50 protein-coding genes and 1 tRNA gene (1 of these 51 running past the window's edge) are annotated in these 57,671 nt (G+C 39.5%); 34 read left to right on the top strand and 17 right to left on the bottom strand.

What is annotated here, in order from left to right; genetic code table 11:
- The 9 genes from H5183_RS14975 to tldD form a co-directional block, all read left to right on the top strand.
- A protein-coding gene (locus tag H5183_RS14975) for a formylglycine-generating enzyme family protein (RefSeq protein WP_145238584.1) crosses the window boundary here: on the top strand, positions 1 to 1,852 show its 3' portion. The gene continues 167 nt to the left of window position 1, outside the view; only the last 1,852 of its 2,019 coding nucleotides appear in the window; the start codon falls outside the window, past its left edge; its stop codon occupies positions 1,850 to 1,852.
- A 138-nt stretch (positions 1,853 to 1,990) separates the two neighbouring features.
- Positions 1,991 to 3,034, top strand: a complete 1,044-nt coding sequence (locus H5183_RS14970) for a rod shape-determining protein (RefSeq protein WP_145238587.1) — start codon at positions 1,991 to 1,993, stop codon at positions 3,032 to 3,034.
- A complete protein-coding gene (gene mreC, locus H5183_RS14965; protein ID WP_182717725.1) occupies positions 3,034 to 3,876 on the top strand; it encodes a rod shape-determining protein MreC in 843 nt (280 codons plus the stop codon). The genes H5183_RS14970 and mreC overlap by 1 nt, the downstream gene beginning before the upstream one ends.
- Positions 3,869 to 4,348: a rod shape-determining protein MreD gene (gene mreD / locus H5183_RS14960; RefSeq protein WP_145238590.1), complete on the top strand. Its 480-nt coding sequence runs from the start codon at positions 3,869 to 3,871 to the stop codon at positions 4,346 to 4,348. Before mreC ends, mreD begins: the two co-directional genes overlap by 8 nt.
- Entirely contained in the window at positions 4,348 to 4,917 is a 570-nt protein-coding gene (locus tag H5183_RS14955) for a nucleoside triphosphate pyrophosphatase (protein ID WP_145238593.1), read from the top strand. Before mreD ends, H5183_RS14955 begins: the two co-directional genes overlap by 1 nt.
- A gap of 1 nt (position 4,918) precedes the next feature.
- Positions 4,919 to 6,391 (top strand): ribonuclease G, encoded by a 1,473-nt coding sequence (rng, locus tag H5183_RS14950; RefSeq protein WP_145238597.1) that lies wholly within the window; start codon positions 4,919 to 4,921, stop codon positions 6,389 to 6,391.
- Positions 6,391 to 10,236, top strand: a complete 3,846-nt coding sequence (locus tag H5183_RS14945; RefSeq protein ID WP_182732057.1) for a YhdP family protein — start codon at positions 6,391 to 6,393, stop codon at positions 10,234 to 10,236. Before rng ends, H5183_RS14945 begins: the two co-directional genes overlap by 1 nt.
- A 20-nt stretch (positions 10,237 to 10,256) precedes the next feature.
- Entirely contained in the window at positions 10,257 to 11,066 is an 810-nt protein-coding gene (locus tag H5183_RS14940; RefSeq protein ID WP_149982687.1) for a carbon-nitrogen hydrolase family protein, read from the top strand.
- Entirely contained in the window at positions 11,063 to 12,502 is a 1,440-nt protein-coding gene (gene tldD, locus H5183_RS14935) for a metalloprotease TldD (RefSeq protein ID WP_182732056.1), read from the top strand. The genes H5183_RS14940 and tldD overlap by 4 nt, the downstream gene beginning before the upstream one ends.
- 93 nt (positions 12,503 to 12,595) lie before the next feature.
- Here the strand turns inward: tldD and H5183_RS14930 are convergent, their stop codons facing one another.
- Both H5183_RS14930 and gorA read right to left on the bottom strand, forming a co-directional pair.
- Positions 12,596 to 13,423: a mechanosensitive ion channel family protein gene (locus H5183_RS14930; RefSeq protein WP_149982654.1), complete on the bottom strand. Its 828-nt coding sequence runs from the start codon at positions 13,421 to 13,423 to the stop codon at positions 12,596 to 12,598.
- 186 nt (positions 13,424 to 13,609) lie between these two features.
- Entirely contained in the window at positions 13,610 to 14,971 is a 1,362-nt protein-coding gene (gene gorA / locus H5183_RS14925) for a glutathione-disulfide reductase (RefSeq protein WP_182732055.1), read from the bottom strand.
- Between the two features lie 131 nt (positions 14,972 to 15,102).
- On the opposite strand from gorA, the gene prlC reads away from it, so the two are divergent.
- The 5 genes from prlC to H5183_RS14900 all read left to right on the top strand — a co-directional run bounded on the left by prlC (position 15,103) and on the right by H5183_RS14900 (position 21,901).
- Positions 15,103 to 17,154 carry an oligopeptidase A gene (gene prlC / locus H5183_RS14920; protein WP_145238693.1) on the top strand — a complete coding sequence of 684 codons (2,052 nt, stop codon included), beginning with the start codon at positions 15,103 to 15,105 and terminating at the stop codon, positions 17,152 to 17,154.
- A gap of 126 nt (positions 17,155 to 17,280) precedes the next feature.
- Positions 17,281 to 18,462, top strand: a complete 1,182-nt coding sequence (locus H5183_RS14915; RefSeq protein WP_182732054.1) for a two-component system response regulator — start codon at positions 17,281 to 17,283, stop codon at positions 18,460 to 18,462.
- A gap of 57 nt (positions 18,463 to 18,519) precedes the next feature.
- Positions 18,520 to 19,275, top strand: a complete 756-nt coding sequence (locus H5183_RS14910; protein ID WP_145238699.1) for a class I SAM-dependent methyltransferase — start codon at positions 18,520 to 18,522, stop codon at positions 19,273 to 19,275.
- 121 nt (positions 19,276 to 19,396) lie between these two features.
- Positions 19,397 to 21,322, top strand: a complete 1,926-nt coding sequence (locus H5183_RS14905) for a methyl-accepting chemotaxis protein (protein ID WP_145238702.1) — start codon at positions 19,397 to 19,399, stop codon at positions 21,320 to 21,322.
- A gap of 105 nt (positions 21,323 to 21,427) precedes the next feature.
- On the top strand, positions 21,428 to 21,901 hold the full coding sequence (locus H5183_RS14900; RefSeq protein ID WP_145238704.1) for a peroxiredoxin: 474 nt from the start codon (positions 21,428 to 21,430) through the stop codon (positions 21,899 to 21,901).
- 108 nt (positions 21,902 to 22,009) lie between these two features.
- Here H5183_RS14900 and H5183_RS14895 read toward each other — a convergent pair whose 3' ends face one another.
- Positions 22,010 to 24,136: a S8 family peptidase gene (locus tag H5183_RS14895; RefSeq protein WP_182732053.1), complete on the bottom strand. Its 2,127-nt coding sequence runs from the start codon at positions 24,134 to 24,136 to the stop codon at positions 22,010 to 22,012.
- A 324-nt stretch (positions 24,137 to 24,460) separates the two neighbouring features.
- On the opposite strand from H5183_RS14895, the gene H5183_RS14890 reads away from it, so the two are divergent.
- The 8 genes from H5183_RS14890 to H5183_RS14855 all read left to right on the top strand — a co-directional run bounded on the left by H5183_RS14890 (position 24,461) and on the right by H5183_RS14855 (position 32,118).
- Positions 24,461 to 25,645 (top strand): NAD(P)/FAD-dependent oxidoreductase, encoded by a 1,185-nt coding sequence (locus tag H5183_RS14890; protein WP_182732052.1) that lies wholly within the window; start codon positions 24,461 to 24,463, stop codon positions 25,643 to 25,645.
- A 255-nt stretch (positions 25,646 to 25,900) separates the two neighbouring features.
- Complete coding sequence (locus H5183_RS14885) at positions 25,901 to 26,551, top strand: hypothetical protein (protein ID WP_182732051.1); 651 nt, start codon at positions 25,901 to 25,903, stop codon at positions 26,549 to 26,551.
- A 121-nt stretch (positions 26,552 to 26,672) separates the two neighbouring features.
- On the top strand, positions 26,673 to 27,473 hold the full coding sequence (locus H5183_RS14880) for an NUDIX hydrolase (protein ID WP_182732050.1): 801 nt from the start codon (positions 26,673 to 26,675) through the stop codon (positions 27,471 to 27,473).
- A gap of 413 nt (positions 27,474 to 27,886) precedes the next feature.
- Positions 27,887 to 29,077: an RNA ligase RtcB family protein gene (locus H5183_RS14875; RefSeq protein WP_182732049.1), complete on the top strand. Its 1,191-nt coding sequence runs from the start codon at positions 27,887 to 27,889 to the stop codon at positions 29,075 to 29,077.
- Complete coding sequence (prfH, locus tag H5183_RS14870) at positions 29,074 to 29,724, top strand: peptide chain release factor H (protein ID WP_182732048.1); 651 nt, start codon at positions 29,074 to 29,076, stop codon at positions 29,722 to 29,724. The genes H5183_RS14875 and prfH overlap by 4 nt, the downstream gene beginning before the upstream one ends.
- A 1-nt stretch (position 29,725) precedes the next feature.
- Positions 29,726 to 30,055: a low molecular weight protein tyrosine phosphatase family protein gene (locus H5183_RS14865; RefSeq protein ID WP_259397330.1), complete on the top strand. Its 330-nt coding sequence runs from the start codon at positions 29,726 to 29,728 to the stop codon at positions 30,053 to 30,055.
- A 151-nt stretch (positions 30,056 to 30,206) separates the two neighbouring features.
- Complete coding sequence (locus tag H5183_RS14860; protein WP_259397329.1) at positions 30,207 to 30,851, top strand: RNA ligase family protein; 645 nt, start codon at positions 30,207 to 30,209, stop codon at positions 30,849 to 30,851.
- Between the two features lies 1 nt (position 30,852).
- Positions 30,853 to 32,118: an AAA family ATPase gene (locus tag H5183_RS14855; protein ID WP_182732047.1), complete on the top strand. Its 1,266-nt coding sequence runs from the start codon at positions 30,853 to 30,855 to the stop codon at positions 32,116 to 32,118.
- A 37-nt stretch (positions 32,119 to 32,155) separates the two neighbouring features.
- Here the strand turns inward: H5183_RS14855 and H5183_RS14850 are convergent, their stop codons facing one another.
- From H5183_RS14850 to H5183_RS14820, 7 genes are all read right to left on the bottom strand, one after another.
- The gene (locus tag H5183_RS14850) at positions 32,156 to 32,995 is read right to left on the bottom strand and encodes a hypothetical protein (protein ID WP_182732046.1); all 840 of its coding nucleotides are present in this window, start codon (positions 32,993 to 32,995) and stop codon (positions 32,156 to 32,158) included.
- Between the two features lie 94 nt (positions 32,996 to 33,089).
- On the bottom strand, positions 33,090 to 33,680 hold the full coding sequence (locus H5183_RS14845) for an RNA methyltransferase (RefSeq protein ID WP_149982672.1): 591 nt from the start codon (positions 33,678 to 33,680) through the stop codon (positions 33,090 to 33,092).
- A gap of 49 nt (positions 33,681 to 33,729) precedes the next feature.
- Entirely contained in the window at positions 33,730 to 34,548 is an 819-nt protein-coding gene (locus H5183_RS14840; RefSeq protein WP_182732045.1) for a nucleotidyltransferase domain-containing protein, read from the bottom strand.
- Positions 34,535 to 35,803, bottom strand: a complete 1,269-nt coding sequence (locus tag H5183_RS14835) for a multifunctional CCA addition/repair protein (protein ID WP_182732044.1) — start codon at positions 35,801 to 35,803, stop codon at positions 34,535 to 34,537. The genes H5183_RS14840 and H5183_RS14835 overlap by 14 nt, the downstream gene beginning before the upstream one ends.
- A 37-nt stretch (positions 35,804 to 35,840) precedes the next feature.
- A complete protein-coding gene (rtcA, locus tag H5183_RS14830; protein ID WP_182732043.1) occupies positions 35,841 to 36,881 on the bottom strand; it encodes an RNA 3'-terminal phosphate cyclase in 1,041 nt (346 codons plus the stop codon).
- A gap of 10 nt (positions 36,882 to 36,891) precedes the next feature.
- Positions 36,892 to 38,115 (bottom strand): RtcB family protein, encoded by a 1,224-nt coding sequence (locus H5183_RS14825; RefSeq protein ID WP_182732042.1) that lies wholly within the window; start codon positions 38,113 to 38,115, stop codon positions 36,892 to 36,894.
- A gap of 52 nt (positions 38,116 to 38,167) precedes the next feature.
- Entirely contained in the window at positions 38,168 to 39,337 is a 1,170-nt protein-coding gene (locus H5183_RS14820) for a slipin family protein (protein ID WP_182732041.1), read from the bottom strand.
- 499 nt (positions 39,338 to 39,836) lie between these two features.
- On the opposite strand from H5183_RS14820, the gene rtcR reads away from it, so the two are divergent.
- The 4 genes from rtcR (at position 39,837) to H5183_RS14800 (ending at position 43,582) form a co-directional block, all read left to right on the top strand.
- Positions 39,837 to 41,447, top strand: a complete 1,611-nt coding sequence (rtcR, locus tag H5183_RS14815; RefSeq protein WP_310736587.1) for an RNA repair transcriptional activator RtcR — start codon at positions 39,837 to 39,839, stop codon at positions 41,445 to 41,447.
- Between the two features lie 254 nt (positions 41,448 to 41,701).
- A tRNA-Ile gene (locus tag H5183_RS14810) sits at positions 41,702 to 41,778 on the top strand.
- A gap of 225 nt (positions 41,779 to 42,003) precedes the next feature.
- Positions 42,004 to 42,753 (top strand): hypothetical protein, encoded by a 750-nt coding sequence (locus H5183_RS14805; RefSeq protein ID WP_182719235.1) that lies wholly within the window; start codon positions 42,004 to 42,006, stop codon positions 42,751 to 42,753.
- Between the two features lie 142 nt (positions 42,754 to 42,895).
- The gene (locus H5183_RS14800; RefSeq protein WP_182732039.1) at positions 42,896 to 43,582 is read left to right on the top strand and encodes a hypothetical protein; all 687 of its coding nucleotides are present in this window, start codon (positions 42,896 to 42,898) and stop codon (positions 43,580 to 43,582) included.
- A 41-nt stretch (positions 43,583 to 43,623) separates the two neighbouring features.
- Here the strand turns inward: H5183_RS14800 and H5183_RS14795 are convergent, their stop codons facing one another.
- Entirely contained in the window at positions 43,624 to 44,505 is an 882-nt protein-coding gene (locus H5183_RS14795) for a site-specific integrase (protein WP_182732038.1), read from the bottom strand.
- Entirely contained in the window at positions 44,498 to 44,719 is a 222-nt protein-coding gene (locus H5183_RS14790) for a hypothetical protein (RefSeq protein ID WP_182732037.1), read from the bottom strand. The genes H5183_RS14795 and H5183_RS14790 overlap by 8 nt, the downstream gene beginning before the upstream one ends.
- Before the next feature lie 493 nt (positions 44,720 to 45,212).
- Here H5183_RS14790 and H5183_RS14785 point away from each other — a divergent pair, with 493 nt between their 5' ends.
- Positions 45,213 to 46,133: a hypothetical protein gene (locus tag H5183_RS14785; protein WP_182732036.1), complete on the top strand. Its 921-nt coding sequence runs from the start codon at positions 45,213 to 45,215 to the stop codon at positions 46,131 to 46,133.
- Between the two features lie 23 nt (positions 46,134 to 46,156).
- On the opposite strand, the gene H5183_RS14780 is transcribed toward H5183_RS14785, so the two are convergent.
- Entirely contained in the window at positions 46,157 to 46,438 is a 282-nt protein-coding gene (locus H5183_RS14780; RefSeq protein ID WP_182732035.1) for a helix-turn-helix domain-containing protein, read from the bottom strand.
- Between the two features lie 114 nt (positions 46,439 to 46,552).
- Here H5183_RS14780 and H5183_RS14775 point away from each other — a divergent pair, with 114 nt between their 5' ends.
- The 6 genes from H5183_RS14775 (at position 46,553) to H5183_RS14750 (ending at position 50,876) form a co-directional block, all read left to right on the top strand.
- Positions 46,553 to 46,762: a hypothetical protein gene (locus tag H5183_RS14775; protein ID WP_182732034.1), complete on the top strand. Its 210-nt coding sequence runs from the start codon at positions 46,553 to 46,555 to the stop codon at positions 46,760 to 46,762.
- Positions 46,763 to 46,839: 77 nt separating this feature from the next.
- Positions 46,840 to 47,217: a hypothetical protein gene (locus tag H5183_RS14770; RefSeq protein WP_182732033.1), complete on the top strand. Its 378-nt coding sequence runs from the start codon at positions 46,840 to 46,842 to the stop codon at positions 47,215 to 47,217.
- 517 nt (positions 47,218 to 47,734) lie between these two features.
- Positions 47,735 to 47,935: an AlpA family transcriptional regulator gene (locus H5183_RS14765; protein WP_033032042.1), complete on the top strand. Its 201-nt coding sequence runs from the start codon at positions 47,735 to 47,737 to the stop codon at positions 47,933 to 47,935.
- A gap of 8 nt (positions 47,936 to 47,943) precedes the next feature.
- Positions 47,944 to 48,741, top strand: a complete 798-nt coding sequence (locus H5183_RS14760; RefSeq protein ID WP_182732032.1) for a replication initiator protein A — start codon at positions 47,944 to 47,946, stop codon at positions 48,739 to 48,741.
- A 458-nt stretch (positions 48,742 to 49,199) separates the two neighbouring features.
- The gene (locus tag H5183_RS14755; protein WP_182732031.1) at positions 49,200 to 49,442 is read left to right on the top strand and encodes a hypothetical protein; all 243 of its coding nucleotides are present in this window, start codon (positions 49,200 to 49,202) and stop codon (positions 49,440 to 49,442) included.
- A 72-nt stretch (positions 49,443 to 49,514) separates the two neighbouring features.
- The gene (locus tag H5183_RS14750; RefSeq protein ID WP_182732030.1) at positions 49,515 to 50,876 is read left to right on the top strand and encodes a hypothetical protein; all 1,362 of its coding nucleotides are present in this window, start codon (positions 49,515 to 49,517) and stop codon (positions 50,874 to 50,876) included.
- 52 nt (positions 50,877 to 50,928) lie between these two features.
- Here H5183_RS14750 and H5183_RS14745 read toward each other — a convergent pair whose 3' ends face one another.
- On the bottom strand, positions 50,929 to 52,245 hold the full coding sequence (locus H5183_RS14745) for a tyrosine-type recombinase/integrase (RefSeq protein ID WP_182732029.1): 1,317 nt from the start codon (positions 52,243 to 52,245) through the stop codon (positions 50,929 to 50,931).
- Between the two features lie 1,068 nt (positions 52,246 to 53,313).
- Here H5183_RS14745 and H5183_RS14740 point away from each other — a divergent pair.
- Positions 53,314 to 54,081, top strand: coding sequence for an EAL domain-containing protein (locus H5183_RS14740; protein WP_182732028.1), 768 nt, complete (start codon positions 53,314 to 53,316; stop codon positions 54,079 to 54,081).
- Here H5183_RS14740 and arsJ read toward each other — a convergent pair.
- The 3 genes from arsJ to H5183_RS14725 form a co-directional block, all read right to left on the bottom strand.
- Positions 54,075 to 55,304 carry an organoarsenical effux MFS transporter ArsJ gene (arsJ, locus tag H5183_RS14735; RefSeq protein WP_182732027.1) on the bottom strand — a complete coding sequence of 410 codons (1,230 nt, stop codon included), beginning with the start codon at positions 55,302 to 55,304 and terminating at the stop codon, positions 54,075 to 54,077. The genes H5183_RS14740 and arsJ overlap by 7 nt on opposite strands.
- A gap of 6 nt (positions 55,305 to 55,310) precedes the next feature.
- Positions 55,311 to 56,321: an ArsJ-associated glyceraldehyde-3-phosphate dehydrogenase gene (locus H5183_RS14730; RefSeq protein ID WP_182732026.1), complete on the bottom strand. Its 1,011-nt coding sequence runs from the start codon at positions 56,319 to 56,321 to the stop codon at positions 55,311 to 55,313.
- A 99-nt stretch (positions 56,322 to 56,420) separates the two neighbouring features.
- Positions 56,421 to 57,263 carry a metalloregulator ArsR/SmtB family transcription factor gene (locus H5183_RS14725; RefSeq protein WP_182732025.1) on the bottom strand — a complete coding sequence of 281 codons (843 nt, stop codon included), beginning with the start codon at positions 57,261 to 57,263 and terminating at the stop codon, positions 56,421 to 56,423.
- Positions 57,264 to 57,671: the final 408 nt, after the last annotated feature.

Raw genomic sequence — 57,671 nt, 5'->3', positions numbered from 1 at the left:
TCAGTTACAAAGTCAACTTGATTTATTACGCACTCGTTCGACTGAGCTGGACAAAGAAAAAAATCAAGCACTTGATGCCATGAATGAAATGTATCGTCGTTTAATTGATGATCCCACTATTGATATAAGTGCTGCACAGGCGCGATATCAGCAAGCTGTGGTTGATCATAAGCAAAATAAAGACGATATCGCGATGCAGTTGGCGGCAATTGCATCCCACCGCAAAGACATTGAACAAATTCGCGTAGCAAAACATACTCAGTTAAATACACTCGAAAGCTTAAAAGAACAATTAACAACAGCCCGAGTTGAGCGCTTACGCAATGAGTTTACCCGCGAAGGGACGCTAGAAGTTAATCACACTATCAACTGTAAACGAACAGAAACATTGGCAGCCTGTGAGCAACGAGGCCAGCAAATGGGCTTACAAAAAGCAACCAAGCGTTTTGTAGACCAAATTTTTGCTAACTTAACTGAAGAGCGCCTAGTTGAACCCAAACGTAATATGGCTGGTGCACAAGTACAGGTTTTAAGTAGCCATGTAGTTAATAGTGCTTTTAGCGGTCAAGGCAATTATAACGTTAACTTAAGCGTCACTATGCGCGGTGATGTGAATAGCAGCCGCTTATGTAATTTATTGAGTGTTGATAATCGCTATTGTTCAGAGTACGGCACGCCGCTAACGGCAACCTATCAAACTCGGTATGACACTACTTTTACTGATAGTCAGTTAACATTCAGTGATGGTCAGGATAATGCCAACGTTTCGGTGTCACGCTTGAGTGAACAACCAATACGTGATTATTCAGTCAAACCAATGCCAACGGTTAATACACAAGTCGTTGATAGTAATAAAATGATTGAATTTACACTGCGTTCAAACGTATACGACGACGAAGTGTTTATTGATGGCGTAAGTTTTGGTTCAACACGTTTAGCAACGACTTTACCAAGTGGTATTCATGATGTTGAAGTTCGCAAGCAGGGTTATAAACCTTATCGCGTGCGTGTTGATTTACGAAAGCCGCAGACGATTCATGCTAAGTTGGTAAAAAAGCCTGAGTCGATTGCTGCACCGACATACACCAGCGAGCAACGTAATACGACATCAGTAACTAGTGCAGCTATAGGCAATGCTGCCGCTGACGTGGTAGTTATTCCCGCAGGTAAGTTTGAAATGGGTGATATCAATGGCAATGGACTTGCAAATGAGCGTCCAGTTGTTGAAAAAACCATTGCAAACTCATTTGCGATGCAAAATAAAGAAGTGACAGTCGGTGCTTATCAAAAGTTCGTCAGCAACACTAATTATAAAACTGAAGCTGAGCGTAATCGTGGCTGTGCTTATTATTTAAATGGCGAACCGGTCTGGGAAGCAAATTTAAATTGGCGTAATCCAGGTTTTGAGCAAGGCAGTGATTTTCCAGCCGTGTGTTTAACCTACAACGATGCGAAAGCATACGCTGATTGGTTGTCTGGTCAAACAGGTCAACAATATCGTTTACCTAATGAGGTTGAGTGGGAGTATGCAGCACGCGCTGGTACTAAAACTGAATACCCGTGGGGGAATGAGATAGGTAAAAATTTAGCCAATTGTGGTTGGTGTGGTAGTGAGTGGTCAAATAAAAGTGCATCGCCAACAGGCTCGTTTGCACCTAATGCGTTTGGTCTCTACGACACAGTAGGAAATGTATGGGAATGGACTCATAAGTCAGCTGAACAAGCGGATGTTACTGTCCGTGGTGGTGCGTGGAATTTCGCGCCTAGCTTAGCTCGTGCTTCAACTCGTTTGATTTTAGCGCCAGATTTTCGTGCAAACTATATTGGTTTTCGTCTAGTACGCGAACGATAAAATTAATTTAAAAAGGAAGCATAGCTTCCTTTTTTACCCAATTAACAAAGGTAGCTGCACTTTTATTGCCGAACTGATTCAGCATGGTAAAGTTGCATAAGCTAATATAAGAATATTTTTCAAAGGTCATCCAGCCTCATGTTTAAAAAGCTCCGTGGTATTTTTTCAAACGATCTATCGATCGACTTGGGTACAGCCAACACCCTTATTTATGTTAAAGACGAAGGCATTGTCCTTAATGAACCATCAGTAGTTGCGATCCGTCAAGAACGCGCTGGTGGACCTAAAAGTGTAGCCTCAGTAGGGACTGAAGCAAAGCAAATGCTTGGTCGAACGCCTGGTAATATCAAAGCCATTCGGCCAATGAAAGACGGTGTAATTGCTGATTTTTATGTAACTGAAAAAATGTTACAACACTTTATTAAACAAGTGCATAACAATAACTTTTTACGTCCAAGTCCGCGTGTGCTTATTTGCGTACCGTGCGGTGCTACGCAAGTAGAAAAACGCGCAATTCGTGAATCGGCTATGGGTGCAGGTGCGCGTGAAGTTTATTTAATTGAAGAGCCAATGGCTGCGGCAATCGGTGCCGGTTTACCGGTATCAGAAGCAACAGGTTCAATGGTTGTAGATATCGGTGGTGGTACCACTGAAGTTGCAATTATTTCACTAAACGGCGTGGTGTACTCATCATCTGTACGTATTGGTGGGGATAAGTTTGATGAAGCAATTATCAACTATGTACGTCGTAATTTTGGTAGTTTAATTGGTGAAGCAACGGCTGAAAACATTAAACATCAAATTGGTTCTGCGTTTAAAACAGATGAGCCAATTGAGATTGAAGTACGTGGCCGTAACCTTGCCGAAGGTGTTCCGCGTTCATTTACGCTTAATTCACATGAAATATTAGAAGCCTTGCAAGAGCCATTAATGGGGATTGTCAGTGCGGTAATGGTTGCCCTTGAGCAATCGCCACCAGAGCTGGCGTCAGATATATCAGCCAAAGGCATGGTATTAACAGGTGGTGGTGCATTACTTAAAGATTTAGACCGTTTATTAATGGAAGAGACCGGCATTCCTGTTGTGGTTGCTGATGATCCATTAACGTGCGTTGCGCGTGGCGGCGGTAAGGCACTTGAGATGATTGATATGCATGGTGGTGATGTATTTAGTTACGACTAATGAAGTTAATGTTCGGGCGTGCCATTTCTTTGCAGCTGCGACTTTTTGTCGCAGTGCTTTTGAGTATCGTGTTGATCGTAGGCGATCGTTATACGCAAGGTGGCACCACAGTACGCACTAGTTTAAACACCTTAGTTAGTCCGTTATTGTATTTAGCCAATTTACCTTATGAAGTATTTAGCCTCGGGGCTAAAAGCTTACACACGCGCGATCAATTATTAACTGAAAACGAAGCCCTCAAGAAAAAACAATTACTGCAAAGCGAACAGCTTCAGCAATATCAATTCTTAAACAAAGAAAATCAAAAGCTACGCGCGTTACTTGGTTCTTCTGCTAAGCAGTCAAATCGTAAAATTATTGCTCAAGTTCTCTCTGTTCATTCAAATCCTTATAGCCATCAAGTGGTGATCAATCGTGGCACGATAGATGGCATCAGTGAAGGCCAAGCGGTGATTGATGAAATGGGGGTCGTCGGACAACTTACCAAAGTAGGCTCAACGACGTCTCGGGTGTTACTGATGACCGACACAACCCATGCCACACCAGTACGTATTTTACGTAATGATGTGCGTACCGTGGTTGAAGGGATTGGTAAAATTAATTTAGTTAAACTCTCCCATGTACCCCATAGTTTAGATGTACGAATTGGCGATGTGCTAGTGACATCAGGACTTGGAGGCACTTTTCCTGAGGGCTACCCGGTTGCTGTGGTAACTGAAATTAATCGCGATGAGGGCCGCCCGTTTGCTCAAGTATACGCCGAGCCGATAGCTCAGTTAGATCGTATTCGCTTATTAGTGATCTTATGGCGTAATCAGCAGGAAACTATCAGCAATGAATAGTCGTTACTTCTTATTGATCACCGTGAGTATTTTCTTTGCGTTGATCATGGCTTTGATGCCATTGCCTTTTTCGTTTGAACCCTTTCGCCCTGACTGGGTGTTATTAGTATTAATGTACTGGTCTTTAGCTGTTCCACATCGATTAAATATTGGTACGGCTTGGGTAGTTGGCTTGCTGATTGATTTAGCCACAGGGTCACCGCTGGGAATTAATTCACTCACTTACTCAATTTGTATTTTTGTAACCGCAAGTAACTTTCAAAAAATTCGTAATTTTTCAATTTGGCAGCAAGCGATACTTGTGGGCTTATTTTTAACCCTATATCACTTAATGCAATTTTGGCTTAATCACTTTTTAATGGACGTTTATTTCAACCCGCAGTATTTATGGCCGGTCGTGACTGGCATGTTAAGTTGGCCTTGGATTTTCTTATTGCTACGTAAATATCGCCGTCATTTCAGGATCAGGTAATGCAAACTGCCATTTATTTAGCGTCAGCTTCTCCTCGGCGCAAAGAATTACTAACTCAACTTGGTATCGAATTTTCACAATTTAGTGTTGATGCTGATGAAAGCCAGCTAGCAGACGAAACTCCCCTTGAACTTGTTGAGCGTTTAGCGCGTCTAAAAGCTCAAACCGGTGTTGCTATGGGGTATACAGATCGCCCCGTACTCGGCAGTGATACCGTAGTGGTCATAGATAATCAGTCACTAGGTAAACCCCGTGATAAAACTGACTTTATGGCAACCCTAAAACGTTTATCTGGGCGCAGTCATCAAGTGTTAACGGCAATTGCATTTGCTACTGAACACAAGGTCATGAGTTGTGTAGTAACCACGCAAGTGAGTTTTAAAACACTCTCAGAACAAGAATTAGCAGCATATTGGCAAACTGGTGAACCACAAGACAAAGCCGGTGGCTATGGTATACAAGGACTCGGTGGGCGCTTTGTTACTAATATTTCCGGTAGCTATTTTGCGGTAGTAGGCTTACCTTTATATGAATGCGAAAAATTATTAAGCGAATTCCTAAGTAGGTAACATGAGTATAGAATTACTGATCAACGTCACCCCGAGTGAAAGCCGTGTTGCCCTGATTGAAAACGGTGTATTACAAGAAATTCAACTAGAGCGTATTGGCAATTTAGGTATCGTCGGTAATATTTATTTAGGTAAAATAAGCCGAGTGTTACCGGGTATGCAAGCTGCGTTTGTTGATATTGGTTTAGATAAAGCGGCTTTTTTACACGCGTCTGATATTGTAAATAGCGCCTCTATTGTTGAAGGTGTTGACGAGCAACCAATCAAAAAAGTACAAGATATTCGCGAGTTAGTGCGGCAAGGTCAATACATTATGGTGCAAGTGGTAAAAGATCCACTGGGTACTAAAGGCGCACGTTTAACAACTGACATCACCATCCCTTCTCGTTATTTAGTGTTTATGCCAGATGCCACCCATGTTGGTGTGAGTCAGCGTATAGAAACCGAAGAAGAACGCGCGCGATTGAAAAGCATTGTAGGTGAGTATGGCGATGAAGACGGCAGCTTTATAGTTCGTACTGCAGCTGAAGGTGCCAGCGAAGCTGAGTTGCGTCACGATGCCGAGTTTTTAAAAAAGCTATGGAAAAAAATCGTCACTAAACGTAAGAAAACCAGCAAAGAAAGTATTTTGCATGAAGATTTAACCTTAGCATTTCGAACTCTACGAGATTACGTAGGGGAAGACATGGAGCGTATTCGGGTTGACTCAAAGCTAACCTATGAAGAGCTAAAAACCTTTACCGCAGAGTTTGTACCAATCCTTTCCGATGCTTTAGAGTATTACCCAGGCGAGCGACCAATTTTTGATTTGTTTGATGTTGAAAGTGAAATACAAAAAGCCTTACATCGTAAAGTGACGTTAAAGTCAGGTGGCTATTTAATTATTGACCAAACCGAAGCGATGACCACGGTCGATGTTAATACCGGTGCCTTTGTTGGCCATCGAAATCTCGAAGAAACTATTTTTAACACCAACGTAGAAGCTACTTCTGCGATTGCCCGTCAGCTTAGGTTGCGTAACTTGGGCGGTATTATCATTATCGACTTTATTGACATGGTTAGCGAAGAGCATAAGCGCAGGGTATTGCATTCACTTGAGTCTGCACTGGGTAAAGATCGCGTTAAATCAAATATTAATGGTTTATCGGCATTAGGCTTAGTGGAAATGACCCGCAAACGTACTCGAGAAAGTCTTGAACATATTTTATGTGATGTATGTCCGGCCTGCTCTGGGCGCGGTTCACAAAAAACCGTTGAAACAGTATGCTATGAAATACTGCGTGAAATTGTCCGAGTAAACCGTGCTTACGCGGCTGATAAATTTATGGTTTATGCAGCTCCCGCGGTAAGTGAGGCATTACTTAACGACGAGTATCATAATCTTGCAGAACTAGAGTTATTTATTGGTAAGCAAGTGAGCATTCAAACCGAAAGCCTCTACAGTCAAGAGCAGTTTGATGTGGTTATGATGTAATGAAAGCAAAGACGGTCTGTTTTTTTTGTATCCGTAAGTTATGGCAAGTGTTCGCCATAACGCTGGTACTGCTTGCCGTTGTTGTTTCGGTTTTAAAATATACCCTGCCGTATGCCAATGACTATAAAGGTGACCTTGAAAGTTACCTATATGATAAGTTTGCGGTTAATTTATCAATTGGGGCTATTTCTGCCAGCTGGCATGGCCAAGGTCCTTCTATTGTCTTGGAAGATATCACCTTTGAAGATAATAAAAGCTCACCCATCGCACTGACTATCGCTAAAGCTAGCCTTGAATTAAACGTCTGGGAAACCATCAAAACACGACAGTTAAAATCTAACTACTTTGTGATCAACGGTTTCCATGCTGATGTTGATATGCCGACTATGTTGCAGTCAAACAGCAGTGAGGTATCGTTTGAACAAAAAGAGCTGATTGAAGGCTTATTCTTAGGTAAAACCGGTCATTTTGCGGTTGAAAATAGTAGTCTTAATTTTATCTTGGCAGATGGTAAAGAGCGTCGGGTGATGCTTGAAGACATCGTTTGGCAAAATCAATACGAACAACACTTAGCTAGTGGTACTTTAGCATTGCCCGGGATTTCAGTGGGTACATTTGATGCTCGCTTGGCATTAACCGGATCGACGCTAGAAACCATGCTGGGTGATATTTATGTGCAAGCAAATAATGTTGATGTGTCGAAATGGCTGGCTCAGTATATTAATGCTAGTAAAGAGCAGCTCAATTCTGACATTAACTTAGAATCATGGTTGAGTATTGAAAAAGGCCTGATCAAAGATGTCACAGTTAAATGGTTGCCAAGCTTTATTAATTGGCAGCAAGATACAAAAAGTCATCAATTTAGTTTAAGTGAAGGGGGTTTTAGCCTTTACCCTTGGCAGCAAGGTTGGCGGTTAAAAAGTTCAGGGGTGCGGCTCTCAAACGATCAACAGCATTGGCCTGACTTTCAATTTGAAGCACAGCTGGATAACAAGCAACAACAAATTTGGTTGCAAGAACTCGATTTTGATTTGGTTACAAGGTTAGCCCAGTTAAGTGATTTTGCTGAATTAGAGCCGCTGTTAAGTCGTCAACCCAGTGGTCAAGTTAAGCGCGCTTATGTGCAATTTACATCAACACAGCAATGGCAATTATGGTTTGAAGCCCAGCAATTGGGCTGGCTTGCAGAGCAAGGTGTGCCCGGTGTGCAGGGCTTACTTGTCGATGGTTTGTTAAATCAAGATCGTGGTCGTATTAATCTGTTTGGCGAAAATAGCGAGTTACTTACCGCTGATACTTTTAGCCAGCCAATCAAATATAACCAACTGAATATGCAAATTGATTTAGCCAATAGTGAGCAAGGTTGGCAGATCAGCAGTGATAATATGTGGCTTGATAATGATGAGGTCACTGTTGCAGCCGAAATGAAGCTTAGCTTAGACGAACAGCCTCGGCTTGATTTATATGCAGAAGCATTTGCACCAGATGCCAGTGTTGCCAGTCATTATTTCCCACGCCCTGTGATGACTAAAAATTTAGTTGATTACTTAACTGGGGCTATTAAAGGTGGTGAACTTACGCAAACACAAGTGCTGTTTTCTGGGCCGTTAACGGGCTTTCCGTTTGCCGATAATTCAGGACAGTTTGAAGTATTAGCGCAGGTAGATAACGCCAATTATCAATTTTCCCCTGATTGGCCTGCAGTAACTCAAGCGAGTGCAAAATTACATTTTGAAAATCAGCGTATGGATATTTACTCTGAGCATGGGCGGCTTGTTAACTTAGCGATCGATGATGCCGTGCATGTCAGTATTGCAGATCTAATGAACGCAGATTTACTGAGCGTAAAAATTAATAAACGTGCTGAGATGGAAACATTACTGCCGTTTTTTAAAGCAACGCCAATTGCTGAGCCACTAGCAAATGTATTTGAGGTGATCCAAGGTAACGGCGCTGCCAGCGCTGATATTGAGCTACTTGTTGATTTAAATGAGTTAGATGTAACAGCTAAAGGCATGGTTAATTTAAAAGATCTGCCAGTGTATTTAGCACAACCTGGGCTTCAGCTTGAAGGTGTTACAGGTCAGCTCTATTTTAATGATGATCAGATCACTTTAGAAAATGCTAACGCAAGTTGGTTAGGAATGCCGCTGAAAGTTAACTTTAATGGTAAAAATATTGGCCCAAACTATCGTGCTGACGTTGATATAAAAGTACAGTTAAATGCTGATACGTTAATTTCTCATGGTCAAGACTTACTAAAAGGTTACTTGCATGGTGAAAGTGAAGTGGCTATTAATCTTGCTCTAAACTTTTTAACGGACGGCTTTGATTATCGCGCTAATGTCAGCTCACAACTCGAAGGGCTCAGTAGTGAGCTGCCCGCACCATACACTAAAAGTGCCGATCAAGTATGGCCGCTAACGGCTGTTATTCAAGGTGATAATATTTCTAATTTGATCACCGCTAATATTAATAACAACTTATATTTTAATGGCATCTTAGCGAATAACGTTGGCAAACTAACCAATGCACAGTTTATTTTAGGCGAGCATGATCTGGGTTTAAACCAGCAAGACTTAAGTGTTGCAATTGATTTAGAGCAAACAGATCTATTACCTTGGCTTGGCTTGATCCAGCAGATCATCACCATCAGTCAAATAGAATCAGCTGAGCAGAGCGTACTACCGCCATTAAAAGAAGTGGTGGGTAACATTCAGCAATTAACCATTGGTGATATTGCATTTAATGATTTTGAAATGCGTTTAGCGCCGACCCCAAGTGACATGAGCTTACGGCTAAACGCCAAAGAATTACGCTCGCAAGTACTTATTCCGTTAGATAAATCAAGTCGGCCGATTCATATTGCCAGTGATTATTTACGTGTTAACTTTACCCCAACAACAGACGAATTACCGCCATCTGAAACACCTCAAGATTACACTTGGTTGAGTGACATACCGGCCATTGAATTTGAGTGTGCTGATTGTAAAGTGGCAAGCTATCAATTAGATAAAGTCAGCGCATCGCTTTATGGCGATGGTCATAAGCTCACCATATCTGAGCTGGTGGTTGATAAAGGCGAGCATGTGTTACGTGCTAAAGGGCATTGGCAAGATGGCATAAGTCAATTTAGCGGTAATATGCAAAGTGATGACATCGGTGAACTATTTGATGAATTTGATATAACCACCACAGTTAAAGATTCACCCGCAGATATTAAATTTACGCTTGCGTGGCAAGATGCGCCTTATTTATTTGATATTGCCAGCCTCAACGGTAATTTAGATTGGCGTTTAGGCGAAGGGCATTTAGCTGAGGTAAGCGATGGCGGCGCACGGGTATTTTCGTTGCTGAGCCTGGATTCATTAGTGCGTAAGTTAAAACTCGATTTTAGAGATGTATTTTCGAAAGGTTTTTTTTATAACAGTCTGCAAGGTACCATGCAGGTAGATAAAGGCATCGCTTACACGCAAGATACGAAAATGGATGGAGTACCTGCCGATCTGACGGTTAAAGGCCATACTAACCTCAATACCATGGAAATTGATTACGATTTAGCGGTTGCACCACAAGTGACCTCAAGTATTCCGGTGATTGTCGCGTGGATGGTCAATCCTGTAACTGGGCTTGCAGCATTGGCGATAGATAAAGTACTCCACTCTGCGCGCGTTATTTCTGAGATTAATTTTAAAGTGACTGGCAGCATGACTGATCCTGTAGTGAAAGAAGTAGATCGTAAAAGTCGTGAAGTGACTCTTCCGCAAGCTGCACAAAACCAACCTCAAGCCGCCGCCTCCAGTGAGTTAATACTCAAAGATGCCGCTGTTACAGTCACCCAATAAGGCCTTAAACGATGCAAGCTATGATAGTCGCTCTACAAATGTGCTCCGGGCTGTGTGCTGATGGCAACATGAATCAACTTAGACAACAGTTAACTACGCTTCCTGCAATACGCCCGTTACTGGTGTGTTTACCTGAAAGCTTCTTGGTGTTTGCTAATAGCGGCCATGAAACACTTGTTGTAGCAAAGCAAAGTGATGTTTATCAACAACAATTAAGTGAGTTATGTCGCCAACATGATATTTGGCTAGCAGCAGGTACTGTGCCTATTGCCACAGAGCATGACAAATACTTTGCAGCGTCTTTGCTGTTTAATGAGCAAGGTGAAGTGCTGGCCCAGTACAATAAAATGCATTTATTTGACGTTGATGTTGCTGATGGGACTGGTGCGTATCGCGAGTCTAACTTCACCGAAGCGGGCAGTGACATTGTGGTGGTCGATTCACCGTTTGGTAAAATAGGTCTTACAGTATGTTATGATCTACGCTTTAGTGGCTTATTTAGTGCTTTGCAACGAGCCGGGGCAGAGGTTATTTTAGTGCCTAGCGCATTTACTACCATAACAGGTGCAGCTCATTGGCAACCGTTATTAACGGCCAGAGCGATAGAGACGCAAAGTTATGTGATTGCTGCTGCGCAAGTAGGGCAACACGAAAATGGTCGCGCGACATACGGCCACAGTATTATTATTTCTCCTTGGGGCGACGTCCTCAGCGAGCTTGCAAATGGCATTGGGTTTATTGGTTGTCAGCCAGATCTAAACCGCTTACACGCCATTCGTCGAGATATGCCAGTGCAATCTCACCAACGATTTAGAGAGCATTTATTATGAACACGGTTGAACAGCATTTATTACACGACAGCCAGCTAAATCGAGAAGAACTCGAAAAAACGCTTGGTTTTATTCATCAGCATAAAGTTGATTACGCGGATCTTTACTTTCAATCTAGCCACCATGAATCATGGGTGCTTGAAGATGGCTTAGTAAAAGAAGGATCGTACAACGTTGAACGCGGCGTCGGCGTACGCGCAGTTAGTGGCGAAAAAACCGGTTTTTCGTACTCTGATGCAATTAATTTAGAAGCACTTAACAAAGCCGCAACCGCTGCGCGCAGTATTGCCGAAGCAGGTGAAAGTAAAGCCATTCAGGTATTTAGTGATGTAGCAGCAAAACAGCAGTTTGCACCACTGCAGCCGATTCAAAGCATGAGTGATACCCACAAAGTAAATTTATTACGTGAGCTTGAAAATTATATTCGTGAGCTTGCTCCTGACGCAGAGCAAGTTATTAGTTCTATGTCTGCGGTGTATGAAGAAGTATTGATTGCGGCCAGCGATGGTACATTTGCCACCGATATCCGCCCATTGATCCGTTTAAATTGCTCGGTATTACTTGAAAAAGACGGCCGCCGTGAACGCGGTGGCGCAGGTGGTGGCGCACGTTTAGATTATGGTTACTTTAAAGAACTGGTGGATGGTAAACCCCGTTGGATGGAATACGCAGAAGAAGCCGTACGCCAAGCAAAAGTAAACCTTGAAGCTATTGACGCTCCAGCGGGCACGATGGAAGTGGTACTTGGCGCAGGTTGGCCAGGAGTCTTACTGCATGAAGCCGTAGGTCATGGCCTAGAAGGCGACTTTAACCGTAAAGGAGCCTCGGCATTTAGCGGTAAAGTGGGCCAAAAAGTCGCATCAGAGCTGTGTACTGTAGTTGATGACGGCACCATTGCCGATCGCCGTGGTTCACTTAATGTGGATGACGAAGGTACGCCTGCAGCGTACAACGTACTTATCGAAAACGGTATTTTAAAAGGCTACATGCAAGATAAAATGAATGCGCGTTTGATGGGTGTTAACCCAACTGGTAATGCGCGCCGTGAGTCATACGCGCATTTACCTATGCCACGTATGACCAATACTTATATGTTAGGCGGCGAGCACAGCCAAGCCGATATTATTAGTACAGTTAAAAAAGGTATCTTCGCCCCAAACTTTGGTGGCGGCCAAGTAGATATCACTTCAGGCAAGTTTGTATTTAGTGCCTCAGAAGCCTACTTAATTGAAAACGGCAAAATTACTCGGCCAATCAAAGGCGCCACATTAATTGGTAACGGCCCTGAAGTTATGCAGCAAATATCTATGGTTGGTAACGATCTTGCGCTGGATAAAGGTGTGGGTGTGTGCGGTAAAGACGGTCAAAGCGTCCCTGTTGGCGTTGGCCAGCCAAGCTTGAAAATAGATAACTTAACAGTGGGTGGCACCGCTTAATTTTTGTAACTGCTATTGAGCTGTAAAGAAAAAAGCTTAGCCCCTGATGGAGCTAAGCTTTTTCTTTATTGATTGATAACTAAGTGCTTAAACTTAGTTTTTTAACTCACTTTTTGCAGCTTCGTTATACCAAAGCTCCATAAAAAAAGCGGTTAGCTTATGCTCTATTTCTAGCGCCTTGTCAGTTGGGCAAAATAGCGTAAAGCTGGCTTTAAACTCGCCCAACTCTGTGGTACTAAAGTGTATTTCAGGCTCAGGGCCAGAAATTTTTGCATCTAATTTTCTTTCGATAATCGAATTATAACGACCAGCCACATCTTGAAACTCTTCACAATATTGCTTCGCTTTCGTGGTTAGAGTTTCGTAAATTGGATACGGATTAAAACTTTCTTTACGCACAATACTAAAGTGATGAGTGGTAAAACGTTTTACAAAGTTTAAGTTTTTAATCGGGTTAGTGATCAGTTTATTATTCGGAATATAAATAGTTTTGCGAGAAAACTGATAGGTGTGCATGTCAATTTCATGCATGGTGGTTTTGATCCAATCAGTTTCTGCTATTTCACCATAATATTCACCAACCTGAACCCAGTCGCCAACCCGAAACGGACGGGTAGTGACTAAATAGAAAAAGCCAATTATACATTGAATAAACTCTCTGGTCGCAAATACAATAGCCACTGCAAATGCCGCGATCGACAGCGCAAAGTTCTGGATTTCAGTAGACCATACAAATAGCAGTAATAGCACCGTTGCTAGGTTAATAGAGTGCTTAATATTGTGCGAAATATAGCGAATATCTTTTTCTTTTTTTTCTGCTTTATGGCGCGCAAATCTGTCAACCAGCGCCTTAAGAGTAAACGCAATAGTGATCATTGCTAGTGAAATAAGTACCGGATGGAGCAGTAAATCTTTGTTCATAAATTCCTAATTGATGGAGCGTTAATAAGAAATAACACGCGACCATACTAACTAAATTTTGCAGATTTAACCACGGTAGAACAGTAATAAAGGGGCTAGGGCGATCAATTGAGAAGGGATACAGCGATAAAAAAAACCTTGCAGCGTTAACTGCAAGGTTTTATCTTTTTAGCCTTTAGCCTTTAGCTAGCGCATAGTAACAAACTCTTCTGAGCCAGTTGGGTGCAGCGCAACAACGGCATCAAAATCTGCTTTGGTTGCGCCCATTTTCATAGCTACTGCAAAGCCTTGGATCATTTCATCAACCGCAAAACCTAAGCCGTGTAAGCCTACAACTTTCTCGTCAGGGCCTGCGCAAACTAGCATCATGTTACATGCTTGGCGGTGCTGAGTAACCGCAGTGTACATAGCAGCAAAGCTTGATTTATACACTTTTACGTTCTCGTTGCCGTACTGCGAAATTGCTTCTTGCTCAGTTAAACCAATGGTACCAATTGGCGGGTGGCTAAATACCACGGTAGGAACTAAGCTGTAATCCATTTTTAAATCATCTGGCAGGTCTTTATTGAACAAACGCTCTGATAAAGTACGGCCTGCTTTTACTGCAACAGGGGTAAGCTCTATACCGCCTTCGATGATATCACCCACAGCATAAACATTTTTAGCCGTGGTATTTTGGTACTCGTCTACCTTAACGTAACCGCCTTCGTTTACTTCAACACCCGCTGCGACTAGGTTAATCTTATCAGTCGTCGGTGTACGGCCAATGGCCCAAATGACTTGATCAACATTTTGACTGTAGCCATTTTCAAAGTGGATAGTTAAGCTGCCATCGCTTTCTTTAACTACTTCTTTTGGTGAGCATTCGGTATGCAGCGTCGGGCCTTCTTTGGCCATAATATCAACAAGGGTGTCGATGATGTATGGGTCAAAGGTGCGCAGTGGTTTATTTTTACGAACAAATAAATGGGTTTCTGTACCTAGGCTATGTAGTACACCGGCAATCTCTACCGCGATATAACCGGCACCAACAACGGCAACGCGTTTTGGTTGTTCATTCAGCTCAAAAAAGCCATTTGAATCGATGCCGTGTTCAGCACCTGGTATATTTGGAATGCTAGGGCGACCGCCTACGGCCACTAAAATATGATCGGCGGTGTAGTGCTCGCCGTCTACTTCGACTGTTTTACTGTCAATAAATTTAGCGAAGCCTTTAATAACTGTTACGCCGTTTTTAGCAAGGCCATTATCGTAACCTTTATGAATGCGGCCAATATAGGCTTCACGGCTTTCTACTAGTTTACTCCAGTTGAATTCTTTTACTTCAACATTAAAGCCGTAATCAGGGGCGTATAAGTTAATTGCTTCAGCAACTTGAGCGCCATGCCACATTACTTTTTTTGGTACACAACCTACATTTACACAGGTTCCACCCATATGTTTTGCTTCAATTAGTGCCACTTTCGCGCCACGCATTGCTGCACGGTTAGCTGACGCTATCCCGCCGCTGCCGCCGCCAATCGCAATGTAATCAAAATGCTGAGCCATCTTTAGTCCTCAAGTTTATATAAAACGTATTTCTCTGATAATAACACATGGCAGACCCGTTAAAAGCCCCTTGTATTTCGAGACGTACGCCCCAACTTAAAAATCATATTCGAAACGATTTGAGAGCTAACATGAGCGATTTACAAAATAACCCACTAATAGGCCTTGAAGGCTTACCACCGTTTTCAAAAATTAAGCCAGAGCATGTTGTGCCGGCGCTAAAAGCGGGTATTAGCGAATGCCGCGCTAAAATAGACGAAGTGCTGGCTAATAAATCATTCACTTGGCAGGACTTAGTGTTACCTCTTGAAGAAGTTGACGATAAATTATCGCGAATGTTTTCTCCGGTATCGCATATGAACTCCGTAGTTAATAGCGATGAATTACGTGAAGCGTACGAACAATGTTTACCACTTATCTCAGAGTATTCAACCTTTGTTGGTCAACACCAAGGGTTGTATGAAGCCTACAACGCACTACACAACAGTGATGAGTTTAAAACGTTAAGTACGGCAGAACAAAAAACTATTACTAATGCATTGCGTAGCTTTGAATTATCGGGCATCGCCTTGGCGCCTGAGCAGCAAAAGCGCTACGGCGAGATCAGCGCACGTTTATCAGAACTTGCGGCTAAATTTGGCAATAACGTGATGGATGCCACATTGGCTTGGCAAAAGCACATTACTGATGAAAGCGAACTCGCAGGTTTACCTGAGTCGGCGTTAGCGTTAGCGGCAGATACAGCAGCAAGCAAAGAATTGGACGGCTGGGTATTTACCCTTGATTTCCCGTCTTACTTACCGATCATGACTTATGCTGATAACCGTGAATTACGCGAAGAGACGTATACGGCATTTGCAACACGCGCATCTGATCAAGGCCCACACGCTGGTCAGTTTGATAACTCTGAGATCATGAGTGAAGAACTCGCGCTGCGTCATGAAATTGCGCAACTATTAGGTTTTGCCAGTTATGCTGAAAAATCATTAGCCACTAAAATGGCTGAAACGCCAGAGCAAGTATTCTCATTTTTAGAAGACTTAGCCGCTAAATCTAAACCACAAGCTGAGCAAGAGCTCGCTGAGCTGCAAGCTTACGCCAAAGAAAAACATGGCATTGAGCAACTCGCTGCGTGGGATTATGGTTATTACGGTGAAAAGCTTAAGCAAGAGAAATACGCAATATCAGACGAAGTACTGCGCCCGTATTTCCCCGCAGATAAAGTACTAAGCGGCTTGTTTGAAACAGTAAATCGTTTATTTGGTATTAGTGTTAAAGAGTTAAAAGACATTGATAGTTACCATAAAGATGTACGCTTTTTTGAAATTTACGACAGTAGCAATACTCTGCGTGGCCGTTTTTATCTTGATTTATACGCGCGTGATCACAAACGCGGTGGTGCGTGGATGGATGACTGCATGGGTCGCAAAGTACGCGCCAATGGCGAGTTACAAACGCCTGTAGCGTATTTAGTGTGTAACTTTAATAAAGCGGTAGGCGATAAGCCTGCACTGTTTACTCATAATGAAGTCACCACTTTATTCCATGAGTTTGGCCATGGTATTCACCATATGCTAACCCAAGTTGATGCCGCGCCAGTTGCGGGTATTAATGGTGTTGCATGGGATGCCGTTGAGCTGCCAAGTCAGTTTTTAGAAAACTGGTGTTATGAAGAAGAAGCACTTAACTTTATTTCAGGTCACTATGAAACGGGCGAGTCATTGCCTAAAGAGTTATTGGATAAACTACTAGCAGCTAAAAACTATAACTCAGGCATGCAAATGCTGCGTCAAATCGAGTTCTCGTTATTTGATTTTAGAATTCACAACGATTATCAAGCGGGTGAAGAATGCCAAATTCAAGCGCGTTTAGATGAAGTACGTAGCCATACATCAGTTGTTAAAGCACCAGAGTTTAACCGTTTTCAACATGGTTTTAGCCATATCTTTGCTGGTGGTTATAGCGCAGGTTATTATTCGTATAAATGGGCCGAAGTGCTCTCAGCTGATGCGTTTTCCAAATTTGAAGAAGAAGGTATTTTTAACCCAGAAACTGGGCAAGCCTTTATGCAGCATATTTTAGAAAAAGGCGGCAGTGAAGAGCCAATGGAGTTGTTTAAAAACTTCCGTGGTCGTGAGCCAAGTGTCGATGCACTATTGCGCCACAGTGGTATTGCAGCTTAAGCACTACGTATATTTAATCTTGAAAAGCGCCGTTTGGCGCTTTTTTACTATTTAGAGTAATAAATTGTCGCAAAATCAGGGCTCCGTACTATGCTTTTTTAAGTAATTAATAAAAAGGAATTGGGCATGACAAAACTGGTACTGGCGATTGATGATGATAAATATGTTCATCGTGTAATAGAGGAATCATTAGCGGGGTTTTGTCAGTTAATTCATGCTAAAAATGGCGAAGAAGGTTTAAGGCAAGCTTATAAATATAGCCCTGACATTATTTTATTGGATGTTGAAATGCCGGGTAAAACAGGCTACGAAGTGTGTCGTGAGCTGAAAAGTAATGAGCAAACCAAAGATACTCCAGTGATGTTTTTGTCGGGTAAAAGCGAATTACCAGAACGTGTTAAAGGTTATAATGCCGGTGCTGCCGATTACATTGTAAAGCCCTTTAATGCAGAAGAATTAATGGCGCGTATTCGGGTGTTGTATCAATATCGTCAGCATTCTATTAAGTTAAAAAATGATGTTGCGCGCGCGCAGAGCACTGCTGAAATCGCCATGACTGACTCCGGCGATATGGGGCGCATAATGCGTTATGTTGGGCAAACCTATCACGCCCATGATGTGCAATCATTATCGGCCTATTTTTTTGAATTCTTCCGACCGCTGAATCTCGATGTGGTTGTGGCATTTTGGTATCAAGATGTAGGAGTTGTGTGTACTGATGACGGTGGTGTTTGTCCGTTAGAGCAAGAGTTATTAGAAAAGCACCGTTACTCTAATCGCTTTGTTGATTTTAGTAGTCGTACTATTGTTAATTATCCTAAAGTGTCTATTTTAATTAAAAATATGCCTTTAGATGATGTTGTGCTGTATGGTCGCTATAAAGATTTATTCCCGCATATTTTGGAGGTGACCAATGCCAAAATTCAAGATATGGAAGTAAAGGAAATGGCGCTAGCCCAAGCGCATGCGGTTGGTAATGCTTTCAATGAGCTTTCTTCGCAATTATTTGTCAGTAGCGAGGCGCGTGAAGAAACCGTAGCTAAATTGACAACTCAGTTATCTGAATTACGTGCACTTATGCAGCAAGATCCCACTTTTGCTGCGAACCAAGCGTTGGCATTGCAGGTTGAGCAATTAGAGCAAACACAATTACAGTTAACTATCTTGAATGATGACTTGGCTTTTATTAAGCATCAGCTCAATCACATTATTGAATCGCGCAGCGAATTGATAGAAAGCTTGAGCAACACAGCCGCGTCAGAGCACTCTCAAGACGTTACTTCGCAAACTGATATTGAGCTATTTTAGTGCTATAGCGTTAAGCAATTGATATACTTCGCAAGCTATTTACGGTCGGAGTTTATTTTGGTTATACAGTGTCCTTTTAAAGAAGTACGTCCTTATCTTAATGAAATTGAGCTGCGTTTTGGGCTCGCTGAGTGGGCGGCACAAAGCGAAGGCTTTTCACTTCATTATGATGATCAAGGCTTAAGCTTACGAAAAACCGATGAACCAAAACTTGGCGCTATTAGCGTTGACTTTGTAACTGGGGCTGTTGCTCATCGGCGTAAATTCGGTGGCGGTAAAGGGCAATCAATTGCTAAAGCGGTGGGTTTAAATAAAGGAGCGACCCCCGTTGTTCTAGATGCGACCGCAGGGCTTGGCCGTGATGGTTTTGTGTTAGCATCACTGGGTTGTAAAGTGATTTTACATGAGCGCCATCCGGTTGTTGCAGCATTACTTTATGATGGTTTGCAACGTGCTTATAGCGATAATGAAATTGGTCCGTGGATGAAGCAAAACATGAGCCTAGTGTTTGGCTCAAGTCATACCTTACTCGCGCAATGCGAAAGTATGCCAGATGTAGTTTATTTGGATCCAATGTTTCCACACCGTGAAAAGTCAGCACTGGTTAAAAAAGAAATGCGGGTGTTTCAAGACTTGGTTGGCGCAGATAATGATGCTGATGACTTACTCGCATTTGCCTACCCACTGGCTAGTAAGCGAGTGGTTGTTAAGCGGCCTGATTATGCACCATTTTTAAATAATCAGACGCCTAGCATGCAGATTAAAACCAAAAAGAATCGCTTTGATGTGTATGTCAAAGCCGCCATGGTGTGAGGCTTTATTCGTATTTTTTATTTTTGTTCCCATAAAGTTATAAGAGTTTCATATCGATTTTCATTAAACTGTCATAAATAGTTAATAGTGTACGCGCAGTTACCCAAAGGAATTTAATTTCATGCGCGTGTCATCATTCACTCGGTTGCTGGCTATTTTGCTGGCATTGGCTAGCCTGCTGTTAGGCGGAACCTTGTACTGGGCAAGTCAAACCTTAGTTAAACTCGAACAACAAGACCAATCTTATAATCAATTAAAAAATAAAATACTCGTTGATTTAAAAGGCTTACTAGAAGATTACTTAGCACAGGGCGATAGTCAGTATTTAGGGAAAGCGTCGGATTTAATTAGCCAAGTAAAAGACACCCAACTTGCTATTTTACCAATTGATTTAAAACAACAGTTAGATCTGCAATTAAGCCAACTCGATACTGATATAAAAGGTAAGTATCGTGCTTTAGGTAAACTGTCAGGTAATGAAACAGCATTACTTGATAATGCACTTAGGCAAATGGCGGGCTCAGCTTCTTCTTTAATTGGTTATGCTAACAAAGCAGGGCAACAAAATACTAACGCTCAGGCTTATTATCAGCTTGGCAGTGATTACTACCGCGAAGTGACAAATTTGTCGTTGTTTACTTATCAGCTAATGCTTAGTTTTGATCAAGACACACAAACCAACTTACAACAAAGTATTGCTAACTTAAACCGTTTAGCAAAGCAGATTGACGAGCTTGAAAACTTGGGCGTTATGAGTGAAGTTGATGAAGATAGTTTGTTTATAGATGAAGAAGCCGAAGATTTAGCAGGTGAAATTAAGGCTGAGCTAAGAAGCTGGCCGAACCGCTACCCACGTGATTTAGAGAACACCATTGCACAAGCTCAGCAGCGTCAAACAGGCATACAGGCTCTGCGCAAACAGATCAGTACACTTTCTGACACGGTGATAAATGCTGAGCAGCAACTTAAAATTCAGCAAGGTACGTTAAAGCAGCGAGTATTTGTAGTGTTTTGTATTGCCATTGGCATGTTGGTTGTATTGGCTGTTGGTGTTTACTTTGTACAGCGAAATCAAGTATTAACCCCGCTTCGTCAATTACGTGATGGCTTTGCATTTTTAATCGAAAGTAACGAATTAAAAAATATTGAAAGTAGTAACTCAAAAACAGAAGTTGGTGAAATAGCTAGTTACTTTAACCAGTTAATTGAGCGTCAACGGTTAGAGGCTGAAGAGCGTGCACAAATGCTCAAGGTGATTAACGATTTTATGCAAGAAATGAGCGAGCATCTACATACGATAAGTCAGCAAACAGATGCCAGTCATCATCAAGTTGAACAAAATCAAGAATTATTGGCTGATATTCAACATATTGGTGAGCAAGTAAACGATATAAACGGCAAAGTAGCAGATAACGCCAAGCATACGTTTTCAGCAATGGAGCAAAGTTTAGGGTTTGCCCAAAACATGCTCAGTGCTAGCTCAAATACACAACAGCGGGTGGAGCAAGGTTTACATAGCTTGCAAGAGTTGCTCAGTGGTGTACAAGATGTAGGGAAAGTTATTGAAGTGATCCGCAATATTGCAGATCAAACTAATTTGCTGGCACTCAATGCTGCGATCGAATCAGCGCGCGCAGGTGAACATGGCCGTGGTTTTGCTGTGGTTGCAGATGAAGTGCGCAAGTTAGCTCGGCAAACACAAGGTTCGCTGAGTGATATTAATAACCAGCTCAATCTATTGAGTGAAAACTCAACTATGGTGTCAACGCAAATATCAGCATTAGCTGATGATGCTCAATTGCAAACCGATAATGCCCAAGAGCTGAAACGAAACTCCGAAGGGGTAGCTCATAATGCACAGGATGCTAATAAAGTCGCTTTTGATGCCATGGAGTTGGCAAAGCAGCAAAACTCATTGTTAGAGAACTTCAGCCAGTCAATGCAAAGTATGAAAGGGCAGGTGAGTGAATCCAGTTTATTAGTGGCTGATATTCATCAGCGTTTACAGCAGCAAATGCATACTATTCGCAGTAGTTTAGGATTGTAACTTTGCTTGCAAAGGCACAATTACTCGCAACTCGATGTTAGGGTTGGTTGCGCTTTTGTGCTATTTTGGTGTTGTTCAAAACCCATCACTTTAAAAGGAAATATCATGATTTCTCAAGGTCAAACATTACCAGCCGTTAGTCTTACACAGCTTACTGACGACGGTATGCAAACACTTACCAATGAAACACTTTTTGCAGGTAAAAAAGTGGTGTTATTTGCAGTGCCAGGCGCGTTTACACCTACGTGTTCAAATGCACATTTACCTGAATTTATTACTCTAGCAGATAAAATAAAAGCCAAAGGCGTTGACGCTATTTACTGTGTATCAGTAAACGATGCGTTTGTAATGAAAGCATGGGGTGAGCAACATAATGCTCAAGCAATCGAGATGCTTGCCGATGGCGATGCTAGCTTTACCAAAGCACTTGGTTTAGATAAAGACACTGCTGCATTTGGTGGTGTACGCTCAACGCGTTATGCAATGATTGTTGAAGATCAGCAAGTCACAGGTTTATTTGTTGAACAAGATAAAGAGTTTGCAGTAAGTCGCGCAGAAGCGGTACTTGAAAAGCTTTAAAAAAGAGCTAAAAAAGCCGAACTTTCATTCGGCCAAAGTTACCAAGGGAACTGGCAAATAGCACTTATAGGCATAGAGTTTAATACAAACCCTATGCCTTATTGCTAATTAAGGCTGGTATTGTGCGTCAAGCGTTAAACCGGCAAAGGTTTTATAAGCATTCACACTCATGTGCCAAGTTCCTGCTTGAGGATTGCTAAACGTACATGTCTCTGCGTTACCGTTTTTATATGGGCGGCAATCATAGCTAGAGCCTGTTGGTTGGCTGCCAAACTTAACAAATAAATCTGCATCACCTGAGCCACCAGACGTTGTTACGGTAAAGCTTGCCATTCCTGCTGGAACATCAAGGGTATAATGTTTCCATTGCCCTGCATTAGCTGAAATATCAGACACAGTTCCACCACCTGCTTGTGGATTACCTGTGTTACCAGAGGTTGTTAAATTACCAACTAAACTCACGCCTGAGTAAGCCGAGTAACCACGTACCATCACATGATATGTACCAGCAGTTGGGCTGTCTATAGAGCACTCTTCGCTGTTACCCCCTTTATACGGACGACAATCATAAGTTGATGTAGTGGGTTTACTACCTGAGCGTACATATAAATCTGCATCACCCGTTCCGCCACTCATAGTGAAAGTCACATTAGTTGCGCCACTTGGTACAGTCATTGTATAAAAAGTATCACTACTCGCAGCGCCACTTAGGCCCGTTTGAGCTTGGCCATCAAGTAACTCATTGCCGCCAACGGGTGGTGTAGTACCACCGCTTGCAGCAGCAACTGCGGCTGCAGCGTCAACAATACCAGTACCACAGTTATTGCATGTGGCAGGGAATGAGCGAGTGCTTGATTTTAATATGCTTTCAATTTCATCAGGCGTTGCAGTTGGCTTTGCTTGTTTAATAAGAGCAGCAACACCAGCAACATGAGGTGCTGCCATCGATGTACCTTGTGAGTAATGATAGCTGTCACTAGAAGGGCTTGATGAACCTGAGTTATGTGTAGATAAAACACCTTCTGAATCATTAGCAAAGCTTTGCGCACCACCAGGTGCTGCAACATCGATAGATGTACCATAGTTTGAGTAGTAAGCTCGCCCACCATTACGACCAACCGATGCAACATTTACTACGCCATTACAGTTACCAGGGTTATAGTTGTTAGCATTGTCGTTATCATTACCTGCGGCAATGACAATTACAGTGCCGTTATTACGTGCTTGGTTAATCGCGTTTTGTGTTGTTGAGCTACAAGAGCCGCTGCCACCTAAACTCATATTGATGACATCAGCAGGGTTAGCATTAGCAGGTACGCCAGAAACTGACCCGCCTGAAGCCCAAATAATACCGTCGGCAATATCAGATGTTAAACCACCACATTTACCAAGTACGCGTACCGGAACAACTTTAGCATCATAAGCAACACCAGCAACACCTTCGCCATTATTCGTAACGGCTGCAACAGTACCTGCAACATGGGTTCCGTGCCAGCTTGAACCTTGTGCACTGTTATTATTACCACACTCACCGGCAGATACTGCATCACCTGGATCGCGTGCATCACTATCGCGTGCGCCGCCGTCATTTGCGACAAATGTATCCGAAATCATATCGTAGCCAGGTAAAATATTGGCATTAAGATCAATGTGTGGACGATAACCAGTATCTAATACTGCCACTGTTACACCGCTACCTGTTGCGGTATCCCATGCAGTTGGAAGGTTTAACCCGCCAGCTTGCTCATAGTAATGCCATTGGTCGTCATAACGAGGGTCGTTAGGAGTTGCAAATGGTTTTAACATCTGGTCGATTTCAATGTATTCAACATTGCCTGAAGCCATTACTTCTTGCATATATTGTTGGGCTTCGTCAGCGCTTAGTTTTTTATTTGCACGCATAACATGATGATTGTCCAATGCCATTGCACGGATATATTGCGCCTTAACTTTTCCTTTTTTACTGGTAAAGTTTTTAACAAAGCCTTGGGCCTTTTTATTCATCATTTGTGGGCTAGTATCAGCAATCGAAAATGTTGCCATATCATTACTATTATTTTTATACTTGATGATAAAGCGTGTACCGAGAGGAGCTTGGCTTTGTAGTTTTGTTGTTATGTCAGCAATAGATGGTGTTATTGCTTCGCTAGGATTTGCCATGCTTGATGTCGCTGCAAATATCGCGCTCACAGTAAGCGCTACAGCGCATTTTTTAAATATTTTTCTTGTTGTCATAATTATCCCTAGATTGTTATTAAGCTTCACGATGAATTGTCGTGAAGGGGAACAAAAGTAAATGATCTGTTAAAATAGTTAAAATAACGTTTTATTATTAATGTCTCTATTTTAGTTATATCGGGATGTTTATATGGCTAAATACGATTTTATGACTTTTATTATGCCGTTACAGTGGTTATAAAGTATTAATTAATTTGTAGACTGGCGAGGTGAACATTTATTTTTTCACACTTTGTTGTTAATAATAAAATAGTGAAATACCGCTCAGTTTGTACTTTTAAATTTGCTACAATTGCAAAAATTTCCTCATGAGATGAACAAATGACCCAAGTAGATGTAATAGTGATCGGTGCCGGAGCCGCAGGTTTAATGTGTGCAGCACAAGCAGGATACCGTGGCCGCAGTGTTACAGTGCTTGATATGGGCAAAAAGCCTGGTCGTAAAATTCTCATCAGCGGCGGCGGACGTTGTAACTTCACCAATGAAAACGCCAGCCCTGAAAACTATTTATGTGGTAATCCACACTTTGTAAAATCGTGTTTAAGCCGTTATACCCAGCATGATTTTATTGAGCTGGTGGACAGACACGGTTTGGCGTATCACCATAAAACCCTTGGGCAGTTATTTTGCGACAATAGCGCACAAGATATCGTTGATATTTTGCTAACTGAGTGCGAGTGGGCGGGTGTTAATGTTGCGCTGCGTAACGAAGTGCTTAGCGTTGAAAAAACCGCTACTGGCTATCTAGTGATCACAGAACAACAGTCATACAGCTGTGAGTCACTCGTTGTTGCCGCTGGTGGCTTAACCATGCCAAAACTAGGCGCAACACCAATAGGGTATAAAATTGCTGAGCAATTTGGCTTAAAAGTATTACCGACCATGGCAGCACTTGTACCATTTACCTTGCACCAACATGATAAGGACCGCTTTGAAGGGTTATCGGGTATTAGCGTGCCATGTATCGTCAGCAGTGAAGACGGCACAAGTTTTAAAGAAAACATCCTATTTACTCACCGTGGTTTATCAGGCCCCGCTATATTACAAATCAGCTCATTTTGGCGAGCAGGGCAAGCAGTGACTATAAACCTGTTACCAGAGCTTGATTTAACAGAGCAATTAGCAACATGGCGAGAAACCCAAGCACAAAAATCATTAAAAAATAGCCTAGCGACTATTTTGCCAAAACGCTTTATTGAAATACTGCATGAGAGTAAAGCTATTCCAGATTGCAATGTAAATCAGCTCACCCATAGCCAAATTGACGATCTAGCTAATTACATTCATAACTGGCAAATTAAACCCAACGGCACCGAAGGTTACCGCACAGCGGAAGTAACTCTAGGCGGTATAGACACCGACGAACTTAGCTCAAAAACCTTTGAAGCGAAAAAAGCCCAAGGGCTGTACTTTATTGGTGAAGTAACCGACGTAACCGGTTGGCTAGGCGGCTATAATTTTCAATACGCGTGGAGCTGCGGCTTCGCAGCAGGGCAGTATTGTTAGCTTGTGCAGAGACAATAAAGTTTGCCCGTAGTGAGATATGCTACAACATGCTCATTTTCTCTAGCTGATTTAAGGTTATTGATAATGAGCAGTTGCATAATTCTTATTACATCCATTTTCAAACAAGAGTTTGAATATTTGGTCAATGCTAAGAAAAATAATAACATAGTGTTAATATTAGGAACTTTGTAGCGCCTATGTGGTCATATTAAATTAGTGTTATAGGGAACACTTATTGTTTAGGGAACAAATATTGTGACAACGTGGCGCTGGCCTTTTATTATTTCATTACTGCTCCACGGGATAATTTTTTCAATATTAATGAGTGTTAAAACCCCAAAATTTGTAGCGATAGATACTCCCCCAATTAAAGCATACATGGTTAGTATGGCGTTGCCTAAGTCATTGCCTACAATAGAAAAGAAGAGCAACCAGCACGACGAAGCCACGCTGTTGAAAAAGCTTGAAAAACCAATTATTCCTGCTGCAAACACGATTGTAAAAATTAAAAAAACAATAAAGCCTGTAACGCCCAAGGCACAAACAGACTCTAACAGCTATAAAAAAATAGACCTTAAATTAGGTTTAAAGAGCATACTAAAGCAACAGCAAAATACATTCCCATCAACACCTCCAACGTCACAAGCTTTAGCACAACCACTGCGTATTACTGTGCCAAAGGAGCACCAGCAAACCAGCATAGACCCATTAAAAGTTGAAAAGCAAAGCATGCAATTAACTATCTATCGCCTCGGAGATAACTGCTTTAAAAAGGTATCGATAGGAGCTGGTGTAATGCCAAAAAGTGACCTACCAGATAGTTATTTAGTAGGCACCACTTGTGCTAAAAAAAAAGTAACCGACGCCTACGATCAAGCAATGAACAAATGGTTAGATAAAAAGTGACTACTGTGCGGAAGTCATTAGAAATAAAAAAGGACAGGCGCAATTTTTGGGTATCCAGAATACTGACAACCGGTTTCACCGACTGAGTGTAATATGTTGCTTCTAATAATAAGTAATTAAGATGGGAGCACAACAATGGTCATTTCATCAATTTAAAGTTGGAACTATGAATAAGTCGAAAATTATAATAGATGATTGCAGTGATATTGAGGATTTTGAAGTCGTAATTTCTAGCTCTGAGCTAAATTTAACTCCTTATGAAAACAACCTTAATAATATATGGGATGAAGTACTTGAAGAGTCTAAAAACAGCGGTGTTGAAGTATGGGATGGGCTTTATTATCGGTTAGAAAATATTGCAGAGTTGAAAAGTGGCTCAATGCAATTAAGGCTAAGTACCGTACGATATTCAACAGTCCGTTCGTTGATGAAATTAAGTCGAACTCATGACTTAGATGACAAGTACTTTCCATATCATATAAACACAGGGGCTTTGATATCAACAAAAGATGATTTTTTTGTTTTTGGAGAAAAAACCAATAGTAATGATGATAAGTTTATTGATCTTATTGGTGGGGGATTGCAGAAAGATGAATTAGCAGTCCATACCGCAATTGATATTAGAGATAATATTTTAAAAGAAGCGTTTGAAGAAGCTAATATAACTCAAGAGTTTGTTGAGCTAATCAACTTAAATTCAATCGTACTGACCAATACAATGAGCATATTTATTATATTTAACATTAAGTTAAATATAAATAGGGAGCAGTTAGCTATAGAGTTTGATAACCGAACAGATGAGGAATTATCCGGCTTACGGTTTTTTGATAAAAATGAGATTAACCAATTCAGCTCAAATAAGAATGTATACTCTTACCTCACCATCGTCCCTGACTTAATCGCAAAGTTTCCTGCTAATTAGTGAATAGTTATTTTATTATGTTTGTACTGCTGAACCTCTTCGTTTTACAGCTCTCGTATAACTACACAGATATAAAACATAGGAATACATAAAACACGCCATAATTTTTGTTTGCTTTATGTTCAAAAACTGATTAACATGCGCTCGTTCAATTGTTCAGCACTTACCCTAAGTGTTGGATTCATCAACTAACTGTGAAGGAGAAAATACTATGACAATTACATCAACATCCTTTGCAGGTCTTATCCGATAAGAAACTTGTTACTTAAACACGCTTTTATATATTAAGTACATTTAGGTAAACATTGCGTTTAAACGCGTTCCTTTCGTTTGATTTCAAAATAGATCCAGACCTGCCAATTCGTATTTCGTTTTAATCCTATTTTTCTAACAAAGAAAAAGGAATTGGTATTATGGGCAAATCCGTCCAAAAAATAACTGATAAAGTTAGCCTTATTGCGTCTGCTGATACGTGGATTGAGGGGCTGGCGATACAGCAACTGATCAAAACATCAGAGCTAAATGGTATGCAGCGCGTTGCGGGCATGCCTGATTTACACCCAGGTAGAGGGTATCCTATCGGGGCTGCATTTTTCACTACCAACAAAATTTACCCTGCATTAGTGGGTAACGATATTGGCTGTGGTATGGCGCTGTGGCAAACCACAGCAAAAGTAGCAAAAGTAAATCTAGATAAACTAGCCAAAAAATTTACACATATTGAGCTGCCACTTGATGAAAGTTGGTTCTCAATCATAGAAAGTAGCAAAGCGGCAAAAAATATTACTACCAAGGGTTATGATAGTGCCTTGGGCACCATTGGTGGAGGTAATCATTTTGCTGAGTTTCAAGCTATTGATGAGATATACAATCAAAGTGCCTTAGATGAGTTAGGGCTAAGTAAAAAGCATCTTCAATTATTGGTTCATTCAGGCTCGCGTGGGTTAGGGCAATCAATATTGGTTGAACATATAGCGGGTCATAATCACGATGGCTTATGTGAAAATGATGCTGACTTTAAAGATTACATGAGCAAGCATGATGAAGCGGTGCGCTTTGCAGAGCTTAATCGTGAGTTGATTGCTAAGCGGTTTTTAGAGGCTATACGAGCAAATGGTGAGTGTAGCTTAGATATTAACCATAATTTAGTATCGGCTAAAAACATTGACGGATGCGCTGGCTGGTTACACAGAAAAGGTGCAACACCGAGTGATAAAGGTTATGTAGTGATCCCAGGCTCTCGTGGTGATTACAGTTATCTTGTAAAGCCTGTATTTACAGAGTCGAGCGATAATGACTTAGCAGTGCAGGAAAGTATCAATACTAGTTTATTCTCACTTGCACACGGCGCGGGGCGAAAATGGCAGCGCGGTGAATGCCATGGCCGATTAGGTCATAAATATAAGCGCGAAGATTTATATCGTACAGCGTTAGGTAGCAGAGTTGTTTGTGGTAACAAGGAGTTGTTATACGACGAAGCTCCCCAAGCGTACAAAAAATGTGAAACGGTTATAAGTGACATGGTTGATGCAGGGTTAATAGAAGTGGTTGCTAAGTTACGACCTGTTTTAACCTTCAAAACAAATGGAGGTTGCTCATCATGATATTACTGCAATTATCAGCAGGACAAGGACCTATTGAGTGCTGTAAAGCTGTCAGTTTAGCGTTAAAAATGATTAAAAAACAATGCCTCGCACAATATATAAAACTTGAGATTATTGAGGCTATTAGCGCAACCGAACGAGAATGTTTAAAGTCGGTTTTATTGCAACTTGATTCAACAGCCAATAGCGCGGCTAAGCAATTAGCTCAGTCATGGCAAGGTACTATGTTGTGGGTATGTCAAAGTCAGTATCGGCCTAAGCATAAACGTAAAAACTGGTTTTTTAGCGGGCAACTGTTCGATATTGATGAAAGTAAGCTTGATAAAGGCGTAACTTTTCAAACATGTCGCGCGTCTGGCGCTGGCGGTCAACATGTTAATACCACTGATTCAGCGGTCAGAGCCACCCACACAGCAACGGGTATTTCGGTACGTGTTGAGAGTGAGCGCAGTCAACATGCCAATAAGCGTTTAGCGAGAGTGCTGTTGTTTCAAAAGCTAGAGCAACTAGCGTTGGATAAAATGACTCAGCAAGAAACAGTACGTTGGCAACAGCACTGGGAAGTTGAGCGCGGTAATCCTGTAAAAACATTTACTGGTGAAAAATTTGCTTTAAAACATGACTGCTCAGTTAATGAAGGAGCATAAAGTGACAAATGTACTTTTCATTTGTAGTCGCAATCAATGGCGCAGCCCAACGGGTGAGCAAGTATGGAAAAATCACCCAGAGCTCGCTGTTAGCTCAGCAGGCACCAGCCCTAATGCAAAGAAAACGGCAAATGCCAAAATGATGCAGTGGGCTGATGTCATATTTGTTATGGAGCAAAAACACAAAAATAGACTTAAAGCGCAATTTGGACATTTATTAACGTATAAAGATATTCAAGTATTAGATATTGCTGATGAATACCAATATATGGATAACGAGTTAGTAAGTATTATAAAACAAAGCGTTGGCAGCTATTTAGCGCTAATGTAAATTGAAGTAAGAGGGTAGAGCAATGTAATTCCATCTCAGCACTGCATGTTTAACTTTTGTCTTTTCAGTATTGAAAGGGCAGACATACGGTGCTTATAACTATTAGAAATTGAATTTAACAGTCAATCATAATATTTAAAATTGGAATTACATGATGAAAATTAAATACCCTCGCACCCCACATTTACCTTGGTCACCGGGTGCAACAGATGATGATATACACCAAGGTAATTTAAGCTGCTTTGCAAATAAGCAAGTTGTTGTTACTGAAAAAATGGATGGCGAAAATACGACTATTTACAGTGACTTTGTACATGCTCGTTCGATTGATAGTCGTTTTCACCCATCAAGAACATGGGTAAAAGCGTTGCAAGCGGAGCTAGGCTACAAAATTCCGCAAGGATGGCGTATCTGTGGCGAAAACCTATATGCAAGGCATTCGATTAGCTATGAATCATTAGCTAGTTATTTTATGGCATTTTCGCTATGGAACGAAAACAACGAATGCTTAAGTTGGCAAGACAGCAAACAGTTTTTTGCACAATTAGGGCTGATCACTCCAAAAGAGTTGTATGTTGGCTTATGGTGCGAAAAAACAATAAAAGACATAGTATTGGATACTCAATACCAAGAAGGCTATGTGGTTAGGCTTGCTGATGGCTTTCATTATTCACAGTTCAAAGAAAGTGTCGCGAAGTGGGTGAGAAGCAACCATGTGATCACCGATAAGCATTGGATGCATGCTGACGTGATCCCTAATGGGTTAAGCACTAAAAATACAAAAAAGGGAGGTTAAGATGAAAAAATTAGCCACTTGGTTAGACAGTTTAGCTTTAAATCATTCACCAGATTTTGCTGAGTGTGTAGAGTATTTGGGAGATGTGTTCCCTTTACTGTATCAGTTTGCTGACACTGAGCAAGACAGTATCTGGCATGCTGAAGGTGATGTTGCCATTCATACTGATATGGTGTTGAGTCAATTGTATGAAATACTAGTCAATGATGCTGAACATATAAAAGGCGCTCAAAGGCAGGTATTGATCTTATCTGCTTTATTGCATGATATTGCTAAGCCAATCACTACAAAACGCAAGCAGATAGAGGGGGGGGAGCGTGTAGTTGCACCAAAACATGAGGAGGTAGGTGCAAATTATTTAGCGATTAAATTACTTGAGCTACCCCTTGAGTATAAAGCAATTAATAACATTATCGGATTAGTAGGTTTTCATCAAATGCCAAAACGTTTGGTGATCAAAAACCAAAGTTACAGTGATTACCTGCACCTTTCTTTAAATGCTAATTTAGAGTTACTTTATTGGCTCGAACTAGCCGATATGAAAGGGCGAACATGCACAGATTTAGCGCAACAAATTGATTTGTTGGAACAGTATAAAATGTTTGCGCAAGATTATAAATTGTGGAGCGAGAGTGAGGCAACTCACTCAATTTTAAAGCCTATTCAGGTCAAATCTTCACGTGCAGAACAAACGTATTTAAATGGCTATGCTATTCGTCAGCTGGCAAATGGTCAAATTAGTATGGTTGAAGAAGCCCTAGCGAAAAATTATCAAGGTGCTTTAGAGTACAGCCATCTTTATGTGATGTGTGGCATTAGCGGCAGTGGTAAATCTACTTGGATTGCACAAAACCTAATAGGCTTTGAAGTTATTTCATTAGATGATATTCGTGAAGAGCTTAATGGGAAAAGGCATTGCCAAAAAAATCGAGGACAAATGTTACAGTTAGCTAAATCGCGATTAAAAACGGCATTAGCAAATAAGCAAAATATTGTTTGGGATGCGACCAATTTTCGTAAAGACTTTAGACAAATTATTTGTGATCTTGGGCTAAATTACGGCGCTTTAATTACGATTGTTGCTCTGCAAGTTAAAGAAAGCACACTACGTAGTCAAAACAAAAGTAGAAAGCATAATGTGGGTGATGACGTTATTACTAGTCAGTTAAATAAGTTTGAGTGGCCTTCAGTTACTGAAGGTCACAGAATGCTTATTATTGGCGAAAAAGGAGTAATTTTGTCTGAATACGGCTCCTTTTTTTATTAAATTAATTTATTGAATAAAGTAGGCTGGAAATACTAGCCTACTTATTTATAGTGATGACATTTTCTCGTCTTTTTAATTTTAAGTTATAGTTTTTTAGCTTTTTACCATTAGAGGAGATAGTGATGTAACCTTGAAGTTCACATGTGTCATAAGCACTATTATCAATTGAAGATAAAATATCAGCAGTAGCATATATCGATGCTGTATTTTTAGTGACGAAGTCTAGTTTATTCAGTTCAACTCCATCACACCAAAGATCCCTAGTTTTAGGGTTAATTGAAAGATAACTTCCTAAAAACCATTCTATATCCGATGGTAAAAATCCAAGGCTAGTAGAATCAGTTAAGCCTTTTTCAATAACGTAAAGCCCAGCGGCTATTATTCTTTCGTGACGTCTTACATCGTTTTTTAATATGCGTTGGCAAGTAAATCTACGCTGTAAACTTTTTGAAAAATACTTCAAAAACTCTACGTTGGGATCCGGCTCTAAAGTAGTTTCACGAACAACTTTATCCTCTAAAATAACCTCTAATTTAAGATCCGAAACGGTGTATTGTTTATAACCATTGTATTCACTATCTAATATTACTTTTGGCAATAGCCCAACAAGCTTTTCCTCTGGTAACCCAATAAGCGGCTCACCATAAATACAAAAGTCGCTAGATGTGATTTTTATACGATTTAGCCTAAATTCATAGAATGAATCGAATTCAAGCTGTAAACCTAGTGTGTCATAACACCAAACTTCATGTATGGAATCATCTTCTTTAGCAGTCTGTTTTTTTGTTTGTTTTGGTTTACCAATAATTGATTGAACGTCTATTTGACTCATACCGAAAGTAATATTGCCAATACCGAATAAAGGATAAATTTTCATTTTAATTTAGCTAGGTGCTAAAGAAAGTTTTTTAAGATAAACCAATTTACCATTTAACTTTTTATTATCAATAGAAATTACGATTTAGACATTGCTAGGGTTTTCTATGGGCCCGTTTATATTTAGCTTGATATTCGCGGCGCTGCTTTGTGATTTCATAAAGAACTATGCCGGTAGTCGTTGCTAAATTTAGGCTCTCAATCATACCGAACATGGGAATTGAAATACAAAACTCACTGTTATCTACAACTGTATCACTTACACCTCGTGATTCGTTACCAAACCATACAGCTAACTTCGGTTGAGTATAATCCGCCTCATGAAGGATTTGATTTAGTTTACCCTTAATGTGTGGAGAGGTTATTACTGATACAAACCTATTTTTTTGCAGATGCGCAAAGCATTCTTCTGTACTATTAAAGCGTTTAACAAAAGTCCACTTTGAAGCTGAGACAGAGATTCTGGATAGTGATTTTCGCCCTCTTAATTCTTCCCAGTCATCAGACAAAGAATGTCGAGAATCAACAACATAAATCTTTTCAACACCAAGCGCATTTGCATTACGAATGACTGCGCCTATATTTTTAATATCCATAGGATTTTCTAGAACCGCGATTAAATTTTTACATTGGTATGCTTTAATTTCATCTGCTCTTTGGCGAATAGTACTCTTTGAATCATTCATATCTCAGTTCTCCTAAATGAGTCTAATGTTTATTTACTTTGAGTAATACTTAGTTGGACTCAAGCACTTCAACAAAAAATTGATTTAATTCTTCAAAATCGACGTCTCTTGTTTCAAATTTTGATGTGTAGTTTTCGTGTCTCGCTAGTTCTGACTCAATAAACTCATTAATCACTGGCACGCTTTTAATATACTCTTTCTCTAAACTGACGCGTTTTGATGCCAGCAGTGCCGATATTGCCTGATTAAGCTGGGTATTGTCCGCTACTAACTTACGTAAAGTATCGAATTCGATAGGTGCCGGCTCGTTATATTTTTCAAGCCACATAATTGCTAATAAAGGCCTTAAAACATAGAAATACTTTTTCAGGGGGACTTGCTCTTTTTTAAGATATTCACGGAAATTGCCTTTAGCCATATGCAAGTAGTGATAAATTCCTCGTGTTGATGACGCGATAAGTGGCAGTAATTCGCGCGCTTTTGTTGCAAAGTGGTGGTCATCTACATACACAATGGGTGATTGTAGCCACTCGATAAACGCGGGGTTAGATTTATAAAATAATTTTAGGGCTTTGCGAATATCCCAGCCGTTTATATCTATTTCATCGACGATTGGGTATTCAATCACGTCGCGTTTATCTTCAAGGTTTACTGCTAAATACCAGTCTGTTGGGTGCGCGTAAATAAATCGCACGTCGTAATCGCTGTTAGGAGATTCAAACCCCCACGCTCTGCTACCTGACTCTATCGCGTAAAGTACCTTAACATTGTGCTCAGCTTCTGCGGCTTTTATTCTGCGTAGTATTTCAGTGTGAATATCTTTGTTGATGCGCTGATCTACCGTATTTTCTTGGTTATTTATTTTCATGGTGTAACTCTTTATTTTTTAATTCGGTTAGGCAATCGCGTAAACAATTTATTTCCGCTTCTCGCATTGCTGCACCAATTAGCGGGCCGCTTTTACCTCTTGAAATTGCTTGTTGTACTATGGCTTTTCTGTCGAGTTGCTTTAATGCATTTAATAGTGACTGCGCTAATTGGAATTGTGGATAATCTTTATTTACAAAGTCTTCGCCCCTACCTTGCGCATCACATAAACACGCTTGAAGAAACTGTAAAAAACGGTGTGGATGTTCAAGCGCATTCATTTTTTCAACAATGAGTTTGTGTACTTTTTTAGGTGTTAGCTCAAATAATTTGTGACAGCGGGTGTGGTTATCACTTGTTAAAACTGCCAGCGCTTTTAATTTATTCGGTACTTTTAAGCGTTCGCAAAATTCATTAATTACCTTAATACCTCTTTGCTCATGACCAAGTAAATTCCCATACTGCTGATAGCAATAGGCTTTGCCAAAGTCGTGGGTGAGGGCGGCAAAGCGTGTTTCAATATCAAAACCTAAATCAGCAGCTCGCTTTAGTACCAGCATGGTGTGAATGTAAACATCCCCTTCAGGGTGGTGGTTTTTAGGTTGAGGGATACCTTGCATCGCTTCAATTTCAGGAAATAGCCCTAAACCATTAAGCGCTTGAAAAAATAACTGCGGATGTTTCTCGCTCAATGCTTTTTCGGTCTCATTCCATACACGTTCGGGTACTAAGTTCGCAAGTTCGCCGCTTTCTTTTAGTTTGTTCATAAGCGCTTGAGTGTCTGGGTGTATTGACCATTGCTCACCAAAGCGGGCAAGAAAACGTGCAATCCGTAACACGCGCACGGGATCCTCTGCAAAAGCGGCGGTGGTGTGCCTGAGTATTTTGTTTTTTAAATCCGCTTGACCATTAAACGGATCGATAATATTGCCTTGATCATCCATCGCCATTGAATTAATGGTTAAATCGCGCCTAGCTAAATCTTCTTCTAACGTTACCGAGGTGCTGGCATCCACTGTAAAGCCCGTATAGCCTTTGCCATTTTTTCGTTCAGTACGGGCAAGAGCATATTCTTCTTTTGTTTTTGGGTGCAAAAAAACCGGAAAATCACTGCCAACAGACTGATAACCTAATGCGATTAAGGTGGCAGGTGTTTCGCCTACTACAACATAATCTTTGTCTTTTGAATGATGGCCCAGTAATGAGTCTCTCACTGCTCCACCGACTAAGTAGACCTTTTTTAGTTTATTATTCATTACTTTACCGCTGTATTTTTAATCCTGTTTAAGTGTCTTATGCTAGTGAAACATGCCACAGGCACTGTGTTAATTGCTTTAACTGTATCTCTTTTCCTAATATGTGTTTAATAACATTTATATTCGTTATTGTATGCAAGCTAGGTTTAGTTGTTGTAAAGCTGCCGCTTCCTGCCAATGCAATGGGCAGTAATAATTGGTCGGCTAAATACTCTTCAACTGCCGCCTGAGATTGAATAAATACATTGACTCTGCCTGCTGCGCGTTTTGCTACATTTTGTGCTGATAATCCTTTTTCTCCCCTGACCTCAAAAACAGAACGATGCGTTTCACTATCAATACCTAATTGAAAACTGTTACCCGGGCCTGGGGTGATCACGTTTTGCACAAGGCTTGGTGCATCGTGCCAATTGAGTACTTTTTTAGCTGTGTTAATTTCGCGCTGCCCTATGCTTGATGGCAGTGAGCTTACTAGTGCCGTTAGAGAGCAATTACTTGTTTGTTTAGCAAAGTGAGCACCAGCAGTAGTTAACTTAATTGGCTTAAGCTTTGTTGTTGGTTGAACGCTTATTTGCCACTTTCCACCGCCTGCAGGATAAAACCCGAGTGTTGCTGTTTTAATCTGGCAATCAACACCCATGCGTTTTAGTATGGGCAAAAATGACTGTTCTAAAAAGTACAAAGAAGGCGACATTCCATTATGTGTGCCGCCTTCAAATGTGACGGTTGAGCAGTTTGGTGCCAGTGCCAATACAGGTAAAATTGTTTGGCATACCAATACGGTGCTGCCTGCGCTACCAATGGCAAAATTAAAGTTACCGGCTTTTATTTTGCCTGGCGAAAAGCGAATATGCGTTGAGCCAAGTTCAACTCCTTCAATACTGGCATCACAAATCTCTTGTGCCGCCAAAACACATGTAAGGTGTTGACGTAATAGCCCTGTTTTGTTTCTGCCGGCTCTAATATTAAACAGTTCAATTTTTTGTTGGGTTAAAATAGACAGGGTAAGGGCGGTTCTTAATACTTGGCCGCCGCCTTCACCTTGTGAGCCATCTATTTTTATAAATTCTGTGGTCATATAATTATCTTTATCCTTTTACACAAACAATTTGTTTTAAGGTATATACCACCTCAACCAAGTCTTTTTGCGCTGCCATTACTTTTTCAATATCTTTGTATGCGTGAGGGATTTCATCAATAACTGCTGCATCTTTTCTGCACTCTACGCCTTGTGTGGCAGCAATTTGATCTTCAACGCTGTACACCTTTTTGGCTTTTGTTCTAGACATAACCCGGCCTGCACCATGGCTACAGCTATTAAAGCTTTCAGGGTTTCCTAAACCACGAACGATAAAAGATCGTGCGCCCATATTACCTGGAATAATGCCCATTTCCCCTTTTTCGGCTCTTACTGCCCCTTTACGTGTTACAAAGCAGTCTTTACCAAAGTGATGCTCACGAGAAATATAATTATGATGGCAATTAACCGCGAGCTCATGGGTTGAGAACGCAACGGGTATTTGCTTTCGTAATGCTGCTATGGCATTAAACATCATAATTTCACGGTTTTTGGCGGCAAAGTCTTGCGCCCATTCAACCGCTTCAACATAGTCATCAAAAAAATCACTGCCTTCTTCAAGGTAGGCTAAATCCATATCGGGTAGATTGACTTGATGGCGCTGCATTTCTTTTTTAGCTAACTCAATAAAATATGTGCCAATGCGGTTACCCACGCCACGGCTGCCAGAGTGCAGCATGATCCATACAGTATCGTGCTCATCTAAACACAGTTCTAAAAAATGATTGCCAGTTCCCATGGTGCCTAAGTGATGAACGTTGTTGCTCTTTTTTATTGCTGGGTGTTTTTCACAAATAACTTCAAACCGCGCCTGTAACTTAAGCCATTCACCCGCCACTACATCGGGTATGTTATGCCATGCACCTCTGTCGGCTTTGCCTCTATTGCTAGTTCTGCCATGCGGGACTGCTGACTCAAAAGCATGTCTAATCGCCAACAAGTTATCAGGTAGCTGGCTTGCTGTTAAAGTTGTTTTAGTGGCGACCATTCCACAGCCAATATCAACACCCACTGCGGCGGGAATAACCGCATTAACTGATGGTATAACACTGCCAATGGTTGCACCTTTACCTAAATGCACGTCTGGCATCACCGCAATATGTGAATGCACTAAGGGCATACGTGCAATATTGTTTAGTTGTTGTTGAGCTTGCTCTTCAAAAGGGACGCCTTTGGTCCACGCTTTAATTGGTACACTACCTTGGTTTTCGATTACGTTATAATTTTTACACATTCGTTTTTTCCTCAATTCTTTTCATTATTACTTTTTGCGTAATGCTTTCTGGTTAGGCTATTTTTATTGCGCCGTTCATTAATCCTTCTAATCCACCGTACACGGTCAGATTGTTTATTCGTTCGGCGACTTTTTCTAATGCTTCCAGCTCTTTTAAACGCATTAGTGTTGGGTTGTTTTCAATCATTTTTGCAGTGTTATGTAAGCTTCTGGTTGCTGACGTTTCTTCGCGTCTTTTAATTACATTGGCTTCTGCTGCTTTTTGCGCTTCAACTACTTGGTTTAATATTATTTTCATTTCACCTGGCAAAATAATGTCTTTTACCCCGACATTCTCTAGGGTGATACCAATGTCTCTTAAAGACTGTGCAACCAGCTCTTTTACCGTTTCATTTACGTACAACTTATCCAAAAGGATATCATCGAGCGATTTTGTGCCAACGGCTTCACGTAATGCTAACTGCAAAGCTTTGTAGACAAAGTCATTCACGTTATCAACGCTTCGCGCTGCAAGCTGAGCGTCATGTACTTTAATATTGGCACTCAAATTAATGCGTAAGCTTACGCGGTCTTTACTGAGGATCTCTTGTCCTGAGATCTCGAGTAACTGCGTTCTGCAATCAAAGTTTTTTAATTCAATCTCATGATTAAATTGCCAAAAACCATAATGACCGGGTGTTAATTGTTTTAGTAGCTGACCATTTACATACAGTAAACCAATGTGCTCTTTTGCTACGTATAAATCAGCAATTGGCTTAACCGCAACAGTACGATCACTTTTAATTAAACGTGACGCTGTATTTGCGCCAGCACGGTTAATTAAAAAAAGCGTTTTATCATCTAGGGCTATTTCTTCGTCGATAGATACTTTCTCTAGTCGAATATCACCCGCGTCTTGCCATAGATATAATTGTTCGCTAGGTGCGACGATCCCTTCAAGTAGGTCATTAACGTACAACAGGCCCACTTCCGTGTTACTTAGCTTACAGTGAAAAATATGTTCATTTAGCTGTGGATTATTTCGATACAGCCTTTCAGCATTTTGTTCTGAAAAGTAGAGCGTGTTTATATCAAAATACTCAAACGATAATTCATTTTTAAAATCCCAACGTTTATGTTTTCCAGGTGTGAGTACATCTATTAGTTGTTGATTTTTGTACACAAGCACTCTTTGGTTTTCAGTGATCTCGACTATTTTTTGAAATAATTTTTTGCTTAACATTTTAAATTCCTTATTGTTTTTACTTCCCTTAAATTAAGGGGTTAGTAAGAGTTAAATACTTGTTTAATAAAAGCCCAAAACTGCATAGCGATGGGGAGCGTCCAGCTTGCCACCGTTCATTCGTCTGAGGCGTTTATCAAGCATTGGTAATAACGACTTACTAACGTCTTTATATGTATGTTTAAGATGGGATTCGAACCCAAGGCAGACGGCGAACCGCTGCTCCACCAATTTAACTTTTCAATGTTGTTCGATTAGGAATACGCGGCAACAGTGTTGAGCGCACCAGAGTGACTTTTTGAATCACATCCAATTAATCAGACTCCTAGGTAATTACAAGTCATGTGCCAGTTTTGTTTAAATATTTTCATTTGTTTTTAAGTTGTTGTTTTTAAGGTTTAAATTAATTAACTTTGTGTATTTCTAGCTGTTGCGCTTGATAGATTTTTCGTTATTTTGTATTGTTTTGTGTAGTGTTTTTATCTATATGGATACAGTTGTGAAAGATACAGTAGTCGTTAGCTTAATTGGTACGCAGTTAGATTATGTCGGTAAGAGAGTTGATCGGTGGGCTAAGTGGCGGCCTAATATAAGTTTATGTAGTCAAGATAATCTTATCGTTAACCAGCTACATATGCTGCATGACAATCACAGTAGTCGCCTTGCTAATAATGTTGCAGTGGATATTGAGTCTGTCTCTCCTGAAACTAATGTGCAGTTGCACCAGCTTAATTTTAGCGATCCGTGGGACTTTGAAGAAGTGTATGCCAAGCTCTTTGATTGGTGTTCACACTACACTTTTGATACTGATAAAAACGATTACTTATTTCATATCACAACGGGTACGCATGTTGTGCAAATATGCAGTTACTTGCTTACAGAAAGCCGGCACTTTCCAGGGCGTTTGATTCAAACATCACCAGATCATAATAACAATAATAAATCTATAGGGCGTATACAGATCATCGATTTGGATTTATCTAAGTATGATCAATTAGCTACGCGGTTTGATATTGAGCATCAGCAAGGTAAGGAGTTTTTAAAAGGCGGTATAGAAACTAAAAATATTTTCTTTAATCAACTGATCACACAAATAGAAAAAGTAGCAATTCGCTCACACGATCCCATGCTTTTAACTGGGCCTACTGGGGCGGGTAAGAGCCAGCTTGCAACTCGTATATTTCAATTAAAGAAAAAGCGTTCAATGTTAAAAGGCACGCTGGTTTCTGTAAATTGTGCCACTTTAAAAGGCGAGAATGCCATGGCTGCGTTATTTGGCCATACGAAAGGGGCTTTTACGGGGGCCCAGCAAGCAAGAGATGGGTTTTTATTGAGCGCACATGATGGCGTACTTTTTTTAGATGAAATCGGCGAGCTAGGTTTAGAAGAGCAAGCAATGCTGCTGCATGCACTTGAAAATAAAGTTTTTCATCCAGTTGGCAGTGATACACTTATACAAAGTAATTTTCAGCTAATTGCTGGTACCAATAGAGACCTAAAAAAAGAGATAGCTCAAGGTTATTTCAGAAGTGACTTGTTTGCTCGTATTAACCTGTGGGCATACGAATTACCAGCACTGAAAGATCGAAAAGAAGATATTCCAGCAAATATTGATTACGAAGTTGATCTCTATACTAAAAAAATGGGGGATCGCGTGCAATTTAATAAAGAAGCTAAAAATGCCTTCATTGGTTTTGCCACTTCAAACGAGGCATTATGGACTGGCAACTTTCGTGATTTGAGCTCTGCAATTACAAGATTATGCACATTGGCTGATTCTTCACGTATCACAGTAGAAGATGTTAAAGATGAAATAGCTCGCTTAAAGCAAGCTTGGTATCCGCAAAATCAACAGTTAGCGTCGACTGTCCTTTGTGATTATCTTGAAAATACTCAGATAGAAGAGTTAGATAACTTTGATATTAATCAGCTTAGCCACGTACTTACTACCTGCCAGCGTCACAATAGTATGGCATCAGCTGGCAGGGAGTTATTTAACGTAAGTCGCACGCTTAAGTCTAAAGCTAACGACTCTAGTCGCTTGCAAAAATATTTGAATAAATTTGGTTTGAAGTGGAGTGATATCTCCTCTAACTCAAAGCATAGTTAAAAACTATGGGTATGTAATGAGTTAACGGATATCAACAACGTTAAATATCCAGAGAGTTGTAATAGCTTAACTCTTTAATTATACCTTTTGCGACTACTATTTAAGCAGTTAGCTTATTGATTGTTAAAATAAAGGTTTTTGCTAGTGACAAGCCAGTAAAAACTTTTTATACTGCAACCCGCTTTAGTCGCTTAGGTGGTTAAACGCTTCAAAAATTTAGCTTTGTTTTTTAAAAAAATAAGCTAGTACAAAATGGCCCCTTAGCTCAGTTGGTTAGAGCACACGACTCATAATCGTTAGGTCCCCAGTTCGAGTCTGGGAGGGGCCACCACTTTTACACGCTTTCCAAGTAAATACCTACTAACCGAAATTACCCTGTGCTACCTCTGTGCTACTTTTTACTATAAATCAATTATTAAAAATAGTCCTATCATATTAATTGATATTGCAATTAATATCTTTAAAGTAAGCATTTGGTCTCTTTTTAATAGAGCTAACTAAAAAGGATTCATTGCAGTCATTATTTTATTGGCTGTTAAAGCATATGAGGCAATATATGGATAATGGCTATACCCTACTGATTTCTATACTAAGTGGTTTATTTGGAGCCCTAATATCAGCTTTCTTGAGTTTTAAAGTTAGAGTTATAGCCCAAAATAAAATAAAAAAGGACTTAGAACATCGTATTGCTTATGTTTATGTATCTCAGTTAAGTTTTTTGGTTGCTGCAAATGCATGGTTACAATCTTTTTTTGAGAAAATAGAAGCTCAAGTAGACACTCCGATCCCTGAAAATGAGTTTACTTTTTCACACGCGATATCAATTATTTTTGAAGATATGATTAGAGAAAACAATAGTCATTCATACGAAAATATAGTTGGTTTTGAGGGATTAGTAGAGCTTCATATTGACAGCCTAACAAAGACTTATCTGACATTTGAACAACAAGCTGAACTCCCGAAAGATGCTCTTATCTTTTACCAACGTTATGAGAAGAAGCTAAAAAATGTTGTTGTAATTATTAAGCAATTTAGCTCGTACCTTTCAGATAAAGAGCAGTTCTTAAAGCTTGATGCCATTCAAATTTATCAAGCAATCGAAAATATTAAACTATTTCTTGATTCAGCAGGGTTGCTGCGTACAGCAATGATTAAGTTCGGGAAAATAAATCAAGCTGAAGCTAACTCAATGCTTGAGCAACAATTACAAACTATTGAAAAAGATATTTTAGTAGCAGGTAAAAATAAGGTGCAACTATCAAAAGCAAGAGAATTTTTAATTAGAGAAGGGGCAATTAAAAAGTGAAAGATATCAAGCCCAAGTTAATGTTACCTTGAAATCAATGTTTTATGTTGTCCATAAAAACTCTATTGATTATAAAGAGCGGCTGGTAAGTAGCGACTGAATATGCACACGATTGAACTTTTACAGTATTTTTGGAGATAACATGACATTGTTTTGGGCTGCTATTAGTGCGGTTTTAGTTTTTTATTTTAGGGAGTCAATAAAAGTTGCACATCAACAGCGAAATATAACATCAAAACTTGATGCTTATTTGGTTCACTGGTCTTTGAAAATAATAGAGGGTGATGACACTGTCTTTAAGTTATCTAGTGTAGGTTTAAGCTGGGCTGAAAAGCATCAGAATTGTAATAGCATTGAAGAAGTATTAAAAATAAATGAAGAGTTCAAAGTAAAACTTCAGGAAATGAAAAGTGAGTTATTTTTAGAAGGTGTATTTGAAGAAGTGATCTCGAGTGCTAATCAGAAAGTGAAAAGCAGTGGGCTTAGCTTAGATCAAATCTCGAAAATGCTAACAGAGTATCGTCGTGATTTTATAGACGGAAAGTTGTACCCAAGCGATAATGACTTATCGGTACTCACTCCATCAACGGCTAGGTTAGCTATATCCTTAAAGCTTAATATAATATCTATACTTGAGGGGTTGGTGATATTATTGGTTAAGATTGAAAAAGCTCCAAATCAAATGGAATCAAAAGATGAATTATTTGATTTATATATTTGCTGGCTTAAAGTTGTTCGAGATAAGCACTTATTGATCAAGTCAAATCGAGAGCTACTGTCTGAAGGGGTATTTAGGATTGCCTGTAGTAACTTCATTTCTGGTTTATGAAGCTGGGCTCAAAAAACTGATCAATTAAGTGTTATTACGTATTACCTTAAATAAACCTCAGTAATTTCAGCTCTGAAGTGGCCTAGCTCTTGCGACACAGTTTCAAGAGCAATAGCTCTCGCTAACCCCAAGCTTTTTAGTTCTGCCATTCTCTCTTGTGCATAGCTGTGTCTAAGACCATGACCGCCATTAGAAAAAAAGAGTGTGCGACTAGATGCTTTAGAGAATGAGCACGACCATTTATGGCCACCGCCAAGATCGTAGCGTTGCAAATAGTTAATTTCCCTGTCACGAACGGTTATAGGCTGTGCTAAGCGCCTTTCTTCTAACTTTGTAGCTAATGCGTTAGGTATTAATACATCGCGGACAAGGCCGCCTTTACCTTTCACTGTATAAATACAACCTTCTCGACCAAGCCATTTACTGTTTAGCGCTGGGCGGCTATCAGCTTTACGCTCTGATACTTTGGCAATTGTTAAAAGCTCATGTGCTCTTAACCCTGCGGCATAGGCTATTTGTGTTGATAAATTATACTTTCTAGTTTGATGTTCGCTGATTGCGAGAGCTTGGGCTGGAGTGTAGGCGCGAGACTTTTCGATTTTATCTTTTTCGGACCTTATTACTGTCAGCGTTTCTTTTGTGCTTAGTTTGCCGTTGAGTTTAAACATAGCTTGAATTGCTTGCCGTTCCATATCCAGCGTTTTTTGACCTACAAACTCACTGCGGTAATCAAGGTATTTATAAGCATCTTGAGTGCTCATCCCTTGCACACCATTGATGCCAATATCCTTTGACCACCGAGCTATTTTAATCAGTGCAGTTTTATAACTTCGAGCAGTACCTAAAGATTTAATAATTTTGTGCTTAAATAAGTTTTTAGCTAGCTTTTCCGCTTGCGTTTCTGGTTTTGCGAACTTAGGCATTTTTATCGACCCACCGTTTTACAGTTGTCCAATGTGCTCTCATTCCTTTACGCAAAAGCCATCTTTGTAGGTTGGCTATATTCGTACCTTCTTCGTAAAGAGCTAAAAGTCGTTGTTTATGTTTATCTAGCTTGGATGACTTAAATCGTTTTTTACTGATCAATTTTTTCTCATTTTTTAGGCGCAATGCTTCTGCTTTAGCATTAAAGGTCATAGTTATTCTCCGGTGTGATTGTAAGAAAAACTGGCTGATAAAGCTCAGCGGCTAACGCCTATTCGCCCCTGTTTTACGCATGCGTAAGGCTCGGACTGATCGCGCCTAAAAATCAAAAGACTTGGTTTTATGATGAAGCTGAAAGCTTCTGAAGTGGGGGTTACAGAGAATGTAACAACGTGTTGAAGGCAGCAGAAAAGCGCCTGTTTTCTTCAGGCCCGAAGGGCTTGATTAATATTTAGATTAGCAGCTTTAATTTAAATTTCAATCTGCAAATAAAAATCTGCGTGTAAGATGCTCAAGAGTCCATCCCCCGCTATGTGCAAGCCTATTTTAGGCTTCTACATAGCGGGGGATGGGCGAAGCCCAGAAAAGAGGAGGCGATTGCTCATGATGCCTCAATTTTAAATATTTAAATTGTAGTTCCATCTAGCAAGAGAAGTACATATGATGTAATTTGCACTATTAAAAGCTTTAAATTACTGAGAATAAAATGGATTTTCTAAAAAATAATTTTATACGAGTTCCTATATTGTTATACCTAGTTGGTTTTGTTGTACATAACTCATATTTGGCAAGTTATGGTAGTTATGAATTTGAGCTTGTAGAAGCTAGGTATATGCTTACTGGATTTGGTTCAGTTTTTATTTTTACATCAATGTTCCTGTTTGTGTTTTATAGAACGAATATCTCAGATGTTTCTAAAAGTTATGAGCCCAAAATTTTGTTCCCCTGGTTACTGAGAATTTCATCGATACCAGCAGGAATATACAGTATTTTGCATAGTGCTGATTTTTTAGAATTACCTTTCTCAGCATTTGGCGCTTACATGAATTTTGGTATTTATATCTTCTATAGTAGTTTTTCTTTGTTAGCTATAGAGGTCATAAGAGGAAAGCGGTTTCAGTCAAAGTTGCTTAAGATATTAATCTATATAATTACAATCCCTTTTATAGCTCTTCTTTTCTTTGCAAGCAGTGAGAGTGAATTATTGAGTCAGTACTCAAAGTTTACTTTGTATTTTTTCTTAGGTGCTTATGGTATAGCGATTTCTCAAGATGATGAAAAAAAGGGTGTGCAGCTTAATCATTTAGATCTGGACTCAGATCCGAATCATGAAAAATATTTTTCTCTAATGTTTGCTCTTCTTTGCTTGGGATATGGCCTTTTTCAATTTATTTCTATTTATTCGAATCATATTTACCCTTATATACCAACTGCTTTGGGTGGCTCAAAAGTAATTAATGCAACACTTTATCTAGCTGACTCAAAAGCTAAAGTTAAAATTATTCAAGAAGGTCATAATTGGTTTCTAATATACAATGAAAAAACTTCTACCATTGAGAAAATTAAATCATCAGAAATTTTAAAAGTTAAATATCATATGGATAAGCTTCCTAAGCTTTTAAAATAAAATATTAATTAGTAAAAGTAATTTTAGGTGTTATCCAATGCTTCACCATAATGTTCTAGAATAGCTTCTGCTAATCCATTCTCAATACAATACAAGTAAGCAGTAGGCACTTCTAAAATATCAGCAAGTGCTTTTACTGTTTTAAAGTCTGGTGCGTGTACGCCTTTTTCGTATTGGTTCATTCTTGCCGATGCCGCAAACTCATCCATGCCAGCTAAAATCCCTAACTGTTTTTGTGATAGCCCTTTGGCTTTTCTAGCCTTTTTTAAGCGCTTTGGAAATGGTGATTCGTCATTAGTTTTCATTATTTATAGTTCTTAGCTTGAAAACTAAGAGTTTCTTAGCTTTAATGAATGTTTGATACTAAGGAATGCTTAGCTTTTAATTTGACATGCCAAATTGGGTTTGGAGGAATGAATATGCTTGAAACGTTTGTGTGTGTATTGGTCGGGGCTATCTACTTGCTGGTAAGTATATTTACAAGTGATGAGCAGTTGTCGAACGAAAACGAGCAACTAGATCAATTGAATGATGGTATGGGCAATATTATCGCTGATGGTGAATTTATGTCGCGTGAAGAAGCTGAAGATGCACAATCACGTGGAGAGCTTTACGACACCTATTACTAGTAATAGTTAGGCATGCCTAACTTTAAAGAATAGGGTAGTGAGCAAAATTAGGCATGCCTAATTTCAGGAGTAATGTAATGCTACTTTTAGATCTATACAAAAATGTTGAGCTAAGGCCATTTATACCTGTAGTAGCTGAGTTTCAAAGCCGCCTAGCTGGTATCGAAGCTGAATGTGAGCCATTAGGACTATCATTTGAAAAAGAAGTGCAGTCAGAGCAGGAAATCTTTTTTGCTTTGATTTCTCAGAAAGCACTGGCTTTCGATATAACAAATGAAATAGGTGAGGTTTGGGATATTAGGTTAGAGTCTTTCAGTCATTTCAAATCTCGAAGCAAAAAAATCACTTTCCCCTTCATGGGCTGTAATGAGCAGAAGCAACAAAGTATTAGTGAGTGGACTATTGCTTTGTGTAATTGGGAAGGATCTTTTCTATACTCAAGTGCAAAGCATTAGCTGAGATTGCAGTTATGACATTATACGAATGGTTTCAAATGTGGATTTTAATGGTGTTAGCGATTCGCGCTACTCGACGCTACGACAAGCTGAAAAATGACCTTTTCACAGCAATTAAAGAAGGCAGGATTTAAACATGGCTCCTGTACTCGCTGGTTGCGCTCTGATTCTAAGTCTTGTGATCTTCTTCGCTACTTTGTTTTATCTTAAATGTAAGTGATATTACGTAGACCTCTCCAAAAGCCTACTTAAAAAGATTATCAAGAAAATTTTTTTGTAGGCCTTTTTACTAGCTAACTCCAAATCTAAAAAATAATACATATAAAAATCAGTTATTTAATTTTATTGATAACTAAATTAAGTTACTTTTCCTCTAAACTGTTAAAAACCCCCCGAAAGTTACCCCTGTTTTTCAAGGACAAGCTTCTTACCACTTAATTACCATTGTCGCTCAACTAATTAATAATGTGTTGAGCTAATAATTGAGCTCAACGCTTACGCTTTGAGGTCAATAATAATGGAAAAGGTATTTTATCGTTCAGAAGAAGTAGCCGACTTACTTTTTATCAGCAAACAAGCTCTTTTTAATCAAATCTCTAAGAACAAACAAGGCTGTGGAAATTACCCATTACCACCGCATATTAAAATTGGCGCTCGATTACTTTTCCCTGTTGAAGATTTTCACAACTGGTTAGCTTCTCAACCAAGAAACAAGTAACGCTAGCTATGGCGCATTTTGAATGCAAAATGACTCATGTCAATTTGAAATCAGATATGTTTTCAATGGTGTGGCCTGTGTTTGCATTAGACGGCAAGTCTAAAGGTGTTTTGGATTTTTCATATAAAGGCGTATCGATAAAAATCGTTCCAAGCGTCCTGGGTCGAGCAACCATCAAAGATAAAGAAATACTCATTTATTGCTTAAGCCATATCATGGCTGCAAAAAATGCTAAGTTAGAGCTTAGTAACACGGTTCGCTTCAACACCTATGATCTCCTAAAGGCTACAGGGAGAGGAACATCAGGAAAAGAGTATAAACTTGTTGAAAAGGCTTTATATCGACTCGCAGGAACTTTAATCACTACTGATTATAAGTTTAATGGCCGAAGATTTTTGGAAAGTATGGGCCTCATCGAAGGCTTTAAGTTAATCGAAGGTAGTGGTTTAAGTTGTTGGCAAGTAACACTGCCCGATTGGCTCATTGAGACGGTTGATGACAATGATGTATTAACATTACATGAAGATTACTTTCAATTATCCAAACCATTTGATCGCAGACTTTATGAAGTCTGCCGGAAGCGCTGTGGTAGACCTTCTAAGCAAGTTATCAAGTTAGATAATTTACGAGAAAGGATCGGTGTAAGACTACCGCTATCAGCCTTAAAGAACCGTATCCAAAAACTAAAAAAAATTTTAGATTATCGACTTAGGGTTGAGAGCGATAACGTACTCATTTTTCGCGATAATGAAAGTGGCAGAAGGCAGCTTGCAAAGTTTGAAATTGCACGTTTACGAAAAGGGTAACAGCCAGATAAGTGTCGTACTTTTGATTTTGGATAGTATCGTACTTTTGATCTAAATCATCGTACTTTTAGTTTTTCTCAGTCGTACTTTTGAATTTTTTTCTCTTCTGGAAGCGCTGTAGTTACAACATACTTGAAGTTCTAAATGGAGGGAACCGTGAAACGTATTTTAAATATAGAAATAAACACAATCATAATTTAAGTGTTTTTTTGTAATATCGGTTCATTAGCCACTACTGATAAAAAAATCTTTTTTTATCAAAGAATAGAATTTCTAGAATCAGAGCGTCAAACTGCAAATAAAGAGACTAATTGAGTGAAAAAAGAGCGCCTATATTGATCTTTGAATTGGTATGCTGTTAATATCTGCATCCTGGGTATATAAAATTTTATATTTATTTTATTGCTTAGGACGATAGTTCCGACTAATTTTAGTACTGGACGATAAAAGGATAAACTATGTACATTCTATACACATTGATTGCTTTCATTGGCTTAACTATTGCCTTGAACCAAGCTTTTTCTATTTTTTCGGATAGCAAACAAAGAAATAAAATGAAAAAAGTCGAAAGTAAATTAGGTAAGGCTGGAGTTACACCTTCTGGATCAACCTTATCTCATGGTATGTATATAGACCAAGATAGCGGTGAGCTGGTTGCTGACCAAAAACCGTCAGCTGTATGGTATAAGCGTCTAATATAAAAATAAAATAGAATTTTGATGTAGCAAAGCTCACCTTGGGTGAGCTTTTTTGTATTTAGGAATTATTAATAAATGGATTACACTCATATAGGCTGGATTCCCTGCATTAACGGCCATTTGGATTATGGGTTAATGTCACCAGGCATTTCTGGAAGTTTTACAAATAAGAAACTACAAGATCCCAAAACTACTAAAATAAATTATGGTTTTTTGAAGCAGTATGACCATCATGCTCGCAGAATAATATTGCAGTCAAAGTTAGATTGGAAAGATTCTAATACTAAAGGTTGTGATGGTCGGTTTAGAGTAATAGTTGTTGCTGAAACTAATGAATCAGAAAACTTAGATGAAAGAAACTTACAAGGTAAGTTATTTATTTATCCTTTGGCTCAAGAACCAAAATTAACGAAGGATGGAGAGAGTTCTCTCCCTTGGTTTGAACACATTCATAAAGCAAAGCCTTTGCATAAAAAAATTTCCAGTAAGTTAACACCAGCTGAGTGGGAAGGTATTCAAACAGACTTGAATCGACATTATAATTCTGTCGTTAAAAATCTATCAAAAAACTTTGATAAATATATTGAACAGCATTTTTATGAAATCAGTTTTAGTGTAGATCCTCGCGGTTTCACAAAGTTAAAGTTAACTAATTCTCTATCTAAAGTAGCTGAGAATAAAGCGTATTTAGCAATACGACAGGCTTTTTATTATATAAAGTACTCTTTGCACTCTCATAAACATCATTATATTGAAGAAGACTCTTTAACCACAATAGTTCCCTATGAAGCGGAATCTCCAGATGCTGTGGGTTTAAAGTTGTTAGGTCAGCTTAAACGAGAGTTAACAAGTATTAAGAGAACTTACTCTAGCGGCGGTCAAAAAGCTTTTGGTGAAGAGCAAGGGATTATTTCATATATGAACTCTTTATGCGCATCACTTAAATCGGCTAGATATTTAAAGCCATCTACTTACAATAGGGAAAAAGAGTATTTAAATTCGCTGTCTAATTCGTTTTATGTCCAATCAGGCAAACGAGATAGAAGAGATAAGAGCGAGTCTGATATTAGATCAAATTATAGAACATATGTCGCTTGGGCGTTTTCTTTAGTGAGTATTTTATGGCTTGTAGTTATAAAGGGATTTGTTAAATATCCAGATACAACTAAGTTTGAAGTTCCAGGTGGGTTGCCTTTGCAGCTAATTTTAGTAGTTGTATTTTTGCTTTGCTCCGTTTATTTGTACGTTAACCTTGTTAAGCGAAAAGTTGAAAATACACTTAATACTGAAGGGCTTATTGCTTGGGTAGAAAAAAATTATATCGTTGAAGATAAAAAGTTTCGTCGTAATCAGCTAGTGCGTATATTCAAAGCTGTAGCTACGGTTATTGCTACTGTACTAGTGATTGTTGCTTTAGATTATGCTGTCAGTCATTAAGCTTGTAGTGTCAGCTAATAGCTCTAGAGCTATTGGCTGACACTTCCCAATTTTAACTTAGCAATGTGCTCATAATCTCAACTTTTTGTTCCCTAGTTAAGCTTGCTAACAGACTTTTCATTTCACTGATTTTATTTTCTGGCTCTCGTTCAATCAAACCAGCATATTTGGCTATTGTTTCTGTTACTTTTTCTGCGGGCTCTTTAAGCTCCTCAGCGGTTAAAATTAAATAGCCAGCAGTTACATCACTTTTATCTGTAATATGGTTTAGAAGGCGTTTCAGGAGGTACCCTGATACTCCGCTACTCTCAGCCATTGATGTAAATGTTCGACGCAAATCATGCGAAGTGATTTTTACTCCTGCAATTTGGCATACATGTTTCAACGTTTTTTTAGGATCAGTGAGGTAGCCCTTTTTACTATCTGCCCCAAACACATAGTCAGATACTTTATATTCTTTACGTCGATTAAATATCTCAGCTAATCGATCTGTAATAGGGAACTCGACATCTAAGCCATTTTTTGTATCTTCTAAAATGAATATCTTATCTTCAAGGTGTACTTGTGACCATGGGAGTTGCAGTAGCTCAGACCTTCTCAGGCCTGAAAAGGTTAAAAACTCCAGATAATCACAAAAACCGACACGACTATTTTGACGATATTTAGCAGCTTCATTTCTAACTTCATATAATGCGTCTATGAATGGTTTTAGTTGTGAACGACGTAGTCTTGTTGTTTTACGCTTTACATTATTCCAGCTTCGTTTTTCAGAAAGTGTATCTACAGGGTTTTCTGGAAATAATGAGCGACCTTCTGAAGACTTGTATTCAGCTTTAGCAAAGTTAAATAAAGCACGCATTAGGCGCATGGTATAATTTGCTTGAGCAGGGCTTCTTGAGGTTATTTCTCGCTGGCGCTTTAAAATCATTGTTTGATTAATATCGGCTAGGCGCTTGTTATGCCAATCCGATAGATAGCAATCTATTTTTTGTTGATAACCTCTTTCAGTTATAGGCTTAAGATCTCTAGATTCGATGTATGAATCAAAGGCTTCTTTCAAGGTAATTGAAGCCGCTCTAAATTGGCGCTTAAGGTCGTTAGGGTTTATGCCCTCTGCGATATCTGCCATTACTTTACGAGCCATTCGCCTTGCATCATCAAGTGCAATTGATGGAAAGTAACCAAGGGTGACATTAATCGGGGTGTCTCGCCCTGGTATCTTTTTATAAACTCTAAATGATTTTTTACCAGCTAAGCTCACATCTAAAATGAGTCCTGACAATAGATTGTCATAATAGCGAGTGCGTTTACCGTTTGATTCGATCTTTTCAAGCGACAATTCTGTGAAGCGAAATTTTGTGTCTGACATATGGTGCTACCTCTGTGCTACTTTGAACGTAAAATTTAACGTTCTGAAATACATAATGATTTATGCATCAGAGGTAGGGTTTATTCAATAACCCTATGATATAGCTATGAAAATTAGTAAATAGTTATATCAAAAAGTAACTCGTAGTAAGTTCTTGTTTTGCAACTCATAATCGTTAGGTCCCCAGTTCGAGTCTGGGAGGGGCCACCACTTTTACACGCTTTCCAAGTAAATACCTAATAAACAAAATTACTCAGTTGTTCGTTTTATCAATACGATATTTACGCTTTGTTATTAAATAACAATCCTGAACTTGTATTACCTGCAGATGTAAATAAGCTATTGACTAAGGTTGAGACATTTTTTCTAACCGTTAACTGTATAAAACTTAATTCATCATCTAATTGCTTATTTAGCTCCGTTAATTGCTGTTGTTGCTGTGTTTTAGATAATGTTTCGTCATTTTTTACCGTTTTTATTTTATTCTGTAGTTGATCTATGTTCTTTAGAGTTTGTTCCTGCGAAGTTTCCTCAGGCTGTTTGGTTTCATCATCTTCTTTACTGTCAGTGTTCGCAATATTTCTGTTTTCAGAAGTGCTTGTTTTATCATTCTAAGACTTTACATCTACGTTGCTTGTAGTCGATTGTGTATTTAAATTATTTTGCTTTATATTATGTGATTCAATTTGTATTTGTGGATGAAAAGCATTCAACTTCATAAAGTCCTCTACGTGATAAAAAATTGACTGATTTTAGTTCAGGTCTGAATAAATATTTTTATGCACTTTTCGTTCCAAAAATAGGGTCTGTATTTTTAAGATTAAATATTACTAATTAAAGGTTATGTTAATGGCATTTAATGCTATTTCCTTAAAGGTGTGATAATTTGCCTCAATATTTTGGATACTTTTTTGTAAAAAATATTCTCATCAGTTTAGCTGTTGACAAACAAGCTGTTTGTTTTAAAAGTTCTCGAAGAATTACTCCTTGCTGTAATTCTGTAAGATTGATTGCGGTGTTGTAAAATAACAACTAACCTTAAGATAAAAGATTGGGGAGGTTTAATTAGTGAATGATAAATCAATGGAATGCGATAGAGTGTTGTGTAGCAATTGCACGGATGAAGAAAGCCTTGGTTTTGATTTTACAATGGCATTTCAACCAATTATAAATTGCCAAACTAACTCTATTTTTGGTTATGAGGCACTTGTTCGTGGTTTAAATAATGAATCTGCGTATTCAGTTATTTCTAAAGTGAATGATGCTAATCGTTATACTTTTGACCAGCTATGTCGCATTAAGGCAATTGCATTAGCCGCAAAACTAGGCGTTGATTCGATGTTAAGCATTAATTTCTTACCTAATGCTATTTATAAGCCAGAACGCTGTATTCGTACTACATTAGAAGCCGCTAAAAAATATAATTTTCCTACTCAACGTATTATGTTTGAGTTTACTGAAGTTGAGAAAATAGAAGATAGTGCTCATATAAAGCGAGTGGTTGAGTATTACCAGTCGTTAGGTTTTACAACAGCCACGGATGATTTTGGATCTGGTTATTCAGGACTTAATTTATTAGCCGATTTTCAGACTGATATTATTAAGTTAGATATGGAGCTTATTCGCAATATAGATTCAGATAAAGTACGCCAAGCAATTGTGACCCATAGCTTAAATATGTTTCGTGATCTAAATATCACTCCGCTAGCTGAAGGGATAGAGACTCTTCAGGAATATACTTGGCTAAAAGCAGCGGGCATAGAATTAATGCAAGGCTATTTATTTGCAAAACCAGGTTTTGAGAGTTTACCAACGATTGATTTTAATGACTATTGATTACTCTTTGGTAACGCGAGCGATAACAATGCTGCTAGGGCAATAAAGCAGCTTGAGATCCACAAGCAAGCTTCTAGCCCGTGTTGTTGATATACCCAGCCCGAAAGCACTGTGCCTAATAATCTGCCCATGGCATTTGCCATATAGTAAAAGCCCACATCAAGTGACACGCCATCACTATCAGCAAGGCTTACAATTAAATAGCTATGCAATGATGAGTTAATCGCAAACACCGCACCAAATATCAGTAAACCGATAATAACGGATGCTTGTATATAAAAGTCAAAATGCAGAGCTAAGGCAATAATGGCCGGTATAGCTGTTAAGTAACTGGCCCATAAAAAAGCGCTACGGCCACAGGGCACCTGAACTGATTTTTTTCCTGTACTCATTATGTTTGTAATATAAGGCGCAAAAGACTGCACTATGCCATAACCAATAATCCAGCATGCCATAAAGCCGCCAACCCACCAGTGATCCCAGGCAAATGTAGCCGCTAAAAATACCGGTAGCGCCACAACAAACCAAACATCTCTGGCGGCAAATAAAAATAGTCGTGCCGCAGAAAGTACATTAATTGCTTTGCTCTTAGAGAATAGCTCACTAAATTTGGCTTTATTTTTAGCTTTGCCTAAATCTTCTTTTAATGCGAATACACTAAATAGCCAAACCATAGTGAGCATGCAGATCATGATTAGCATTGCGCCATGAAACTCTAGCAAAGTCAGCAGTACACCACCTAAAAAGAAGCCAACACCTTTTAACGCATTTTTAGAACCCGTTAAAATAGCCACCCATTTGAAAAGCTGGCCTTGCGCGTCTTTTGGTACTAGTAACTTAATAGCGCTTTTGGCGCTCATTTTATTCAGATCTTTTGCGATCCCTGAAAGCGCCTGCGCAGCCATCACATAAATTACGGTGAGTGTATCTACAGGTGCCATAAGCATTGCCAAAGACACAATTTGTAATGCTAAGCCAATGTTCATGGTTTTATTCAGGCCGAATCGAGCTCCCAGCCATCCGCCCACTAAATTGGTGATCACACCAAAAATTTCATAAAACAAAAACAACATAGCAATACTAAGTGGGCTGTAACCTAATTGATAAAAATACAGCACCACGAGCATCCGCAATGCGCCATCAGTTAAAGTAAATGCCCAGTAATTACCGGTAATGATCAAATATTGTTTTATTTGTGGGGAGAGTGCTGTGAATCGATCCACGGTTAATTATTCCTTGTCAGCTAGACCAACTTTACGTACCAGTTCCGCAGTTCGGTTCGCGTAGCCCCATTCATTGTCGTACCACACATAAAGTTTTACTTGAGTGTCGTTGATCACCATGGTTGATAGCGCATCAATGATGCTGGAACGAGGATCGGTTTTGTAGTCAATAGATACCAGTGGGCGTTCTTCGTAGCCCATAATGCCTTTTAGTTCATTTTCAGCAGCATCCTTAAGTAATTTATTTACTTCAGCAACGGTTGTACCGCGCTCAAGTTCAAATACACAGTCAGTAATTGATGCGTTAGTTAGCGGTACGCGAATAGCATGGCCATTTAGTTTACCTTTTAACTCTGGAAATATATGCGTTATTGCAGTAGCTGAACCAGTTGTAGTGGGGATCAAACTTGTGCCACATGAACGTGCACGGCGTAAGTCTTTATGCGGTGCATCAATAATTGTTTGGGTGTTGGTTATGTCATGAATGGTGGTGATTGAGCCATGCTTGATGCCAATCTTTTCATGAATAACTTTTACTACTGGTGCTAAGCAGTTAGTTGTGCATGATGCAGCTGTAATGATTGGGTAAATCTCTTTATTATAAAGGTGGTCGTTTACACCTATTACTACATTTAAAATACCCTCTTCTTTTACTGGTGCTGTAACAACAACGCGTTTTACACCTTGATCTAGGTAAGCTTGCAGTAGTGCCTTGGTTTTAATTTTACCCGACGCTTCAATAACGACATCACAGTTTGACCAATCAGTCTGTTCTGTTTTAGTGTTTTGCGTAAAAGCAATTGTTTTACCATTAATTATAATAGTATTTTCAGTATGACTTGCTTCGTGATGCCATTTACCGTGTACTGAATCAAACGTCATTAAATGAGCGAATGTTTCAGCATTACCGCCTGGATCGTTAATATGGACAATTTCTATATCATGCCAATCAAATGCTGCGCGCATTGATAATCGGCCCATACGGCCAAAACCATTTATACCTACTTTTACTGTCATAATTACATCCTGATTAATTGTTGGGTTGTAAGTGCGGTAAAGCTAGCGCTTCATTACGTTAGCCAATGTTAAATTGTGCTGTGTTTATTAAAGTTATCGTTAACTGCAAAAGCTCACTTTATTAGGTCGTTTATGCATAGTCGCTAATCGCTTAAGGCTGTTGATGATCAGATGGAGATTACTTTCAGTGGTTGTACTAATAATCGTCTTGCTCCATTGTGGCAATCTTGGATTAATTTGGTAAAACACCCATTGTCCGTGCTTTCTATCTGTAATGATGCCGGCTTTCTTTAATACGGCTAAGTTACGCGATACCTTTGGTTGGCTTTGCTCTTGCAGTGCTACCATTAATTCGCAAACACATAACTCGCCATAGTAGTTGGTTAACATTAAAGTTTTTAATCGGATCTGATCAGTTAAGCATTTATAAAATATGCTTGGATCTATCGATAACTCGTTATCTTGATCTGAGATGGTACTACTACATAGTGGCACATACTGATGTGATTGCAGGTTATTAATATTACCGTGTACGTCAATAAACATATCCAGTCGTTTATCAAGTTCATAGAGGGTTGCGACAAAGGGCTCTAAACCTACCATTACTTTTGGATCTGCAATATCCCACGCAAGTTGCAACAGTGCGCCTTTATAAGCTCTGCATTCATTGTTTGCTCTTTCACATAGCGTAATAACATAATCAAAAGTCTTATCTGTAAACTCAGCTATATGTTTTGCGCTGAGCTCAGTTATCGGCAAGTTAAACTTTTGCAAACAATTAATTGTTCTAGGATCAATATCTTTAGGAGCGATCCCAGCACTATAAACATCAAAAATCTCTCCCCCTTTATTTCTCAGTAATACTTCTGCCATTTGTGAACGGGCTGAATTCTCAGTGCACAGAAAGAGCACACTTTGCTTTGAGCTATTACTTTGGGACATGTAAATTAAATATTCTGACTGACAATATCCATTAAGTGTATATATGAAATTTCATATGTACAATACTAGTGTTATTAATATCAACGTATATGAATGTGAAACCCTATTTTAGAAGGATTGAACAATAGCGATTATCTATTTTTTAGATGTGTTTTTAAGCATCTTGGCTAAAAAGCAAGCGTAAGGCATGTTTTTTATAGTTTTCTTTAAAAAACGCTTGCGTAAAATTCGCCGCGCCCTATAATGCGACCCACTGAGACGGCAGACAGCAACGCTTAGCGAGGCAAGAGTTAATCAGTTAGTCGAGTAAAACTTAAGTTTAGATTTTTAATAAAGTTTAAAATTAAGTGTTGACAAAAAAATAGGAAAGCGTAATATGCGCAGCCCTAGCGAGATAAAGTTTAACTT

Origin of the sequence: Pseudoalteromonas sp. SR44-8, from assembly GCF_014163635.1 — a bacterium.
GTDB lineage: Bacteria > Pseudomonadota > Gammaproteobacteria > Enterobacterales > Alteromonadaceae > Pseudoalteromonas > Pseudoalteromonas rhizosphaerae.
Note: the sequence above shows the minus strand (reverse complement) of the source record. Positions and strands in the feature narration are given on the sequence as shown.

What these genes read in the sequence shown, in the direction of transcription:
- H5183_RS14970 (WP_145238587.1), top strand. Translation starts at nt 1,991, where the DNA reads ATGTTTAAAAAGCTCCGTGGTATTTTTTCAAACGATCTATCGATCGAC.
- mreC (WP_182717725.1), top strand. Translation starts at nt 3,034, where the DNA reads ATGAAGTTAATGTTCGGGCGTGCCATTTCTTTGCAGCTGCGACTTTTT.
- mreD (WP_145238590.1), top strand. Translation starts at nt 3,869, where the DNA reads ATGAATAGTCGTTACTTCTTATTGATCACCGTGAGTATTTTCTTTGCG.
- H5183_RS14955 (WP_145238593.1), top strand. Translation starts at nt 4,348, where the DNA reads ATGCAAACTGCCATTTATTTAGCGTCAGCTTCTCCTCGGCGCAAAGAA.
- rng (WP_145238597.1), top strand. Translation starts at nt 4,919, where the DNA reads ATGAGTATAGAATTACTGATCAACGTCACCCCGAGTGAAAGCCGTGTT.
- H5183_RS14945 (WP_182732057.1), top strand. Translation starts at nt 6,391, where the DNA reads ATGAAAGCAAAGACGGTCTGTTTTTTTTGTATCCGTAAGTTATGGCAA.
- H5183_RS14940 (WP_149982687.1), top strand. Translation starts at nt 10,257, where the DNA reads ATGATAGTCGCTCTACAAATGTGCTCCGGGCTGTGTGCTGATGGCAAC.
- tldD (WP_182732056.1), top strand. Translation starts at nt 11,063, where the DNA reads ATGAACACGGTTGAACAGCATTTATTACACGACAGCCAGCTAAATCGA.
- H5183_RS14930 (WP_149982654.1), bottom strand. Translation starts at nt 13,423, where the DNA reads ATGAACAAAGATTTACTGCTCCATCCGGTACTTATTTCACTAGCAATG.
- gorA (WP_182732055.1), bottom strand. Translation starts at nt 14,971, where the DNA reads ATGGCTCAGCATTTTGATTACATTGCGATTGGCGGCGGCAGCGGCGGG.
- prlC (WP_145238693.1), top strand. Translation starts at nt 15,103, where the DNA reads ATGAGCGATTTACAAAATAACCCACTAATAGGCCTTGAAGGCTTACCA.
- H5183_RS14915 (WP_182732054.1), top strand. Translation starts at nt 17,281, where the DNA reads ATGACAAAACTGGTACTGGCGATTGATGATGATAAATATGTTCATCGT.
- H5183_RS14905 (WP_145238702.1), top strand. Translation starts at nt 19,397, where the DNA reads ATGCGCGTGTCATCATTCACTCGGTTGCTGGCTATTTTGCTGGCATTG.
- H5183_RS14900 (WP_145238704.1), top strand. Translation starts at nt 21,428, where the DNA reads ATGATTTCTCAAGGTCAAACATTACCAGCCGTTAGTCTTACACAGCTT.
- H5183_RS14895 (WP_182732053.1), bottom strand. Translation starts at nt 24,136, where the DNA reads ATGACAACAAGAAAAATATTTAAAAAATGCGCTGTAGCGCTTACTGTG.
- H5183_RS14890 (WP_182732052.1), top strand. Translation starts at nt 24,461, where the DNA reads ATGACCCAAGTAGATGTAATAGTGATCGGTGCCGGAGCCGCAGGTTTA.
- H5183_RS14880 (WP_182732050.1), top strand. Translation starts at nt 26,673, where the DNA reads ATGGGAGCACAACAATGGTCATTTCATCAATTTAAAGTTGGAACTATG.
- H5183_RS14875 (WP_182732049.1), top strand. Translation starts at nt 27,887, where the DNA reads ATGGGCAAATCCGTCCAAAAAATAACTGATAAAGTTAGCCTTATTGCG.
- prfH (WP_182732048.1), top strand. Translation starts at nt 29,074, where the DNA reads ATGATATTACTGCAATTATCAGCAGGACAAGGACCTATTGAGTGCTGT.
- H5183_RS14860 (WP_259397329.1), top strand. Translation starts at nt 30,207, where the DNA reads ATGATGAAAATTAAATACCCTCGCACCCCACATTTACCTTGGTCACCG.
- H5183_RS14855 (WP_182732047.1), top strand. Translation starts at nt 30,853, where the DNA reads ATGAAAAAATTAGCCACTTGGTTAGACAGTTTAGCTTTAAATCATTCA.
- H5183_RS14850 (WP_182732046.1), bottom strand. Translation starts at nt 32,995, where the DNA reads ATGAAAATTTATCCTTTATTCGGTATTGGCAATATTACTTTCGGTATG.
- H5183_RS14845 (WP_149982672.1), bottom strand. Translation starts at nt 33,680, where the DNA reads ATGAATGATTCAAAGAGTACTATTCGCCAAAGAGCAGATGAAATTAAA.
- H5183_RS14840 (WP_182732045.1), bottom strand. Translation starts at nt 34,548, where the DNA reads ATGAAAATAAATAACCAAGAAAATACGGTAGATCAGCGCATCAACAAA.
- H5183_RS14835 (WP_182732044.1), bottom strand. Translation starts at nt 35,803, where the DNA reads ATGAATAATAAACTAAAAAAGGTCTACTTAGTCGGTGGAGCAGTGAGA.
- rtcA (WP_182732043.1), bottom strand. Translation starts at nt 36,881, where the DNA reads ATGACCACAGAATTTATAAAAATAGATGGCTCACAAGGTGAAGGCGGC.
- H5183_RS14825 (WP_182732042.1), bottom strand. Translation starts at nt 38,115, where the DNA reads ATGTGTAAAAATTATAACGTAATCGAAAACCAAGGTAGTGTACCAATT.
- H5183_RS14820 (WP_182732041.1), bottom strand. Translation starts at nt 39,337, where the DNA reads ATGTTAAGCAAAAAATTATTTCAAAAAATAGTCGAGATCACTGAAAAC.
- H5183_RS14805 (WP_182719235.1), top strand. Translation starts at nt 42,004, where the DNA reads ATGGATAATGGCTATACCCTACTGATTTCTATACTAAGTGGTTTATTT.
- H5183_RS14800 (WP_182732039.1), top strand. Translation starts at nt 42,896, where the DNA reads ATGACATTGTTTTGGGCTGCTATTAGTGCGGTTTTAGTTTTTTATTTT.
- H5183_RS14795 (WP_182732038.1), bottom strand. Translation starts at nt 44,505, where the DNA reads ATGCCTAAGTTCGCAAAACCAGAAACGCAAGCGGAAAAGCTAGCTAAA.
- H5183_RS14790 (WP_182732037.1), bottom strand. Translation starts at nt 44,719, where the DNA reads ATGACCTTTAATGCTAAAGCAGAAGCATTGCGCCTAAAAAATGAGAAA.
- H5183_RS14785 (WP_182732036.1), top strand. Translation starts at nt 45,213, where the DNA reads ATGGATTTTCTAAAAAATAATTTTATACGAGTTCCTATATTGTTATAC.
- H5183_RS14780 (WP_182732035.1), bottom strand. Translation starts at nt 46,438, where the DNA reads ATGAAAACTAATGACGAATCACCATTTCCAAAGCGCTTAAAAAAGGCT.
- H5183_RS14775 (WP_182732034.1), top strand. Translation starts at nt 46,553, where the DNA reads ATGCTTGAAACGTTTGTGTGTGTATTGGTCGGGGCTATCTACTTGCTG.
- H5183_RS14770 (WP_182732033.1), top strand. Translation starts at nt 46,840, where the DNA reads ATGCTACTTTTAGATCTATACAAAAATGTTGAGCTAAGGCCATTTATA.
- H5183_RS14765 (WP_033032042.1), top strand. Translation starts at nt 47,735, where the DNA reads ATGGAAAAGGTATTTTATCGTTCAGAAGAAGTAGCCGACTTACTTTTT.
- H5183_RS14760 (WP_182732032.1), top strand. Translation starts at nt 47,944, where the DNA reads ATGGCGCATTTTGAATGCAAAATGACTCATGTCAATTTGAAATCAGAT.
- H5183_RS14755 (WP_182732031.1), top strand. Translation starts at nt 49,200, where the DNA reads ATGTACATTCTATACACATTGATTGCTTTCATTGGCTTAACTATTGCC.
- H5183_RS14750 (WP_182732030.1), top strand. Translation starts at nt 49,515, where the DNA reads ATGGATTACACTCATATAGGCTGGATTCCCTGCATTAACGGCCATTTG.
- H5183_RS14745 (WP_182732029.1), bottom strand. Translation starts at nt 52,245, where the DNA reads ATGTCAGACACAAAATTTCGCTTCACAGAATTGTCGCTTGAAAAGATC.
- H5183_RS14730 (WP_182732026.1), bottom strand. Translation starts at nt 56,321, where the DNA reads ATGACAGTAAAAGTAGGTATAAATGGTTTTGGCCGTATGGGCCGATTA.
- H5183_RS14725 (WP_182732025.1), bottom strand. Translation starts at nt 57,263, where the DNA reads ATGTCCCAAAGTAATAGCTCAAAGCAAAGTGTGCTCTTTCTGTGCACT.